General features: G+C 67.6%; 50 protein-coding genes (2 of these 50 only partly in view). 20 read left to right on the top strand and 30 right to left on the bottom strand.

Annotated elements, in window-relative coordinates; all coding sequences use genetic code 11:
- From LVY72_RS24570 to LVY72_RS04710, 14 genes are all read right to left on the bottom strand, one after another.
- Positions 1-63, bottom strand: the 5' portion of a protein-coding gene (locus LVY72_RS24570; RefSeq protein WP_237818332.1) for a PaaI family thioesterase. 588 nt of this gene lie to the left of the window's left edge; the window shows 63 of its 651 coding nt (coding positions 1-63); the start codon lies at positions 61-63; the stop codon falls past the left edge of the window.
- Positions 64-1,629, bottom strand: coding sequence for a class I adenylate-forming enzyme family protein (locus LVY72_RS04770; RefSeq protein ID WP_237818331.1), 1,566 nt, complete (start codon positions 1,627-1,629; stop codon positions 64-66).
- Between the two features lie 55 nt (positions 1,630-1,684).
- On the bottom strand, positions 1,685-2,779 hold the full coding sequence (locus tag LVY72_RS04765; RefSeq protein ID WP_237818330.1) for a zinc-binding dehydrogenase: 1,095 nt from the start codon (positions 2,777-2,779) through the stop codon (positions 1,685-1,687).
- 84 nt (positions 2,780-2,863) lie between these two features.
- Complete coding sequence (merB, locus tag LVY72_RS04760; protein WP_237818329.1) at positions 2,864-3,625, bottom strand: organomercurial lyase; 762 nt, start codon at positions 3,623-3,625, stop codon at positions 2,864-2,866.
- 76 nt (positions 3,626-3,701) lie between these two features.
- Entirely contained in the window at positions 3,702-4,436 is a 735-nt protein-coding gene (locus tag LVY72_RS04755) for an ABC transporter ATP-binding protein (protein WP_237818328.1), read from the bottom strand.
- A complete protein-coding gene (locus LVY72_RS04750) occupies positions 4,433-6,295 on the bottom strand; it encodes a branched-chain amino acid ABC transporter ATP-binding protein/permease (RefSeq protein WP_237818327.1) in 1,863 nt (620 codons plus the stop codon). The genes LVY72_RS04755 and LVY72_RS04750 overlap by 4 nt, the downstream gene beginning before the upstream one ends.
- The gene (locus LVY72_RS04745) at positions 6,288-7,151 is read right to left on the bottom strand and encodes a branched-chain amino acid ABC transporter permease (protein WP_237818326.1); all 864 of its coding nucleotides are present in this window, start codon (positions 7,149-7,151) and stop codon (positions 6,288-6,290) included. The genes LVY72_RS04750 and LVY72_RS04745 overlap by 8 nt, the downstream gene beginning before the upstream one ends.
- A gap of 82 nt (positions 7,152-7,233) precedes the next feature.
- Entirely contained in the window at positions 7,234-8,427 is a 1,194-nt protein-coding gene (locus LVY72_RS04740) for an ABC transporter substrate-binding protein (protein ID WP_237818325.1), read from the bottom strand.
- A gap of 177 nt (positions 8,428-8,604) precedes the next feature.
- Positions 8,605-9,387 carry an organomercurial lyase gene (merB, locus tag LVY72_RS04735; RefSeq protein WP_237818324.1) on the bottom strand — a complete coding sequence of 261 codons (783 nt, stop codon included), beginning with the start codon at positions 9,385-9,387 and terminating at the stop codon, positions 8,605-8,607.
- Between the two features lie 27 nt (positions 9,388-9,414).
- Positions 9,415-10,332 (bottom strand): alpha/beta hydrolase, encoded by a 918-nt coding sequence (locus LVY72_RS04730; protein WP_237818323.1) that lies wholly within the window; start codon positions 10,330-10,332, stop codon positions 9,415-9,417.
- A 23-nt stretch (positions 10,333-10,355) separates the two neighbouring features.
- On the bottom strand, positions 10,356-11,528 hold the full coding sequence (locus LVY72_RS04725; protein ID WP_237818322.1) for an acyl-CoA dehydrogenase family protein: 1,173 nt from the start codon (positions 11,526-11,528) through the stop codon (positions 10,356-10,358).
- A gap of 128 nt (positions 11,529-11,656) precedes the next feature.
- Positions 11,657-12,433 (bottom strand): SDR family NAD(P)-dependent oxidoreductase, encoded by a 777-nt coding sequence (locus LVY72_RS04720; protein ID WP_237818321.1) that lies wholly within the window; start codon positions 12,431-12,433, stop codon positions 11,657-11,659.
- Positions 12,434-12,435: 2 nt separating this feature from the next.
- The gene (locus tag LVY72_RS04715; protein ID WP_237818320.1) at positions 12,436-14,376 is read right to left on the bottom strand and encodes a flavin-containing monooxygenase; all 1,941 of its coding nucleotides are present in this window, start codon (positions 14,374-14,376) and stop codon (positions 12,436-12,438) included.
- A gap of 51 nt (positions 14,377-14,427) precedes the next feature.
- Complete coding sequence (locus tag LVY72_RS04710) at positions 14,428-15,321, bottom strand: alpha/beta hydrolase (RefSeq protein WP_237818319.1); 894 nt, start codon at positions 15,319-15,321, stop codon at positions 14,428-14,430.
- 229 nt (positions 15,322-15,550) lie between these two features.
- On the opposite strand from LVY72_RS04710, the gene LVY72_RS04705 reads away from it, so the two are divergent.
- Positions 15,551-16,414: an acyl-CoA thioesterase gene (locus LVY72_RS04705; RefSeq protein WP_237818318.1), complete on the top strand. Its 864-nt coding sequence runs from the start codon at positions 15,551-15,553 to the stop codon at positions 16,412-16,414.
- Between the two features lie 64 nt (positions 16,415-16,478).
- On the opposite strand, the gene LVY72_RS04700 is transcribed toward LVY72_RS04705, so the two are convergent.
- Together LVY72_RS04700 and LVY72_RS04695 are read right to left on the bottom strand one after the other, a co-directional pair.
- The gene (locus LVY72_RS04700; protein WP_237818317.1) at positions 16,479-18,113 is read right to left on the bottom strand and encodes a class I adenylate-forming enzyme family protein; all 1,635 of its coding nucleotides are present in this window, start codon (positions 18,111-18,113) and stop codon (positions 16,479-16,481) included.
- A complete protein-coding gene (locus tag LVY72_RS04695) occupies positions 18,110-18,913 on the bottom strand; it encodes an enoyl-CoA hydratase/isomerase family protein (protein ID WP_237818316.1) in 804 nt (267 codons plus the stop codon). The genes LVY72_RS04700 and LVY72_RS04695 overlap by 4 nt, the downstream gene beginning before the upstream one ends.
- A 263-nt stretch (positions 18,914-19,176) precedes the next feature.
- Here LVY72_RS04695 and LVY72_RS04690 point away from each other — a divergent pair, with 263 nt between their 5' ends.
- Complete coding sequence (locus LVY72_RS04690; RefSeq protein WP_237818315.1) at positions 19,177-19,764, top strand: flavin reductase family protein; 588 nt, start codon at positions 19,177-19,179, stop codon at positions 19,762-19,764.
- A gap of 159 nt (positions 19,765-19,923) precedes the next feature.
- On the opposite strand, the gene LVY72_RS04685 is transcribed toward LVY72_RS04690, so the two are convergent.
- From LVY72_RS04685 to LVY72_RS04670, 4 genes are all read right to left on the bottom strand, one after another.
- The gene (locus LVY72_RS04685; protein ID WP_237818314.1) at positions 19,924-20,709 is read right to left on the bottom strand and encodes an enoyl-CoA hydratase/isomerase family protein; all 786 of its coding nucleotides are present in this window, start codon (positions 20,707-20,709) and stop codon (positions 19,924-19,926) included.
- 25 nt (positions 20,710-20,734) lie between these two features.
- Complete coding sequence (locus LVY72_RS04680) at positions 20,735-21,718, bottom strand: zinc-binding dehydrogenase (RefSeq protein ID WP_237818313.1); 984 nt, start codon at positions 21,716-21,718, stop codon at positions 20,735-20,737.
- Positions 21,719-21,785: 67 nt separating this feature from the next.
- Positions 21,786-22,763 carry a hydroxymethylglutaryl-CoA lyase gene (locus LVY72_RS04675; RefSeq protein ID WP_237818312.1) on the bottom strand — a complete coding sequence of 326 codons (978 nt, stop codon included), beginning with the start codon at positions 22,761-22,763 and terminating at the stop codon, positions 21,786-21,788.
- Positions 22,764-22,792: 29 nt separating this feature from the next.
- Positions 22,793-23,959 carry an acyl-CoA dehydrogenase family protein gene (locus tag LVY72_RS04670; RefSeq protein WP_237818311.1) on the bottom strand — a complete coding sequence of 389 codons (1,167 nt, stop codon included), beginning with the start codon at positions 23,957-23,959 and terminating at the stop codon, positions 22,793-22,795.
- A gap of 139 nt (positions 23,960-24,098) precedes the next feature.
- Between LVY72_RS04670 and LVY72_RS04665 the strand changes: the two genes are divergently transcribed.
- On the top strand, positions 24,099-24,866 hold the full coding sequence (locus tag LVY72_RS04665; RefSeq protein ID WP_237818310.1) for a FadR/GntR family transcriptional regulator: 768 nt from the start codon (positions 24,099-24,101) through the stop codon (positions 24,864-24,866).
- Positions 24,867-24,870: 4 nt separating this feature from the next.
- Here LVY72_RS04665 and LVY72_RS04660 read toward each other — a convergent pair whose 3' ends face one another.
- On the bottom strand, positions 24,871-26,805 hold the full coding sequence (locus LVY72_RS04660) for an AMP-binding protein (protein ID WP_237818309.1): 1,935 nt from the start codon (positions 26,803-26,805) through the stop codon (positions 24,871-24,873).
- Positions 26,806-27,082: 277 nt separating this feature from the next.
- On the opposite strand from LVY72_RS04660, the gene LVY72_RS04655 reads away from it, so the two are divergent.
- Entirely contained in the window at positions 27,083-27,616 is a 534-nt protein-coding gene (locus LVY72_RS04655; RefSeq protein WP_237818308.1) for a MarR family winged helix-turn-helix transcriptional regulator, read from the top strand.
- Between the two features lie 196 nt (positions 27,617-27,812).
- Here the strand turns inward: LVY72_RS04655 and ald are convergent, their stop codons facing one another.
- Complete coding sequence (gene ald / locus LVY72_RS04650) at positions 27,813-28,934, bottom strand: alanine dehydrogenase (protein ID WP_237818307.1); 1,122 nt, start codon at positions 28,932-28,934, stop codon at positions 27,813-27,815.
- Positions 28,935-29,282: 348 nt separating this feature from the next.
- On the opposite strand from ald, the gene LVY72_RS04645 reads away from it, so the two are divergent.
- Positions 29,283-30,503, top strand: coding sequence for a PucR family transcriptional regulator (locus LVY72_RS04645; protein ID WP_372463674.1), 1,221 nt, complete (start codon positions 29,283-29,285; stop codon positions 30,501-30,503).
- 58 nt (positions 30,504-30,561) lie between these two features.
- Here the strand turns inward: LVY72_RS04645 and LVY72_RS04640 are convergent, their stop codons facing one another.
- Complete coding sequence (locus LVY72_RS04640; RefSeq protein WP_237818305.1) at positions 30,562-31,878, bottom strand: phosphoribosyltransferase family protein; 1,317 nt, start codon at positions 31,876-31,878, stop codon at positions 30,562-30,564.
- A gap of 96 nt (positions 31,879-31,974) precedes the next feature.
- The gene (locus LVY72_RS04635; protein WP_237818304.1) at positions 31,975-32,961 is read right to left on the bottom strand and encodes a class I SAM-dependent methyltransferase; all 987 of its coding nucleotides are present in this window, start codon (positions 32,959-32,961) and stop codon (positions 31,975-31,977) included.
- A 207-nt stretch (positions 32,962-33,168) separates the two neighbouring features.
- Here LVY72_RS04635 and LVY72_RS04630 point away from each other — a divergent pair, with 207 nt between their 5' ends.
- The gene (locus LVY72_RS04630) at positions 33,169-33,696 is read left to right on the top strand and encodes an MFS transporter (RefSeq protein WP_237818303.1); all 528 of its coding nucleotides are present in this window, start codon (positions 33,169-33,171) and stop codon (positions 33,694-33,696) included.
- A gap of 194 nt (positions 33,697-33,890) precedes the next feature.
- Positions 33,891-35,153 carry an MFS transporter gene (locus LVY72_RS04625; RefSeq protein ID WP_237818302.1) on the top strand — a complete coding sequence of 421 codons (1,263 nt, stop codon included), beginning with the start codon at positions 33,891-33,893 and terminating at the stop codon, positions 35,151-35,153.
- A 56-nt stretch (positions 35,154-35,209) separates the two neighbouring features.
- On the opposite strand, the gene LVY72_RS04620 is transcribed toward LVY72_RS04625, so the two are convergent.
- Both LVY72_RS04620 and LVY72_RS04615 read right to left on the bottom strand, forming a co-directional pair.
- On the bottom strand, positions 35,210-36,022 hold the full coding sequence (locus LVY72_RS04620; protein ID WP_237818301.1) for an IclR family transcriptional regulator: 813 nt from the start codon (positions 36,020-36,022) through the stop codon (positions 35,210-35,212).
- A gap of 181 nt (positions 36,023-36,203) precedes the next feature.
- A complete protein-coding gene (locus LVY72_RS04615) occupies positions 36,204-36,956 on the bottom strand; it encodes a hypothetical protein (RefSeq protein WP_237818300.1) in 753 nt (250 codons plus the stop codon).
- Between the two features lie 185 nt (positions 36,957-37,141).
- Here LVY72_RS04615 and LVY72_RS04610 point away from each other — a divergent pair, with 185 nt between their 5' ends.
- Together LVY72_RS04610 and LVY72_RS04605 are read left to right on the top strand one after the other, a co-directional pair.
- On the top strand, positions 37,142-37,888 hold the full coding sequence (locus LVY72_RS04610) for a response regulator transcription factor (protein WP_237818299.1): 747 nt from the start codon (positions 37,142-37,144) through the stop codon (positions 37,886-37,888).
- 2 nt (positions 37,889-37,890) lie between these two features.
- Positions 37,891-39,384: a sensor histidine kinase gene (locus LVY72_RS04605; RefSeq protein ID WP_237818298.1), complete on the top strand. Its 1,494-nt coding sequence runs from the start codon at positions 37,891-37,893 to the stop codon at positions 39,382-39,384.
- Positions 39,385-39,394: 10 nt separating this feature from the next.
- Here the strand turns inward: LVY72_RS04605 and LVY72_RS04600 are convergent, their stop codons facing one another.
- From LVY72_RS04600 to LVY72_RS04590, 3 genes are all read right to left on the bottom strand, one after another.
- Positions 39,395-40,018, bottom strand: a complete 624-nt coding sequence (locus LVY72_RS04600; protein ID WP_237818297.1) for a dihydrofolate reductase family protein — start codon at positions 40,016-40,018, stop codon at positions 39,395-39,397.
- Between the two features lie 14 nt (positions 40,019-40,032).
- Positions 40,033-41,781, bottom strand: coding sequence for a pyruvate dehydrogenase (locus LVY72_RS04595; RefSeq protein ID WP_237818296.1), 1,749 nt, complete (start codon positions 41,779-41,781; stop codon positions 40,033-40,035).
- Positions 41,782-41,875: 94 nt separating this feature from the next.
- The gene (locus tag LVY72_RS04590) at positions 41,876-43,105 is read right to left on the bottom strand and encodes a multidrug effflux MFS transporter (RefSeq protein WP_237818295.1); all 1,230 of its coding nucleotides are present in this window, start codon (positions 43,103-43,105) and stop codon (positions 41,876-41,878) included.
- A 121-nt stretch (positions 43,106-43,226) separates the two neighbouring features.
- Here LVY72_RS04590 and LVY72_RS04585 point away from each other — a divergent pair, with 121 nt between their 5' ends.
- From LVY72_RS04585 to LVY72_RS04540, 10 genes are all read left to right on the top strand, one after another.
- Positions 43,227-44,555 carry a bifunctional glycosyltransferase family 2/GtrA family protein gene (locus LVY72_RS04585; RefSeq protein ID WP_237818294.1) on the top strand — a complete coding sequence of 443 codons (1,329 nt, stop codon included), beginning with the start codon at positions 43,227-43,229 and terminating at the stop codon, positions 44,553-44,555.
- 50 nt (positions 44,556-44,605) lie between these two features.
- Entirely contained in the window at positions 44,606-46,531 is a 1,926-nt protein-coding gene (locus LVY72_RS04580; RefSeq protein WP_237818293.1) for a glycosyltransferase family 39 protein, read from the top strand.
- A 222-nt stretch (positions 46,532-46,753) separates the two neighbouring features.
- The gene (gene accB / locus LVY72_RS04575; RefSeq protein WP_237818292.1) at positions 46,754-47,272 is read left to right on the top strand and encodes an acetyl-CoA carboxylase biotin carboxyl carrier protein; all 519 of its coding nucleotides are present in this window, start codon (positions 46,754-46,756) and stop codon (positions 47,270-47,272) included.
- Positions 47,269-48,654 (top strand): acetyl-CoA carboxylase biotin carboxylase subunit, encoded by a 1,386-nt coding sequence (locus LVY72_RS04570; protein WP_237818291.1) that lies wholly within the window; start codon positions 47,269-47,271, stop codon positions 48,652-48,654. The genes accB and LVY72_RS04570 overlap by 4 nt, the downstream gene beginning before the upstream one ends.
- Complete coding sequence (locus LVY72_RS04565; protein ID WP_237818290.1) at positions 48,654-50,126, top strand: hydroxymethylglutaryl-CoA lyase-like TIM-barrel protein; 1,473 nt, start codon at positions 48,654-48,656, stop codon at positions 50,124-50,126. The genes LVY72_RS04570 and LVY72_RS04565 overlap by 1 nt, the downstream gene beginning before the upstream one ends.
- On the top strand, positions 50,123-50,998 hold the full coding sequence (locus tag LVY72_RS04560; protein WP_237818289.1) for an HAD-IIA family hydrolase: 876 nt from the start codon (positions 50,123-50,125) through the stop codon (positions 50,996-50,998). The genes LVY72_RS04565 and LVY72_RS04560 overlap by 4 nt, the downstream gene beginning before the upstream one ends.
- A complete protein-coding gene (locus tag LVY72_RS04555; protein WP_237818288.1) occupies positions 50,995-52,866 on the top strand; it encodes a PEP-utilizing enzyme in 1,872 nt (623 codons plus the stop codon). The genes LVY72_RS04560 and LVY72_RS04555 overlap by 4 nt, the downstream gene beginning before the upstream one ends.
- 28 nt (positions 52,867-52,894) lie before the next feature.
- Positions 52,895-53,992 (top strand): PEP/pyruvate-binding domain-containing protein, encoded by a 1,098-nt coding sequence (locus LVY72_RS04550; protein ID WP_237818287.1) that lies wholly within the window; start codon positions 52,895-52,897, stop codon positions 53,990-53,992.
- A 29-nt stretch (positions 53,993-54,021) separates the two neighbouring features.
- Entirely contained in the window at positions 54,022-55,365 is a 1,344-nt protein-coding gene (locus LVY72_RS04545) for a phenylacetate--CoA ligase family protein (RefSeq protein ID WP_237818286.1), read from the top strand.
- A 59-nt stretch (positions 55,366-55,424) separates the two neighbouring features.
- Positions 55,425-56,258 (top strand): amidohydrolase family protein, encoded by an 834-nt coding sequence (locus LVY72_RS04540; RefSeq protein ID WP_237818742.1) that lies wholly within the window; start codon positions 55,425-55,427, stop codon positions 56,256-56,258.
- 65 nt (positions 56,259-56,323) lie between these two features.
- Here LVY72_RS04540 and LVY72_RS04535 read toward each other — a convergent pair whose 3' ends face one another.
- Positions 56,324-57,091, bottom strand: coding sequence for an IclR family transcriptional regulator (locus tag LVY72_RS04535; protein WP_237818285.1), 768 nt, complete (start codon positions 57,089-57,091; stop codon positions 56,324-56,326).
- A gap of 92 nt (positions 57,092-57,183) precedes the next feature.
- Between LVY72_RS04535 and LVY72_RS04530 the strand changes: the two genes are divergently transcribed.
- On the top strand, positions 57,184-57,671 hold the start of the coding sequence (locus LVY72_RS04530; RefSeq protein WP_237818284.1) for a DUF2278 family protein. Its footprint extends 517 nt past the window's final position; only the first 488 of its 1,005 coding nucleotides appear in the window; it begins with the start codon at positions 57,184-57,186; the stop codon falls past the right edge of the window.

Below are 57,671 nucleotides of genomic sequence, written 5' to 3'. Positions count from 1 at the left end.
ACGCCGGTCCACCTTCGCCGCAGGTGCGTCGTATGCCAGCGTGCCCACTGCTTCGGTTCCCACCTACCGGACCGCATCCGCCGCGGCGGACACGGCGAAGGTCGATCCGGCCTGTGCGCGCAGGGCGGGGCGGTCGACCTTTCCGCCGCCGAGGCGTGGCAGGTCGTCTGCAACGAACACCGCCTGCGGCCGCTTGTAGGAAGCAAGGCGCTCGCGGCACCAGGCGATCGCTTCCTCGTCCGTCACCACGGCACCATGGTGCAGGGTGATGAAGGCCACCGGGCTTTCGCCCCACTTCGGATGCGGAACTCCCACGACGGCCGCGGCCGAGATGCCGGGATGCGCCACCAGCACGTTCTCGATCTCAGCCGGATAGATGTTCTCGCCGCCGGAGATGATCATGTCCTTGACCCGGCTCTTAATGAACAAGAATCCGTCCTCGTCCAGGCTGCCGACGTCGCCGGTGCGGAGCCATCCATCGGCCGAAAGCACCTCTGCGGTCTTGGCCGGCTCGTTCCAATACCCGCTCATGCCGCCGGTGGTTCGGGTGACGATCTCGCCGTCGGCGTTGGCCGGGAGGTCTTCCCCGGTGTCCAGGTCCCGGATCGCGACCTCGACTCCCCCGACGGCGGTGCCGGCGGACAGCAGGCGCTGCTCGTCCAGGCCGGCGTCGATCATCGCCGGGGTAAGGATCTGGTTCGCCACGAGCCCTCCGGCCTCGCTCAGCCCGTAGAGGGTGACGAACGACGCCCCGAAGATCCTGGCTGCCTCGCGCAGGTGGGCATCCGGGATGGGGCTGCCGCCGCACTGGATCATGCTCAGCGTGGTAGTGTCCGTGGGATTGCGGCGGTACTCCTGGATAAGGAGGCCGAGGAGCGTGGAGACGACGCAAAGGTGCGTCACTCCGTAGGTTTCCACCGCCTGCAGGATGGAATCGGGCGCGGCCGCCGGCAGGAGTACCGACTCGCTGCCGGCAATGAACGCGGAGGCGAGCCAGGCGAAGCCACCGATGTGGAAGAGCGGGAGCACCTGGAGCAGGACCGAGTCGGCCGCGATGCCCTCGTCCTGCACCACGCCGGGCAGCACCGTGGAGAATGCCGAGTTCGGGAAAACCACGCCCTTGGGCGCGCCGGTGCTGCCCGAGGTGTACATGATGCACACCGGAAGCGCCGGGTCGTTCGACGGCTTTTCGATGGCTACCCCGGCGCCGGCGTTGCGCCATGCCGCGTAGCCGCCAGTGCCCAACTCGATGACCTGGGCCCCGACCCCGGCGTTCGCCTCGTCGAGCAGGGGGCGGAGGCCGGCGGAAGAGAACACCATGCGGGGCCCGAACGAGGCAAGGATCGCACCGAGCTCCGGGCCCGCAAGCCGCCAGTTGAGCGGTACGGCGATGGCGCCGGCCTTGACCGCGCCGACCGAGGCCTCCACCGCGTCGATGGTGTTGTGGTCGAGTATCCCGATGCGGTCGCCCTTCCGGACACCCTCCTTGACGAGCGCTCCGGCGATTTCGTCGGTCCGGCGGTTGAACTGTTCCCAAGTAATCGACACACCGCCGTCGGGCGCGCTCAACGCCTTGTCCAAGGGGCGTTCCTGCGCATGGCGCTCGATGAACTCGATGAAGGTGGTCATGTCTGTGTGCTCCTTATGCTTGGTGGGCCGGCCTTGCTTCAGTATGCGGTCCCGGTCACATCGATGGGTCGATGACGTTCTTGATCGTGTCGCCGGCGCGCATGCTGTCGATGGCGCGTTCGAGCTCGGTCAGCGGATATTTGCCGGTGACCAGATCTGCCAGTCCAAACCGATCGTGGTACCGTGCGGCCAGCTCGACGGTGCGCTGGATGCTGTTGGGCTTGAAGCCCAGGCTGCCGATGATGCTCAGTGAGCGGTTGTTGAGCAGATGCGGGTCGACCGGCACGGTGCCGCTGCCCGAATACAGTCCTTGGACCACATAACGCCCGTTGTGGTTGAGCAGCGGAATGGCCTCCGCAAAGGCCGACAGGTGCCCGGCGGCTTCGAAGACCACGTCGGCACCGTGTCCACCGGTGAGCTCGAGGATCGTCTCGCGGCGTTCCTCCGGCGTCGTCGTCTCGATCGAGAGCGTCGTCGTGGCCCCCAGGGTTTCGGCCGCCTTGAGCCGGTTGTCCGGCCCGCCGATGGTGATGACCTGGCGTGCCTGGCTGAGGCCGGCCAGCATCGTCGAGGCGAGGCCGACCGGCCCCGCGCCCTGGACCACCACGGTCTGGCCAGGCTCGATCATGCCGGCGCGCATGTTGCCGCCGAGAGCGGTCGGCATGGCGCAGCCGAAGGCGATGACCGCTTCCAGCGGAGTTCCCTCCGGTATGCGGTAGACGCCGACCTTGCTGTCCAGGGTGGCGTAGTCCTGGAACGCCGCGGCGTTGGGCTTGCCCGCTTCCGGTGGCCAAGTGGCGTTGGCGCAAATGGCCGGGTCCAGCTGGACGGAACAGTGGTAGCAGCGGCCGCAGCCCGACGGCGGAAACCAATAGACGCTGTCGCCGACGCTGAGTTCGACCCCGGCCCAGTCGCGCACGGTTCCCGCCCCGAGTTCCTCGACGGTGCCGACACCCTCGTGGCCGAAGGTGATCGGCGCCGCGGGGGCGGGCAGGTCGCCGCCAAGACGATGCGCGTCCGTCCCGCAGATGCCGGCCAATCCCACTTTCACGATCATGCCGCCGCCCGGAGGCGCCGGCAGCGATGATTCGTGGAATTCCACCGGCCGCCCCGGGGCAGTGAAGACGGCGCTTCTGTTTTTCAGAGTCATGGCAGGTCCTGTTCCTTTTGAAGCCGGGGTCCGTTGCGGGGGCCGGTTGGCGGACGGCCCCCGCAACGGACACGGTACTGGTGGTTAGCGGTTTTCCCAGGCGGTGACGTCGGCCCCGGCGGCGCGGAAGGCGTCGATCGTTGTTCCCGCTGCGGACAAGGAGCCGACGACATCGGGGGCGCGGTCGTAGTCAAAGTAGCGGACCTTGGCCACCCCGGCCACCCAGGCCTGGGCCTTCTCGATCGGCAGGATGGCGCCGGCCTGCTCGGGCACCTGGGCCACCCAGTTCTCGATGTGGTCGCGGTTCTTGAAGAAATTGATGCTCTCGCAGACCATCGTCATGTTCTTGCCCCAATTGTCGGGGTACGTTCCGATGTTGATCAGCGTCCCCTCGGGATCGACGCTCAGCAGGGCACCGTCCTTCCAGGTGGAGGTGATCTTCTCGCCGCAGTCGGGGCAGATCGACTCGACGGTGGTCACCAGTCCCGGGAACTGCACGCTGAAGGCGCTCGATTCGCCGGCACATCCAGACCAGAACGCCCGGCCGTCCTCCAAGGTCACGCGGTGGCGTGTGGGGTAGAACGCGAACGGAGGCATCTTGATGAGGCTCTCCGTGCCCTCGAGGAACATGACCTGCACGCCGCGGTACAGCTGGTCAAGGGAGTCCCAAAGATCGTTGTAGCTGATGCGGAGCCCGTCCATCGCCTCCAGGAATGTCGGCGGACGGCCATTGTCGGGGATGAAGTCCTCGTAGAACCTCCGGACACGCTTGGTGGTGTCGGTCAGGTCGAAGACCTCGGTCGCCAGCGGCGGGAGGACGCCGTAGGGGGTGTGGAACTTATGCATCGTGTTTCCTTCCGATTCCTTGTTGGAGTTTTGAGAAAAATAGACAGCTAACGGGCCATACCCGGAGCGGCTGGCTCTAGGCGAGCTCTACCCCCATGTAGGTGGCTTCGACGGCACCGCGGGTCGACGCGCTCTTGGCGTCCCCCCGATAGACCACTTGGCCAAGATTCAGCACGACCGCTTCGTCGGCAATGCTGAGGCAGAAGTCGACGGCCTGCTCGACCAGCACGACCGCCAGGCCCTCGTCACGAAGCCGCGTGATGAGGTCGAAGAGTTCCCCCACGATCGCCGGGGCCAGGCCCGTGGTGGGTTCGTCGAGCATAAGCACCTTCGGCCCCGGGGCAAGGGCCTGGGCGATGGCGAGCATCTGTTGCTGGCCTCCGCTGAGCAGTCCCGCCGCGACGTCGCGCTTCTTCGCGAGGGCCGGGAAGCGGTCGAACGCCTCTTCGACCTTCTTCATCACCTGGCTGCGCGGGATACGCAGCGGATACGAACCCAGCATCAGGTTTTCCTGGACGGAACGCTGCCTGAAGATGCGCTTGCCTTCCTGCACGTAGGCGATGCCTTTGGCGGTGCGGGCATGCGGTGCGAGCCTGCCCACGTCCTTGCCCCCGAGGCGGATCGATCCGGCCGAGATGGGATTGAGTCCGCTCACCATGCGCAGGGAGGTAGTCTTACCGGCCCCGTTGCGGCCAAGGATCGCGGTGATCCGGCCCGCCGAGGCGGTGAAGGACACGTCGCGCACGACGGTGATGTCGCCGTAGCCGCCCGCGATGGACGAGACTTCCAGGAGAGGATGCTGGGCGGTCATGGGGCCACGGCTCCTTCCGCGACGTCGTCGCGTGAGTGGGCATGCATGATGTCTGCTCCGAGGTAGAGGTTGACCACCCGCTCGTCGCTGGCAATGGTGCCAGCGTCGCCCTGGGCGATGATCTTGCCCTCGGCGAGGACGACGACGTGGTCCGAGATTTGCCGCACCAGTTCAAAGTTGTGCTCGACCAGGACCACCGTGGCGCCGGCATCCCGTGCCCCGCGGATGAGCGCCGCGAGTTCCTTGAGCTCGTTCTCGTCCAGTCCGGAGGCCACCTCGTCCAGCAACAGGACCGAGGGTTCGTTGGCAATCGCCCGGGCGAACTCCAGAAGGCGCCGGGTCCCCAGGGGCAGCGTACTCGCCTGGGCGTCCGCGAGGGACGAGATCCCCACCGCTGCGAGCGCGTCCCCGGCAGCGATGCGGTCGGCTATCCGGGCGCGGCGGTAGCGGGGCAGCCTGAGCACCGTCTCGACGAAGGTGGTCTTGCCGCGCAGCAGACGGCCGGACGCGGCCACCTCGTGCACGGTGAGCGTCGAGGGAATGAGCGGGGTCTGGAAGGTGCGTGCGATGCCGCTCCCGGCCGCCAGTTTGGGATCGCCGTTGAACACTGTGCCGTCGAGAGAGACTTCACCGTCCTTGGGTACGATCAGCCCGGAGATGGCGTTGAGCAGCGTCGTCTTGCCCGACCCGTTCGGGCCGATGAGCGCCGTGATCTCGCCAGGCTTGGCCTGCATCGACACGCCGTCCAGGGCCGTGAAGCCGCCGAACCGCACGACGACGCCGGAGACCTCCAGCTGTTTGCCGTTGAGTGCCGCGAATTCGGGCTTCGCAACGGCTTCGGGAGCCGCATCGGCGTCGTGCCGGGCCGCCGCCAGCAGCCGGTTCATGAACCGGTGCCCGATGCCGGCTATGCCCATGCTCAGCAGCACGCCGCCGACGATCAGGAGCACACCGTAGGCCACCTCGGCGTAGGTGTCGAAAACGGACAGGCGTGCGGGGCCGAGCTGCAGGACCGCGGCCCCCAGGATCGCGCCGTAGATCGAGAGGACGCCGCCGAGGATGCCTGCGGCCAGCACGATCAGGCCGAGTTCGAAGGTGAAGGCACCCGGGGAGACGTAGCCGTCGAGATATGCATAGAGCACGCCGGCGATGCCCGCGGGCACACCGCCCAGCGCATAGGCGCGCAGCTTCGTCCGGTAGACGCTCACGCCGAGCGTTCGGGCGAGTACTGGGCTTTCCTTGAGCACCAGGAACGCGGTGCCCTCGCGGGACTTCACCAGGTTGCGCATCACGGCGATCCACAGCGCGCTGCAGATGATGACCAGCAGGTAGAACGCCGTGTTCTTCATGGGCTCGCCGAACAGGGTCGGCCGGCTAATGCCCGCCATGCCGGCGAAACCGCCCAGCTCGTCCCCCATCAGGTTGACGACACGTGGAATGAGGGTGATGAAGAACAGCGAGGTGAGCGCCAGCATCCAGCCGCCGAGTCGAAGACCTGCCGCACCGGTGATCACGCCGAGCAGCAAGGCCGCGACGATTGCCACGACGAGCACCACGACGATGTTCGTGACGCCCTGTTTGCCGAGCCAGCCCGCGGTGTAAGCGCCGGCCGCATACATGAAGACCTGCCCGAGGGCGAGTTCTCCGGCATAGCCGAAGCTGAGGTTGAGGCCGCTGACAACAAGCGCCAGCACGGCAATGAGAATGATCTGGCGCTGCCAGCCGATATCCAGGCCGAGCCAGGGAAGTGCCGCGACGAAGGCCGCAAGCAGCAGGGCCAGGACCGGCCCGAGGACGTTCCAGCGCCGGTTCACCGCGAGCAGCGGCCTGCCGATCATCCGCGCAATTGAATCAAACAAGACGCACCTGCCCTCTTCCAACGACACCGGTGGGCCGCAGCAGGAGTACTGCGAGGAGCACGACGACCACGGCGATCTCGCCAAAGTCGTTTCCGATACTGCGGGCGGCGAGGGCTTCCACGAGGCCCACGATGAGGCCGCCGACGAGGGAGCCGAGGATGCTGCCGACTCCGCCAACGGCCATTGCCACGAACCCCTTGAGGGCCAGGACAAGGCCGAGCGTGGCGACGGCGAACGTCTTCTGCGCGACGAGCGGGCCGATCAGGCCGCCGAAGGCACCCGCCAGGACCAGCCCCAGGATGGCCAGACCCTTCACATTGATGCCGCGGATCGAGGCCGCCTCCGGGTCCTCCGCACGGGCGAGGCCGGCGAGGCCAAGCTTCGAGCGGTGCATCCACCAATGGACGGCAAGGGCCGCGACTGCCGCAACGAGAATGAGCAGCAGCTCATTGAGGCGCACCTGGCCGCCCAGCACGTTGAACGTTTCCGTGGGCACAACGTTCACCGGAACGGGGTCGGGGCCGAAGACCACGAGTGCGAGCCCGGCGATCACCGTCGACACGCCAAGGGTGGTGACGAGTTCGGTATGGCCGCCGCGGTTGCGGAGGGGGCGGATCGCGATCAGTTCGGTGAGGATTCCGACCAGCGCGGAGAGGATGACCGCCACGAGCAGTACCAGGGGCAGCGGCAGGTCGTTCTGGGTCAGCCCCCAATAGGCCACGAAGGCGCCGATCATGACGAACTGCGCGTTCGCGAAATTGATGACGCCGGTCAGCGTCAGCGTGATGTTGTAGCCGATCGCCACGATCGCGTAGATCGCTCCCATGGTCAGACCCGCCCACAGCGTTGTCATCATGTCCGAAGGTCCTTAATCTGCGAGGCCGGTGGGTGGAGGTGGCCGCGTCCTGGGTTGCCAGGTCCGCGGCCACCCGGATCGGCTACTGGAACTGGCCGTTGACGAGTTTGGTGGCCCCGGTGAAGACGATGTACCCGGATTCGATCTTCGGGAAGTGGTTCTCCGGAGAGAAGCCGTAGGCCGGGTAGGAGGTCCAGGTCACGTGGTCGGGGGTCTTCAGACCTTCCAGCGCCCCCTTGAGCGCGTCCGCGTCTGTTGCACTTGCCTGCTTGGCCGCCAGTGCCAGCAGCTGGAGGGCGTCGTACGGCAGGGATGCCTGAGTCACGATCTGGCTGATGTCCCCCTCGGCGCTGATCGCGTCGATCATCTTCTGGGTGTCGGGGAGCCATTCGTCCTTGTGGGCCGTTGCGGAAACCAGAGGGCTCAGGAGCTGAACACCTTTCAGCGCCTCCGGTGCCACGATCGCGGCAGGGTTCGAACCACCCACGGCGTTATCCCCGACCACGGGCACGTCCCAGTCCAGCTTCTGGCGGGCGTCGAAGATGTAGCCGACGCCGGATCCGTAGGACGATGCGAAGAGCACGTCGGGGTCGGCCGCCTTGAGCGCGTCCATCGGCGCGGTCAGATCGGTCGCGGTGGTGTCGTACGACTGCGTGACGAGCTCGATTCCGGTGTTGGCCAGCATTTCGGTGATGGCTGAATGGTTGTAGGTGCCCAAGGCATCATTGGCGGAAATGAAGCCGACCTTCTTGAAGCCCTTGTTCTTCGCGTAGTCGACAAACGCCTGGTAGTTCTGGTTGTTCGCCGACTGCATCCCGAAGTGATAGGGGTAAAGTTCCGGATTGTTGATCTTGATATCGGCCGCTGTGCTGCCGGAGAGGATTCCCGCGCTTGAGAGTGCCGGCAGCATCGCCAAGGCTTCGTTGCTCGTGGCCCCGGCCCACACGTAGTCGGGCGGGGTGTCTGAGTTGATCTCCTCTTGGAGGAGCGTCACGGCTTCGGTGGGATCGAGCTTTGAATCGAGGACCTTGACCTCGACGTCGCGGCCGCCAATGCCGCCGTCCGCGTTCACGATCTTGGCAGATGCCTTGAGGCCATTGACCTGGACTTCCGACTGCTTCGAGAGCGGCCCGGTCATGGGCAGGATCGCCACGACCCGGAAGGGATCGCTGGCTTCCGCGGCATCGGATCCGGCGCTCCCGCTCGAACAGGCCGCGAGAGCCAGGGCCGCAATGGCGGACATAGCGCCTGCGGCAAGTAGGCGAGTGATCTTCATTGATTTCTCCTCTGCTGGACCGCCTGCGGCTCTGAACTGCAGGACGGTGTGCGATGAATACGCTAACCCCAATTAGTCTTATACACAATGATTTATGTCAAAACTATTTATCGGGCATAAAAAGGGTGGCCGCACCATGCAGGGCCATGGCCGGCCACCCATGGGCCAGGGCTCGCGCTACTGCGCGGACTGCGCGGCCAGCAGTTCCTCCCAATAGGTCACATCGGCTCCGAGGGCCCTGAAATGCTCGACCGTTGAACCGGCGAGGCTGTTGGCCCCCACCAGCCCCGGAGGACGGTCATAGTCCCAGTAGCGGACGCGCGCCTCGCCTTCGACCCATTCGACGGCCTTGTCGACCGGGAGCGTGATGCCGCGCTTCTCCGGCATCTTTTCCTCCCACACTTTCACATGCTCCGGCGACCGGAAGAAATTGATGTTCTCGCAGGTCAGCATCATCTGGTCGCCCCACTCGCCGGGGTGACGCCCGATGTGGATCAGGGCGGTCTCCGGTTCCACCGACAGCAGTTCGCCATCCTTCCACTTCGTCACGATGGGCTCCCAGCAGTCGGGACACATGGATTCGATCGTGGTCACCTGGCCCGGGAACCGGAAGTGGAACGCGCTGGCTTCGCCGGCGCAACCGGCCCAGAACTCCCGTCCGTCCTCGAGCTTGGCCCGGTGCCGCGTGGGGACGAAGCTGACCGGTGGCATCTTCACAATATTCTCGGTACCCGGGACGAACATGATCTGGACGCCGAGGTGCAGCTGGTAAAGGGCGTCCCAGGTTTCCTGCTGATCGAGGTCGAGGGCTTTCATGATCTCCGGGATGCCGGGCGCGCGGCCCTGCTCCGGGATGAAGTCCTCGAAGAAACGGCGCACCCGCTTCGTGGTCTCGGTGTATTCGAACTCTTCGGCGCCCTGCGGCGGATACTCGCCGTAGGCGCAATGGAACGTGTGCATGGATTGTCCGCCTTCGGCTGGAGGAACTTACTGGATGTGGCGCTTGATAAAGGTGCCGATCTTGGCGATCGAGTCGTCGGCGTCGGGGTCGGCTCCGGCCAGGACCTGGAAGACGTGCTGCTGTCCCTCGTAGACCTCGAGCTCAACCTCGACACCCTTGCCCCGGGCAAGCTCGGCGAAGTCCTCACCGCCCGACAGCAGCGTCTCGTCGCCGCCGAAGGCGATGTGTACCGGGGGCAGGCCCGCAGGGTCGGACTTCAGCGCATTGAGGTACGGGTTGTCGACCGTGACTCCTTCGCCCAGGATCAGGGCATGCAGCCCGTCGATGCCGGACCGGTCCGCGATCGCATCCTTGCCGGCATTGGTCTCGAACGTCCGTCCGGTGGCAGCAATGTCATAGAACGGGGACATGGTGGCAATCGCCCCGGGCAGGGGCAGGCCCGCGTCCCGTCGGTGCAGGGCCACGGCGGTGGCCAGGGCCCCGCCGGCCGAATCGCCCACGATCGCCACCCGTTCGGCCGGGGCGCCCTTGGCCAGGATCCACTCGTAGGCGGCCAGCGAGTCCTCCAGGGCGGCCGGGTAGGGGTGCTCGGGGGCCAGCCGGTAGTCCAGCACGAACACCGGCAGCCCGGCCGCCTTGGCGATATGCGCAGCCAGCTTGCGGTGCCCGTTCGCGCTGCCGCCGATGTAGCCACCCCCGTGCAGGTAGAGGATTGCTCCCGGCCGGTGCGGTCCGGGCTTGGCCCAGATTCCCCGGATGCCGTCCTCGTCCACCGTCTTGAAGCTCACGTCCTCGGCTTCGGTGGCAAACTGCCCCCACCCGTCGTAGAGGTCGCGCAGCAGGTCCATCCCGGGATCGTCCCCCGGCGTCTGGCGCCGGGCCCAATACCGGTAGAGGTCGCCGAGCTTCTGCGCGGTCGCCGCTTCGGTCCGTGTCTCAGTCATGTCAAGGTTCCTCTCGGTATTGGTTAGCGCTGCCACGACCGAAGCAGCGCCGGAGCCGCTTCGACATACGTGATCGGGTCGATGAAGATGTGCTGTGTCACAACGCCGGCGTCGCGCACCGCACGGCCGATGCCGCTGGGGTTCCGGAACGCGTCGCTGCCGGACCAGAGGCGGGCCTTGGAAATGACGCGCTCAAGGACGTCGTGAGTCCAGGTGGTGGCCTGGCGGGCCCTGGCCACCAGCTCCTCGGAGGGTGCACCCTCGCGCACGGCGTATTCGTCGATCTTGGCGAACGTCTCAAGCGTGTAGGCCCGCGCCGCCTGGTACTCGGCCTCGATCTTGGCGAATTCCGAGAGGAAGACCGGGTACTGGTCGACCGGCGTCGGGTAGCCGCCGCGGAAGCGCTGACGGCTCGATCCCGCAACTTCCTGGAGCGCCCGAGCGGTCAGGCCGAGCGCGACGCCGGCGTGCCCCAGGATGCCGATCACGACACCCGTTGCAAATGGGGCATGCTTTTGCACCGCCGCGCCCTGGAGGCTGAACACGTACTTCGCGTCAACGAACTGCTCCGGGATCTCGAAGTCCTGGCTGCCGGTGGCAACGAAGCCGGTGACATCCCAGCCGCCCTTGAACACCACCTGCTCGCGGGGAACCACGGCCTGCAGGTAATCGAGAGCCTCGCCCTGCTCGTTGACGAGGGTGAGTCCAAAGCCGATATGGGTCGCATGGTGGCTGCCGCTGCCAAAACGGTACTTGCCTTGGACGATGTATCCACCGTCGGTGGCAACCGCCTTACCGACCGGGGCGCCCATTCCCGCGATGATCGCCTTGTCCGGGCCGGCATACAGGTCCCGCGATCCTCCCTCCGGCAGGAAGCCTGAAATCACGGCGTTGCCGAACGAATTGGCCATGAGCACCCAGCCCGTCGACCCGTCCGCCCGCGATACTTCCTCGATGACCTCGGTGGCCTGGGCCGTGTTGAGGCCGCCGCCGTATTCCGTCGGCACGAGCATCCACATCAGGCCCGAGTCCTTCAGGGCCTCAACAACCTTTTCGGTGATTTTGCCCTGCGCTTCGGCGGCTGCCGCTTCGCTCTCGATGAGCGGGGCCAGCGCCCGGGCGCGTTCGACGAAGTCCGTCCCGGAATCCGGATCGGTACCGGGCGCGGTTTCTTCGAGGATTTGCGACTGTGTCACGGTTGATCTCCTTGCATCGTTGCAGGGGCTTCCTGCCTTCCCCATTGGGAGGTGGAGCTAGATTATCTTCGACTAAAATACTTTTCAATAGAGTATTTTCGGACGGCGGGTACTCCGGCCCGGAACGCCTACGCGTGGTAGTAGAGGCCCCCGGCGACCGTGAGCACGTCTCCGGTCACGAAGGCGGCATCCTCGCTGGCGAGATAGAGAATGGTTCGGGCGACTTCGTCCGGCCCGCCGGCACGCCCCAGCGGGGTGCGCGCCACGATGTCGGCAAGCGCGTCCTTATCGAAGAGTTCCTCGACGGCCTTGTTCACCATCAGGCCCGGCGCAACCGCATTGACGCGTACACCATGGGGTCCCGCCTCGGCGGCACCGACCCGCGTCAGGCCGAGCAGTCCCGACTTCGCCGCGACGTAGGATCCGATGTGGGGGTCGGCAGCCGCCCACGCCTCAATCGAGGATACGTTGACTACCGAACCGCTTCCCTGGGCATACATGTGCGGCAGGCACGCCCGCATCATGAGGAACGGACCGGTGAGGCCCACATTCAGCACGCGCTGCCAACTCTCGAGACTCATGTCCACCAGGGCGGCCTGCTCGGCGAAGGCGGCATTGTTGACCAGCACGTCGATCGAACCCGTTTCGGCCACGATCCCCGCCACACCCTCCCGGACGCTTTCCTCGTCAGTCACGTCGAGGGTGATTTCCGTGACGCCGGCGAGCCCATCGACCTCCGTCCGGATTCGCTCCGCGGCCTCCTTGACGCGGCGTGCGCTGCGGTCGGAGATGGCCACGTGCGCCCCTTCCTCGGCAAAGAGTTTGACCGTGGAGAAGCCGAGGCCGGGCCCGGCGGATCCGGTGACGAGGACAGTCTTACCCTCGAACCGTCGCTGCTGTGTCATGGCTACGCACCCTTCTTGTCTTCAAATACGAAGTTGTCCAGGTCCGGTTCCCGCATGAGGCTCCAGTACTCGACCACCGACCACGGCATGTTCGTCACTACCCGTCCCTTCGAATTGCGGTAGTACGTGTCCACGCCTTGGTGCGACCACACCATCTGGCCGAGCAGGTCATCGATCCTGGCGTTGTACTCCTCGTAGCGGTCGCGCCGGGGCTCGACCGCCGCCTTGCCCTGCGAGATCATCGAGGTAATCAGCGACACGACATGGCCGACCTGGGACTCGCCGAGGTAGAGGAAGCTGCCGCCGGAGCCGTTCGTGTTGGGGCCGTAGAGGAAGAAGAGGTTGGGGAAGGATGGGGCCGCGATTCCCTGGAATGCCCGGGCGTTGTCGTCCTCCCAAGTTTCGCGCAGCGACTCCCCTGCCCTGCCCCTGACCTCGAGCGGCAGCAGGAAGCGGCCGCTGTGGAATCCGGTGGACAGCACGATGATGTCGGCCTCGCGTTCCTCGCCGGAAGCAGAAACGACACCGGTCTCCGTGATCCGCGCCGCCGAACTGGGGATGATCTCCACGTCGGGACGCTTGATGGCGTCGAACCAGCCGTTGTCGATGAGCATGCGCTTGCCGTACGGCGGGTAGTCGGGGACGGCGATGGCCTGCAGGTCCTCCCGCCCTTCGAGCTTGCCTAGGATGTACTTGGTCAGCGAGGCGCGGTGGCGGTCGTTCGCCGCGTTAAGCGACCGGTCCGGGTGTTCCCACTCCGGGTCGCGGAACAGGGTCGGCTGGACCTTGTCGTTGAACATCCACGCGAGCCGGAACCTGTACCAGTCCTGGTAGAACGGCACGGTGTCCATCAGCCAGCGCACATCGTCGTCGACATGCTCGAAGTACTTGTTGGCAGGCGCTGCCCACTGCGGTGTCCGCTGGAAGATCGTGATCTGCGACGGCTTGCCGACGATCGCCGGAACGATCTGCATCGCGCTTGCCCCGGAGCCGATTACCGCGACCCGCTTGCCCTCGACGTCCAGGTCTGCCGGCCAGTAGGACGAGTGGAACACCGGACCATTGAATGATTCCGCACCGGGGATGTCGGGGACATTGGGCTCGCTGAAAATGCCCACCGCGCTGATCACCGCGTTGGCCACCACGGATTCGACCGACCCATCGGGATTCTCGACGGTCACCGTCCATTTCTGCGACGCCTCGTCGTACACCGCGCTGATGACGCGGGTGTTGAAGCGGATCCCCGGGCGCAGGTTGAAATGGTCCGTGAAATCCTCGAGATATTCGATGACCTCGTCGCGCTTGCCGTAGTAGCGCGACCAGTTGCGGCGGTAGAAGGAGAACGAGTAGAGGTGGCTCGGGGTGTCGACGCCGGCCCCCGGGTACCGGTTGGTGCGCCACACACCGCCGATGTCGGATTCACGCTCGAACACGACGTTCGGCACACCGGCCTCGCGCAGGCGCAGGGAAGCGAGCAGGCCGGAAATGCCCGCACCGATGATGACCACGGAGAAGTCGACCGGCGTCGTGCCGCCATTCGACACATCGGGAATCCGGATCGGGTCCGCGAAGCCCATCTGCTCGGCGATCATCGGCTCGTAGCTGTCGGGCACCTCTTCGTTGACGCAGATCGTCATGAGTTCGCGCAGCAAGCTGCCCGTCGGCGTGGGAACAGCGATCGGCGCTCCCTGCGCCCACTCGAGGATCGCTTCGCGGACCGCCGCACGGATCTGCTGCTGCACTTCGTCACTGAATCCGCCGGAATCGTGGTCGCTCATGCCCTTCGGCTTCGTAGGGCGGTACGGGTCCCTGATCCAGCGCTCGTCACCGGTCAACTGGAACAGCACCATGACCAGGGACGGCAGGTTCGCGACGGCCAAGGCACCATCCAGCCGCTCGATGTCGATCTCCTGGCGCGCCGCCAGGTCGATGTTTACACTCATTGATCCTCGCTTGTTGGGTGGTAGGTGAAGAATCGATAGTGGCCGGCCGGGTCACGGAGCCGGCGTGGCAGTCACAAGAAATTCGCTGGCTTGGGCCAGTGCGTCCGCGGACTCTGAAACGGAAGGACCGAAAACCGGCCAGGCGTGCGGCACGCCGGGCACGAGCCGCAGGTCGCTGTGCCCGCCGGCCCGCACAAGCGCCTCGTGCAGGCGGACCGCGTTGTCGCGGAGCACCTCCGATGTGCTCGCGAAAATCAACGTGGGCGGCATTCCAGCCAAGGGCCCGAAGAGAGGCGAGAGTTCGGGGTCCTGCAGGCTGGCGCCCCTGGCATACGCCTTGCGCACCCCCCGAAGCTGCTCCAGCGAAAACAACGCATCGCCGTCCGCGTTTTCGTCGTAGGAACCTCCCTCGGTGGCCAAATCGACCAGCGGGGAGAAAAACACCAGGGCCGCCGGGCGCCGCACCAGCGGCAGGCGTGAAACTGCGGCAAGTACCAGGGCCGAGCCCGCAGAGTCCGCCACGACTGCGGTGGTTGCGGCGTCCTGGTCGGTAATAAGCCGTTCAAATGCGGCGTGCACGTCGTTAAGACCTGCCGGGAACGGGTGCTCCGGAGCCAGCCGGTAGTCGCAGGAAATGACTTCGGCCTCCGCATCCTGGGCGAGCGCGCCCAGGAACGCACCGTAGGACGCTCCCGAGCCGCTGGTAAAACCGCCACCATGGACGTGGACGATGCGTCGCTGCGGCTCGACCCGGCCGGACAGGACGGTATGCCAATCATTGATCCCGTCGGGGCGCTGCGTGCCGCGCAGGAGGCCCTGCGGAGCCGGCCAGGCATTCATGAAGGCCGCCACCGCTTCACGGCCGGCGGCAGGGTTCCCGGCGAGCTGCGACCGCAATTGGGAAATTGCGGATTCGACGATTGCATCCACTGTGACAGTCCTCATTGATCGGCGCCGCATGGGGAACTCCGCGGCTCAGGCTTTTACTCTAGAAGTGGACTATCTAAAAATCAACCACTTTCACCAAGAAAAGTGTTCCGCACCACACGCAGGCGGCACATGACGGGATACTCTGGTGCGTAATAGTTGATTAATAGATTATTGACAGCTGTCCCGGACACCCGGCGGACTCGCGAACCGATGCCCCTGCAGCACCTAACCGAACGGAGCCACAGTGCTTGATCCCCACTCCCGCTTCCTCGACACACTCAATCTCGTGCCGAGCCACGACGCCCCGGAATCCGGCTTCCTTGGGCAGTCCGAATACACTCCCCGGGGCCGGATCTTTGGCGGACAGGTGCTGGCCCAGGCCGTCATCGCCGCGAGCAGGACGGCCGCTGCGGACCGCCCGATCCACTCCATGCACGGCTACTTCCTGCGCCCCGGAAATACCGATCTCCCGGTGAGGTACGACGTCGAACACATCAACGACGGCCGCTCCTTCGCTTCCCGGCGGACCCAGGCCAGCCAGAACGGGACGCCCATCTTTTCGATGATCTCGTCGTTCCAACGGGAGGACGTGGGCATCGAGCATCAGCCCGAGATGCCAAACGGTATCCCGGACCCGGAATCGCTGCCCACGACTGCGGATATTATGCAGGGCCACGAGGATCCGCTCCCCCGCTGGTGGGCCAATGGCCGGCCCTTTGATGTCCGGCACGTGCGGCACCCGGTGTACGTCGCCCCCGCGGAGGAGCCTGTGGCGCACCAGTCAGTGTGGTTCAGGACGACCGGACCGCTGCCCGACGACGAGACCGTACATCGCGCGGCCCTGGCATACGCGAGCGACTACGCCATACTCGATCCCATTTTCGGCCGCCACGGACTGACGTACCTCGACACGAGCCTGAGTACCGCCAGTCTTGACCATGCGATCTGGTGGCACCGGTTCGGACGCGCTGACGAATGGGTGCTCTACGACTTGGTCTCACCGGCCGCCAACGCGGCGCGCGGCCTCACATTTGCCCACATGTATTCGCGCGACGGCAAACTCCTGGCGAGCGTGGCCCAGCAGGCCATGATCCGGGGTCCCCGGTAATGCCTCGGGGCGCCCGGACGGGGTGGTCCCGCCCGGGCGCCCCGGGGACTCGGCATGCCGCAGCTCAGCGGGCGCTGCCCCCGCCGAGCCTGGCCTCGAGTTCGGCCCGGATGGTCCGCTTGTCCACCTTCTCGCCCGGGAGCGTCGGCAGCTCATCACGCTGCAGGAACCACCTCGAGGGCACCTCGAAGTAGGCCAGGCGCGGCTTGACGAAGTCACGGAGCATCTCCGATGTGGGCTCTGCCCCGGCGCGAAGGACCACCACCGCAGCAACTTCCTCGCCGAGGTCGGCGTGGGGAACGCCCACAACCGCCACATCGTAGACATCGGGATGTTCCAGCAGGGCCTGTTCGACATGCCGGCAGGCGATATTCTCGCCGCCGCGGATGACAATGTCCTTCGAGCGCCCGTCAAGGTACAGGAATCCGTCCTCGTCGAGATGGCCCAGGTCGCCGGTGTGCAGCCAGCCGTCGCCGTCGACCGTGGCGTCGTCCTCGAGGCCCACGTAGCCGGTCATGACCGTGGGACAGCGCACCAGGATCTCGCCGACACCATGCTCGTCCGGGTTGTCGATGCGCAGTTCGGCAATCGGGTAGGGCGATCCCACGGTGCCCGGCCGCTGCGCAAGGTCACGGTTACCAGCAACGGTGATGAACCCCCCGGATTCCGTCATGCCCCAGGTGTTGGCGAGGCCGCGGCGCTCGAGCTGGGGCAGCTTGCTGCGCAGCCGGTCGAGCAGTTGTGGCGACAATGGGGCGCCGCCGAGCGGGAAGGACCTCAGGCTCGACAGGTCGTACTTCTCCAGGTCGGGATGCTCGAGGACCCGGCCGGCCATCGTGGGAACACCGCCCCACCGGTGGACACCCTCCCGCTCGATGATCTGCAGTACCTGGACCGGGTCGAATTTCCCCTCGTTGAGCACAAGCCGGCCGCCGATAATGGGCTGCGTGATGAGGTTCGACACGCCGCCCACATGGAACAGCGGGGTGCACACCAGCGAGACCGTCTGCGGCGCCTCCGGGTCCAGGTCCTGGGGCAGCTGCCGCGAACGCAGCAGGAGGTTGTGCTGGTTGGCGATGACCGAGCGCTGTGACAGTGACACGGCCTTCGGCACGCCGGTGCTGCCGGAGGTGAAGATCACGAGCGCGACGTCATCCTCGCCGCCCTCGTGCCGTTCGGAACGGTGCCCCGGGACGCCCGGGGCGGCGTCGAACGCGGGCGACAGTTCGCTCAACATGACCCGGCGGGCGGCGCCGGCTTCGAGGCCGGCGAAATCCGTGAGGGCCACCACGGGATGCGTGAGGGCCATGGCGTTGTCGATTTCCGCCTGGCTCCACCACCGGTTGCCCATGACCGGGACGCCGCCGGCGCGCCAGATCGCCCAGACCGCGAGCACGAATTCCGGCGAGTTGTACGCGAAGAGGAGGACCCGTGAACCGGGCACGACGCCGTTGCGTTCCAGTATGGCCGCACCTTCGTCCACGGCGGCGAGGAAGGTCCCGTACCTGATCCGCCGCTCGCCTTGCACGATGAACGCGCGTTCCGCCCACTGCGGCACCGTATCCAGCATCTGGAGCACCGACCGGGGGCGGTCACGGTACTGCCGGCCCGGATGTCCGAGGTACGCTTCCTCGACGGTTTCCGTGCCCCACCTCACGGCCGGCGCCGACGGGTCCGCGTGCCGTACTGTCTCTGTCATTTTCCACTCCATTCCCCGGTACGCTTCTCGCGGAATGCCGCGACCGCCTCGCGGACGTCATTGGTGGTGGCGCTGAGCGCCTCTAGGTAGAACGCCGTATCGAACACGTCGTCGATGCGGGCGTGGAACTGCTTGTTGAGCGCACGCTTGGTGAGCTGGACGGCCACCGGCGGCAGCGAGCTCACACGGCGCGCCAGGTCCCAGGCGGTCTCAACGACCTCTTCGGGCGTCTGGGCCAGTTCGGTAACCATGCCGAACTGATAGGCATCCGCGCCGCTGATCGGCTCGCCCCAGAGCAGGTGCCGCTTGGCCCGCACGAACGCTAGGTTTGCAGGCCAGCCCACGGCTCCCCCGTCACCGGCGACAAGGCCCATGTGGACATGCGGGTCGGAGATCCGCACCGTCGGCATGGTGACGACCGCATCGGCCGTGAGGATAAGGCTGGTGGCCACGCCAAAGGTGTGTCCCTGCAACGCTACAATCAGCGGTTTGGTCAGGTCGGCGAAGGCCCGGTACAGCCGCCGGCCTTCGTCGATCTGGTTCATGAGTTGGGGAAAGTCCGCATTTCCGGCCAGGATGGAATCCATGTCGCCGCCTGCGGAAAAGTGCTTCCCCTCGGCGGTCCACAGCACCGCCCGGACCGATTCGTCGCGGCTGAGCCCTTCGATCACCTGGGCCAGTTCGCGGTGCAGCGCATGATCGAACCGGTTCTGCAGTTCCGGCCGGTTCATTCGCACTTCCGCGACATACCCATCGACATGTACGGCCAATGCCTCATAGCCGGTGTGGGTTTCCAGCACTTCAAAGTTTGTCATTAGCTCCGCCTCATTGCGCAGACCGCGCCCGCTGTCCGGGCCCAACGCTTCAATAGTCGTTAAGCATATTGTCTATAACTAGACAAAAACTTGTGTCACGCAGATCCTAGCAAGAGCGGCCCGGCCGGTCCAGCACGCCCATCGAAACGAGGCGCCGCCGGACTTTCCGCCGGAAGCACCCCTTGTCGCCACCGCCGCCGATCCCTAATATTGTCTAGGAATCATCTTTATATCAATGGAGTAAAACCATGACGCCACAGGCACACCGCCCCTCCGCAGAACTGGACTTCCAGGAGCCGCCGGCCGACGACCGCTTCGCCACCGGCGTCACGGCCGAGGAGTTCCGTGAAGCCTTCCGCAACTACGCAAGCGGTGTTGCTGTGATTACAGCCGACTCCCAGGATGGTCCCGTGGGCCTCACGGCAACCTCGGTCACGTCCGTGAGCCTCGACCCCCCGCTGCTCGTCTTTTCGGTGTCGGAACTCTCCTCCAGCGCACCGGCCATCCGCGCCGCGGAAACCCTCGTCGTCCACATCCTCAGCGCCGACCAGATAGACATCGCCAAGCTTTGCGCCACCAGCGGCGTCGACCGCTTCGCCGACACCTCCAAGTGGACGCGCCTGGTCACCGGCGAGCCCTTCTTCACGTCGGCGTCCTCCTGGATCCGCGGCCGGGTGGTGGACACGATGGACGCCGGCGGCTCCACGATCATCGCGGTGCAGGCCCTGCAGTCCGGGACCGCCGATCGCGCGGAGGACGACTCGCCCTGGGCCGACAGTCCGCTCGTGTACCACAACCGCACGTGGCACACGCTCAACGAACACTCCCGGATCTAGGCGAACGTTACGTTCGGCCGGTTGGGGACTGCCCGCCAGGGCCGGAACGCGCGGGGTACAAAGCCCCGCGCGGAACGCCGTCCCGATCCCTTTCCGCGACCGGGTACCGCCGGATGCACCGTTATCGGAGAGTCCCCGCCGGCCCGCAGCGTCCGCGGTTCAGCGGCGCTGCCAGTTCGGATCGCGCTTCTCGGTGAACGCGCTCACGCCCTCACGGATGTCTTCCGTGGAGAAGGCAAGCGCGAGCTGGCTCCGCAAGGTGTTGAGGGCAGCGGCCAGGGGGAGGTCCTTCGTAGCATTCAGCGCATTCTTGCCCAACTGCATGAGCAGCGGTGAACGCGAGGCAACCCGCGACGCGAGGCGGTCGACGACGGCGTCGAATTCGTCCTCCGGCGCCACGGTATTGACAATATGCAGCTCCAGCGCCTCCTCGGCCGAGATAAGCTCGCCGGTCATCATGAGTTCGTTCGCTTTGGCCCTCGGAACACTCCGGTAGATCAGCGCGGAAATCATGAACGGAAAAACGCCCACGTTGATCTCCGGACAGCCGAACCGGACCCCCCGGCGGGCCACGATCATGTCGCAGGCGAGGGCAAGTCCGAAGGCGCCGGCCAGCACGTCGCCGTTGGCCGCGAGAATCGACGGCTTGCCGAGCGCACCGAGCAGCTCGTAGAGGCGGGGAAAGCGGTCCAGCCCGGCGTACTTCTCGATCACCGCCCGGTCATCGGTGAAGGACTTGAGGTTGCCTCCGCTGGAGAACACCTTGGAATCGGCAGAGCTGAGAACGACGACACGGACCGCCTGGTCGCCCTGCGCCTGTTCCAGGCGCGCCACCAGTTCGTCCAGCAGGGGGTCGCTCAGCGCATTGCGCGTCCCGGGGTCGTCGAGCACAATCCGGGCAATGCCGCGCTGGTCGACGTCGTAGTGAATGAAGGAGTCGGGCATCGGGGATTCCTTTACGTTCGGTTCCTTAGGCGTCTACGGTCAGGACGATCTTGCCGAACCCTTGGCCCGCTTCGAGCCAGGCATGGGCCTCTGCGGCGTCGGAAAGGCTGAACGAGCGTTCGATGACGGGCGGCGGCAGCCGGTAGTCGTTGGCAAAAGCGAGGAGGGAGGCGAAGTCTGCCGGGCTGCCCATCGTGGTGCCGATGATCTCGTACTGCCCGAAGTAGAACTGCCGGGCGTCGACCAGTTGCTCCGTTTTCGCCGAGGCCCCGAGGACGACGAGCCGTCCCCCGGGTCGAAGACAGGCCAGGGACTCCTGCCACCGCCCCACCGCATCGACGACGACGTCGAACCCTTCCCCCGACGGTGAAGCGGTCCGCGCCTGCTCCACCCAGTCCGGCGCGAAATGAAGCACGCCGTCGACGGCCCCCAGGGTGCGCGCCCGTTGGATCTTGTCCTCGCTCGACGAGGTCACGAACATCGAGGCACCCAGGGCGGCCCCCATGGCTACGGCGGCCGGCGCGAGCCCTCCCCCGGCGCCGAGGACGAGCACCGATTCGCCGGCGGTCAGCCGGCCCCGGGTGAAGAGCGCCCGGTAGGCCGTCACCCCCACCAGCGGAAAGGCCGCAGCCTGCAGCGCATCGTATCCCCCGGGCCGCGGGAACAGGCATTCCTCGGGGACAGAGACCAGTTCGGCGTAGGTTCCCGGCGTAAAGTCGCCCAGGATCTGCCAGTCCGGCCCGGGCGCCGCCTGCCGATGCCCCCAGCCGAGCGACGGCAGGATCATCACCGGCTCCCCCGTGTCCAGACGCACGCCGGCGCCGTCGGCACCGGGCACATGTGGCAGTGGTGACTTGTAGGTGCCCCGCCGGACGAGGACGTCGTGCCAATTGAGTGCGCTGGCCTGGAGCCGCACCGTGGCCCAGCCGGTCCGCGGCGCCGGATCGGGGCGCTGCTCCAGGCCCAGCACGGAAGGGCCGCCGTACTCGCGCATCACCGCTGCTTCCATAACGGGAGCCTTTCACGTAGTCATCCGAATGAGGTGGACCCGCCCGGTGCCCCGGGCATTCGCCGCGCTAGTGCGCAGGGGACCGGTCAAGGCAGGTGACCGCAGGATCGCCGGTTTCCCACAAGACAGGGCCGGCAACGATGCTGTGGCTCGTCAGCCGGCGCCCCAGCGTCTGCTGGGCCTCCCGCGCAGCCGCGATGACGGCGCCCAGGTCCAGCCCGGTATGGACGCCCATTTCGTGGAACATGCTCACCAGGTCCTCCGTGGCGATGTTCCCAGTCGATCCGGCGGGCACCGGGCAGCCGCCCAGCTCGCCGAAACTCGATTCGAAGCTGCGGCAGCCGGCCTCAAGCGCCGCGTACGCGTTGGCGAGACCCTGGCCGCGGGTGTTATGGAAGTGCGCGGTGAGCTCCACCTCCGGCAGGCGCTGCGCCGCGCGCGCAAAGAACCGTGAAACGTATGCAGGATTGGCCATGCCGGTCGTGTCGCCGAAGCCGATCTCGGTCGCCCCGCTGTCCACGAATTCTTCCGCCAGGTCGAAGACCCGCTCCATGTCGACGGCGCCTTCATAGGGACAGCCGAACGAGGTTGCTACCACCGCCGCGTAGTGGATCCCCTCGGCCACGATCCGCCGCCCCATGCGCTTGACGTCATCCATCGTGTCGCGGACCGTCCGGTTGATGTTCTTCAGATTGTGCGTCTGGGACGCACTGACGAACAAAGCCGCGGAATCGAACAGTTCCCTCACTGCGAGGGCGTTGTCGAGACCTTTGCTGTTGGGAATGAGCACGAGCCGGTCGACATCGCTCGGTAGATCGATGCCTTTGAGCACTTCCACGCCGTCGGCCAACTGCGGAATCACATCGGGACGGACAAAGCTTGCGATCTCGATACGTTTGAATCCGGCCGCGCCGAGCCGGTTGATGAGCCGGATCTTGTCCGCCGTGGCGATGGTCTCCGGCTCATTCTGGAAACCATCCCGTGGTCCGACCTCGCGGATCGTGACCCGGCGGGTCTCGTCCGGCGTCTGGTTGTTCACTGTCATGCGGGTCCCTTTCCTTCGGGGTAAGTTCCTCAGTAGCTCCTCGGCAGCCCGAGGACATGCTCGCCGAGGTAGTTGAGGACCATCTCCTGGCTCAACGGCGCAATTTTCGTCAGCCTCGCTTCACGGAAGTACCGCGCCACGTGGTACTCCTCCGAATACCCCATGCCGCCGTGCGTCTGCAGGGCGCGGTCCGCCGCCTGGAAGCCGGCGTCGGCGCACAAGTATTTGGCCATGTTCGCCTCCTTGGCGCACGGCAGCCCGTTGTCATAAAGCCAGGTTGCCTTGCGCAGGATGAGTTCGGCGGCATCCAGCCGCGCCAGGGAATCCGCCAGCGGGAACTGGAGTCCCTGGTTCATGCCGATCGGCCGGCCGAAGACTTCACGTTCCCGGCCGTAGTCCACTCCGCGGCGCAGTGCCGCACGGCCCAGGCCGAGGGCTTCCGCGGCGACGAGCATGCGCTCCGGGTTTAGTCCGTCGAGGATGTACTTGAACCCTTGGCCCTCTTCGCCGATGCGGTGGGCCGCCGGAACCCGGAGGTTGTCGATGAACAATTCGTTGGACGTGACGGCGTTCCGGCCCATTTTCCTGATGGGACGGATCTCGACGTGGTCGCGGTCAAGATCGGTGAGGAAGAGGGTGAGGCCGTCGGTTTTCCTGACCGAATCCTCGAACTTCGACGTCCGGGTCAGCAGCAGGATCTTTTCCGACTCCATTGCCTTGGAGATCCACACCTTTCGGCCGTTAATGACGTAGTCATCGCCGTCGCGCTTGGCGAAAGTCGTGATACGCGTGGTGTCCAGTCCTGCGCCTGGCTCGGTGACTCCGAAGCACACATGGAGGTCCCCCTCGACGATCCGCGGCAGGTTTTCGCGCTTCATCTCCTCGGAACCATGGACCACCACCGGGTGCATGCCGAAGATCGACAGGTGCATCGACGACGCACCGTTCATGCCCGCCCCGGATGCAGCGACTTCCTCGAGCAGGATCGATGCCTCGGTGATGCCGAGGCCGTGGCCGCCGTATTCTTCGGGAATCGTCATGCCCAGCCATCCGCCGTCGGCAAATGCGCCATAGAACTCGGCGGGGAACTCATGGTTTTCGTCCTTCTCCATCCAGTACTGATCATCGAACTTGGCCGCAAGGCCGCGCACGGCAGAACGGATCGTCTGATGGTCATCGGTGAGTTCAAAGTCCATGGCCACGCTCCTCATCAGCAGTTTTTTCATACCATAACAAAGGTCGTACCAAATGCATAGGCCCGAAACCGGCTGCATCGTGAGGTGGTAACTTTAGGTACGACCAAAAACGGAGACGACCGATCGGAAATGCCCTCGAATGAATGAACAGCCGGCTCGATCTTCAGTCCGTTTGACACCCCTGCATGTGCCCAAGGCGTCCGAAGTCCTGGCAGCAAGCCTGCGGGACAAGATCGTCGCGGGCGACTTTGCCGAAGGTTCGGCACTGCCCCCGGAGCGTGAACTGGTCGCACAGACACGGATGAGCCGCACGACGGTACGGGAGGCACTGCGCGTTCTCGAGGCACAGGGATTCGTTGAAATTCGAACCGGGCGCTCCGGAGGAACCTTTGCGAAAAGGCCGGGCGGCGAGTCCCTCGCCAGTTCGGTGAGCCTGGTGATTCGCGGCCGTCAGATCCGCATGGCGGACCTTATCGAGACCCGTGAAGCCATCGAACCGTCGTGCGCGCGGCTTGCCGCAAGGTACCGCACCGACCAGGACCTGGAGACGATCGAGGCAGCGAACAGGGCCATTGCCGCGTCCAATGAAACCGGTTCGCTCGAAGACTTCCTTCAGTCCAATGTCGACTGGCACATCGCGGTGGCGACCGCCAGCCACAACGAGCTGCTGACCGGCTTCATGGCCGCCCTGTCCCACGCCATCTACGAATCCACGGACAACAAGGGCTACATTGACGACACTGTGCGCCAAACGGCCGTGCGCGCCCACCAGACGATCATCGACGCCATCCGCGCCAAAGACGAAGAGGCAGCGGTACGCCGGATGATCCGCCACGTGCACACCTATAGCCAATCCGTCGCCGAATTCGAGAATCGAAAGTCCATCGGCGTGGCCAAGGAAGCCTGACACCTCACCGCAGGCTCCTGACCGTCGCACGGATCGCATCGACCGCCCCGGGATTCTCGGCACCGGACAGGTCGCCGGCGTCGGACTCCAGCACCGCAGCGCGGATCGCACGGCGGAGGATCTTGGCCGAGCGGGTCTTCGGCAACTCGTCCACCCGGACCACCTGGGTCGGGGCGAACGGCTTGCCGAGTTCGTCGGCAACGGCCCGGCGCAGGCGCGCGGCGACCACCTCATCGTCGCCGACGTTGCCGCGCGCAATCCAAAATGCCCAGACCGATTCGCCTTTCTTGGGATCGGGGATCCCGACCACGGCAGACTCGGACACATCCGGATCACCCGAGAGAACCGACTCGATCTCCGCCGGAGCGACCCGCTTACCGGCCACGTTCATGACATCGTCCGAACGGCCCAGGATGAACCAGTTCCCTTCATCGTCGGCCAGCGCGTAGTCACCGTGCCTCCAGATGCCCGGAAACGTCGACCAGTAGGACTCGCGGTAGCGCTCGTCGTCCTGCCAGATGCCCCGGGTCATCGACGGCCAGGGTTGCCGGCACACCAGTTCCCCGATGCTTCCGCGCAGGCTTCTGGCGTTGTCATCGACGACATCGACATCCATGCCCAGCGCAGGGCCGCCGAGCGAACAGCTCGCAATATCTTCGACCGGATACGGGCTCAGGAAGGATCCGCCGACCTCCGTGCCGCCGGAGAAATTGATGATCGGCACACGGCCGTCGAAAACGTCACGCGCAAGCCACTCGTAGGAATCGGGGTCCCAAGGCTCACCGGTGGAGCCCAGGATCCGGACAGCAGAGAGGTCTCCTGCGGGTTTCGACCCGTCTTTGGGCTTGATGGAACGTATCAGAGTGGGCGAAACGCCCAGCATCGACACCCGGTGACGCTCCGCGACCTGCCACAGCCGGCCGGCGTCGGGCATATCGGGCGAGCCTTCATAGAGCAGCAGGGCACCGCCGCAAGCGTGCGTCCCGAACACGGAGAGCGGACCCATAATCCAACCCATGTCGGTGACCCAGCAGAACGTCCTGCCCGGCGAGATATCGAAACCGTACGCCACCTCGCTGGCCACCTTCGTCAGGAATCCGGCGTGGGTGTGCACGGCCCCCTTGGGCTTGCCGGTGGTTCCGGATGTGTACGCCAGCAGCAACACGTCGTTGGCTGCCGTGTCTTCGACCCGCCCGTCAGGGTCGGCAGCGAGCAGCTCATTCCAGGCCACTTCCCCTGCCTCCAGGGCAAGGTTTTCCGAGCCGACATTGTCCACGACAACGACGAACTCGACGCTGGGACACTCTGACCTGGCAACACGGACCTGCGCGAGCATGTCATGCGCTTTGCCCCGGCGAACGGTTCCATCGACGGTGATAATCGCTTTTGCGCACGCGTCCAGCGCCCTGGACGCGATGGCCGATGCGGCAAACCCCGAGAAAAGCGGTACCAGCATGGCACCCAGGCTGGCGACCGCATAGGCCGCAACCACCGCGGCGGGGGTCATCGACATGTAGAGGGCCACGGCGTCACCCTTGCCGATGCCGCGGGCACGCAAACCTCCGCGAACGCGGGCGACCTGCCCGGCGAGCTCGCCATAGGTCATCCGCGTCACCGTGCCGTCCTCGGATTCATGGGCGAGCGCTACCGCATCCGGCCGCTCACGAGCCCACCGCGTGAGCGCCGCATCAACGATGTTGATGCGGCCGTCGACATACCATTCAGTGTGCTCGATGCCGCGGGAAGTATCGAGCACCTGCGAATACGGGGTGGTGAAAGAGATGCCCAAATCCTGTACGACCGCATCCCAGAACGCGCCGATGTCCGCGACGGAACGTGCCCTCAACTCGTCTGCGGTGGAAACACTGAGCGTGGCCATGAGCCGGGCGACGTTCGAATTCTCCAAATACTCGCGTGTGGGGTGCCAGATATAGGCCATATCTACTCCTCTGCGCAGTCCCGATCTCGATGTGAGAGCGGGCATTCAGCGTGAATGGCAATACCATACTATAGGTACGACCAAAAGTGAGAGAGTTCCCAACCTCATGAAGGCCGAGCCTTCTCGGACGTCACCGGCAGGCGCTAGAATGCTAGCGTAATCATTTATTTGTAGTGCGACTAAGAGAGGCTTCCATGTCATCGGGAGGTGTCCGGCGGCCTACCATCACGCATCTGCGGGCAATCCGCCCCAAGCTGGCATCACCACAGGAGGAAACATGCCACGAGCAACAAGCGCCCCGACGCCGGACGTCATTACGGACCCCCTGGAATGGGCCCAACACTATTGGCGCGAGCATGGCTTGGAGGGCGGCGAGGTTCCGTTCCTGGTTTTCAGCTCCCTCCTTCGCTACCACCGGATGGCGGTCGCGGCCGTGGAAGACCAGTTGCGGGCCCACGACCTCAACCTGACCGACTACCTGCTGTTGATGACACTCGAACTCAGTGACTCAGGCACCCGGCTCATCAGCAGCCTGGCCCGGAGCCTGATGGTCCACGCGACGACGGCCACGCTGGCCACGGATCGGCTGGAGACCCGCAAGCTCCTCAAGCGCAGCCCGCATCCGACCGACCGCCGGGCCATCTGCGTTACCATCACCCCTGCCGGACGGGATCTCGTTCGCGGCGCGACCAAATCCCTGAGCGGCATGGACTTCGGCCTGGCGGGAGGCGCTCCGGAGAATCTGCGGAAGCTGGGCGAGATCCTCACCGAACTGCGGAGGGCCGCCGGAGACACGGGCAAGGCGGTCTGAACGGCCACGCCTGGCACCGGAACACCAGGCACAACGGAGGCATCCCCTCCCCGACGCGGAGCCCGAGGCCGGCCACCGGCATCCCGGGCAACAAGCACGCCCGTCCGTACAGCGTTGCTGCCGCCGCAATGCCGCGGGGCGGACACCGGATATCCGGCGTCCGCCCCGCGGCATCGAAAAGAGTCAAAAAGAACCGTTACGCGCTGACGAACTCCGGCAGGCCCTCGGCCAGCTCCAGCCCGAAGGCCTCGGCCACCGAGCGGTGCATGACCTTGCCGCCGGCGGTGTTCAGGCCGGCGGCCAGGGCCGGGTCCTTGGCCAGCGCGGCCTGCACGCCCAGGTTGGCCAGCGCCACCGCGTAGCGCAGCGTGACGTTGGTCAGTGCGTAGGTGGAGGTGTTCGGCACCGCGCCGGGCATGTTGGCCACGCAGTAGAACAGCGAGTTGTGCACGGTGAAGGTCGGGTCCTCGTGCGTGGTGGGCCGGCTGTCAGCGAAGCAGCCGCCCTGGTCCACGGCGATGTCCACCAGCACGGACCCGGGCTTCATCTTGGCCACCAGCTCGTTGGACACCAGCTTCGGGGCCTTGGCGCCGGGAATCAGCACGGAGCCAATGACCAGGTCCGCCTCGACCACGGACCGCTCGACCTCCAGGGCATTGGAGGCGATGGTCTTCAGCCGCCCGGCGTACTGGGCGTCCAGCTCGCGCAGCCGGTTGATGTTGATGTCCAGGATGGTCACGTCCGCGCCCAGGCCCAGCGCCATGGCCGCGGCGTTGGTGCCGGCCACCCCGGCGCCGAGCACGGTGACCTTGGCCGGACGCACGCCCGGAACTCCCCCCAAGAGAATTCCGGGGCCGCCGGCGGGCTTGGTCAGCGCGGTGGCGCCGACCTGCACGGAGAGCCGGCCGGCCACCTCGGACATCGGGGCCAGCAGCGGCAGGGCGCCGTTGGCGGTCTGCACGGTCTCGTAGGCGATCGCGGTGACCCCGGAGTCCAGCAGGGCGCGGGTCAGCTCCGGCTCGGCGGCCAGGTGCAGGTAGGTGAACAGCACCAGGCCGGCGCGGAAGTGGCGGTACTCGGCGGCGATGGGCTCCTTGACCTTCAGCACCATGTCCGCGCGGGCCCAGGCCTCGTCCGCGGTGGCGACAATCTCCGCCCCGGCGGCAGCGTACTCGTCGTCCAGGATGCGGGATCCGACGCCGGCACCGGCCTCGATGAGCACGGTGTGGCCGTGGCCACGCAGCTCGTGCACCCCGGCGGCCGTGATGGCCACACGGAACTCGTTGTTCTTGATTTCCTTGGGAACGCCGATGATCACGAAAAGACTCCTGAAGCTGGTGGATGCGGCGCCGGAAGCGGCGGTGAATCAACTGTAAGACCGGATTTTCGGCGGCCGTTGGGGTCGTTCGTGCGCCGGGCACGACGACGGCGGAACGCGGGCGCGGCCGGCCGCCGCGCCGTCGTACCCCGCTGCGGGCCACGATCCGCGCCACGGCGCGGATTTCCCCGGCCGTCCCTGCTCCGACAGCCGGTCATTCGACTGTGACGGCTACCACAAACCATGGGCCGGGCATAGTCGACAAATGTCGACTTCCCGCGCGTCAACTGTCGCCCGCTGTCCGTCCGGCTCCCTACACTGGGACCAGGAGGAACGGACCCTATGACCATCAAGGATGTCGGCGTCGAAGAGTCTGTGGAAACGATCGCCACCGCCCTCGGGCACGGTGTCTCGGTCGAAGACCTGGACGGCGTCCTGCTCGCCTACAGCAGCCACCAGTCCACCGCCGACCAGGTCCGGGTCAACTTCCTGCTCAGCAAGAAGGTCCCCGCGGACGTGAGCGCCTGGCAGCTCAGCCACGGTGTCGCCACGGCCGTGCGCCCGGTGGTGGTCCCGGCGAACGAGCAGCTGGGCATGCTCGGCCGCGTCTGCGTGCCGCTGCTGGTGCGCGGCTTCCGGGTGGGCTACCTGTGGGTGATCCACGAGGCGGAGGAATCCCCGGACGCGATTCTCGGGGCCCTGCCCGGGATCCGGGACCGGCTCGACCGGCTGGCCGAGCTGCTGCTGGACACCAACACCCCCGAGTCCGAAGCCCGGCGGCGCCGCGAGACGCAGTTCCTGGCCGCCTGCGCCGGGGACCCGGACGCCATGGATGCCGTGGCGGGCTGGCCGGAAGTGCACGGCCGCGCGCCGTGGGTGGTGGGCACCATCATGGAACGGATCGAGGACCCGGACGCGGCCCTGGCCGAGCTGGCGGACCCGGAGGCGGGCGTGCTGCTGCAGCGCGTCGCCGCCCTGCAGGCCACGGTGGGCATCCGGCCGGCACTGTTCAGCGCCGGCGCCCAACTGCACGCCGTCATCCTGTTCCGCGAGCTGCCCGGACACTCCGAGCACGAGGTGGTGCTGAAACGCTACGGCGCCGAGATCTCCCTGCGCGGCGGCCATCCGGAACGGCCGGACATGCTCGGGCTGAGCGAGCCGTTCGCCGACCTGCGCCGGCTGCCCGCGGCCTATGCCCAGTCCAAGTCGGCCGTGCAGGCCGCGGCGGTGGACCCGGGCATCGGACCGCTGGTGGACTACCGCAACACCGGGGTGTACCAGTTCCTCGCCGCCACTGCGCGCGCGGGCGCGGCCGAATCCGTCTACTTCCAGGACCTGCAGGAACAGGACCGCAACGGCGAACTGCTGCCGGTCCTGGAGCTGCTCTATGACACGGACGGCTCGGTGGCCGATGTGGCCAACCGCCTGCACCTGCACCGCAGCAGCGTATACAACCGGCTGGCCCGGGTCCGCTCGATCATCGGGGCGGATCCGCTGCGGGGCGGGATCCGGCTGGAGCTGCACCTGGCCATGAAGGCGGTGCGCTGGGCCAACCGGCCGCGGATCTGAGCCCGGCGGCCGGAACAGACGGTCCCGGACCGGCAAAAAGTCCGGATCGTGCTCCCGGTCAGCCGACGTCGGGCGCCGGTGTCCGCAGATGCCGGACGAACCAGTCCCGTGCCCGTGCTGCTGCCTCGGCCAAGGTACCGTGCTCCTCGAACAGATGCGTCGCCCCGGGCACTACCGCCAGCTCGCTCTCGCAGTGCAGCTTGCCCCGGGCCTGGTGGTTCAACTCCAGCACGTAGGTGTCCGCCCCGCCGACGATCAGCAGCGTCGGCGCGGTCACCGCCGGCAGCCGGTCCCCGGCCAGATCCGGCCTGCCGCCCCTGGAGACGACGGCGGCCACCTCCGCACCGGGCTCGGCGGCCGCCCACAGTGCCGCCGCGGCACCGGTACTCGCACCGAAGTAGCCGATCCGGCAGCCGGCCGCGTCCGGACGGTCCAGCACCCAGCGGGTGGCCTCGGCCAGCCGACCGGCCAGCAGCCCGATGTCGAACACGTTGGCCCGGTCCAGTTCTTCCTCCGGGGTGAGCAGATCCAGCAGCAGCGTGCCCAGCCCCGCCTGCTCCAGGACACGGGCGACGTAGCGGTTCCGCGGGCTGAAGCGGCTGCTGCCGCTGCCGTGGGCAAACAGCACGACGGCGTCGGCCGGCTTGGGCAGGTACAGGTGCCCGGCAATGGACCGGCCCCCCACCGGGATCTCCACATCGCCGTCGAAATCCGCGGCATTGCCGGCCCGGTCGCCATCCGCCGCCCGTTTGGCCGCGGCGTCCAGCAGGACCACCACCTCGTCATCGGTGGTCGGGGAAAAGTCCTCGTAGTGGACGCCCACGGCGGTAAAGTGCGCCGGCGTCCTGAGGCACACGATCTCGTCCGGCCCCTGCAGCTCCCGCGCTGCTTCCTTCGGCGCCACCGGGACGGCGAGGATGACCTTGGCCGCGCCCAGCTGGCGGGCCACCTGGCACGCGGCGCGCGCCGTCGACCCGGTGGCCACGCCGTCGTCCACAATCAGGGCGGTACGGCCCTGCAACGGTACCCGCGGCCGGCCCCGCCGGAACCGTTCGACCCGCGTGTCCAGGATGCCGCGCTCGCGCTCTTCCACCTGCTGCAGGTCTTCGTCCCGCACCCGGGCCTGGGCCAGGATCCGCGGTTCCAGCACCCGCACCCCGTCCTCCCCGAGGGCACCCATCGCCACTTCCGGCTGGTAGGGGACGCCCAGCTTGCGCACCACGATCACGTCCAGCTGTTTACCCAAGGACTGTGCCACCTCGTAGGCCACCGGCACGCCGCCGCGCGGCAGGCCCAGCACCACCACGTCCTGGCCGCGCAGGTACTCCAGCCGTGCGGCCAACTGCCGCCCGGCGTCCACCCGGTCTTCGAACATGTGCCGTCCTTCCGGCCGACGGCACGCCCGGGACGGGGATGGCCGGCGGCCTTGGCTGGTTCCCGCACCTGATACTTCTCCCGGGGCCCCGGGATGTCAATGGCGGGCTTCGACGACCGCGGCGACCAGGCCACCCAGGCCCTGTGGGCGGCCTGCCGTCCGTCCAAAAGCACGCAGTTCCTCGAGTCCGAAGCCCCGGTCCGCCAGGAATGCGGCGACGGGACCCCACGAGGGCGGCACCGCATCGATGCCGAAGGTCAGCGGCTCGCCCAGCGCCTTGAGCGAGCTTCGTGCGACGCCCATGAAGAACGATTTTTCCTTCAGGCCCTCGGCCGTGAAGTAGTCGAAGGCCACCACGCTGCCGGCAGCGGTGCCGGCAATGGCGCGCAGGGTGGCCTCCACGGCTCGGCGGTCCAGGTACATGGTGACTGCTTCCCAGAGGAAAAAGCTTGGCTTGCCCGGATCGAAGCCGGCCGCCACCAGCCTGCCAAGCCAGTCGTCCCGTTCGAAATCGGCTTCGACGAAGGTGATGCGGGAGGATTCGATGCCCGCCGCGGCCAGGGCCCGGCGCTTGACCGCCTGGGTCCTGGCGGTATCCACCTCGAAGCACTTCACCGCCGTTCCGGCCGGCAGCCTGAAGGCCCGGGTGTCATAGCCGGCACCGAGCAGGACAAACTGGTCCACGGCATCCAGATGGCGCTCCAAGGCAGCATCGAAGAACGTGGTCCGGCCCGCCTCCTCATAGGCCGCGGGAACGGCCGCGCGGTACGGATACCGGTAGCCGGCCGGCACGTAGCCGGTCAGCCGGTGCGCCAGCAGCGTGGCTGCGGTGGCCAGGCGAAGCCCCTGATGCGGCACGGCGGGCAGGGCCAGGACCAGCCGTTCGCATGGCAGGTCCGCCCGGGAACCCAGCCGGTGCAGCATCCACCGCAGGTAGAGCGGGCTCAATGCTGTGGTCGACGCGCCCGTCCTGCGGCTAAAGGAAAACATCCTCGCCATGAAGACCACATAGCCGGCCAACGTGAACGGAAACAACAGCACCTGGATGATGCGGTAGGCAACTGCGGAAAGGAGCTGGCGCATACGGGCCTCCGTGATCCCTGGGCAAGGTCGGGCTGGTCGACCCAGTACAGCACAGGAGCCGCCAAGGATGACCGGCCCTTCCGCCCGGACGGAGGGCACGAAACAAGAATGCATCAACCTGTTTACAGCCCGCGCTTATCACGTTGCAGATGCAGAAACTAACTTTATGAATGCGGAACGCAGCGCGTCTCGCCGCCGCTGGGCCACGTGCTGCGCAGCCAGGGCGGGCAGATGCTCCGGCTGGGCGGTTTCATCAGGCTGACCGCGCTGGCCTTCTACATCTTCTCCACCTACATGACCACCTTCCTGGCCAAGGTGGTCGGCATGCCGGCGGACCAGGTGCTCTTATCCAACCTGCTGGCCCTGGTCTTCGCCACCGCCATCGCCCCGCTGATCGGCAGGATCTGCGACCGGGTGGGGCGCCGCCGCACCATGCAGTTCGCCGGCCTGTCCCTGGCAGTGCTGATCGCCCCCTCCTACTTCCTGGCCACACAGGGCAGTTTCGGTACCGCACTGGCCAGCCAGGTGGTCATGGCCGTCGGTGCGGTGAGCGCGAACGCGGTCACCGCGGTGCTGCTCTCCGAATGCTTCCCCACCAACATGCGCTACACCTCCTCCGGCATCTGCTACAACGTCACCTACGCCGTCTTCGGCGGCACCCCCTATCTGGCCACCTGGCTGATCAAGGAGAGCGTCGGCAAGTCGCTGCGCCGGGATGAGCACGTTCCGGCCTGACCCTCCGGGATAACGACGGCGGTGCGCGGCCCACTTTCGCGGGCGGCGCACCGCCGTCGTACCATCAACATTACGGTTACCCGCCGGGCGGCTGTTGCTACTGCCGGCGCCCGCATTCGCGATGCGGCATCGCGAAATTCTGCATGCCAGAATTCCATAACCATCCCACCGTGTCCTCCCTCACCCTTGTTCTCATGCAATTCCCCTCCCCTCTCGCCAAAACCGGCACCGCCGAAGACGGTATATCGTCCGCGAAGGCAGCGTTCCCGCGCTCATCGCTCCTCGCCGTACTGGTCTGCTGGCTGCTGATTGTCTTCGACGGCTACGACCTCATCGTCTACGGGACCGTTCAGTCCTCCCTGTTGAACAACACCGACTGGAACCTGAACAAGGCGACGCTGGGAACCATCGGCTCGATGGCCTTCGTCGGCATGTTGATCGGTGCCCTCCTGGCCGGCCGGCTTGCGGATGCCCTGGGCCGACGCCGGACCATTCTGGCTTGCGCCATCACATTTTCCGTGTTCACGATCCTGTGTGCCTTCGCCCCGAACGCCACGACGTTTGCCGGGCTGAGGCTGCTCGCCGGCATTGGCCTGGGCGGTCTGGTCCCTTCTGCCAACGCCCTGGCTGCCGAACTGGTGCCGGTACGCTGGCGGGCTACGGCGGCGACCCTGATGATGTCGGGCGTACCCATCGGCGGCTCCCTCGCAGCACTGACCGGCATCGTCCTTATTCCCGCCTTCGGCTGGCAGTCCATGTTCCTGGTTGCAGCCATCGCCCTAGTGGTCGTGGTCCCGCTCGGCTTCAAATACCTGCCGGAAACCCTCGCCGACCACAGGCTGCACGCCGACCGGTCCCGGGCGGGCTTCGGCACCCTGCTTCGCCCTCCGTATCTGGGCGCCAGCATCCTGTTCGCCGTTGTCACGCTGGCGACGCTCTTTGCCTGGTACGGCTTGGGCACCTGGCTGCCTAACCTGATGGAACTGGCAGGCTACAACCTGGGCTCGGCCCTGACCTTTGCGCTGGCCCTGAACCTCGGCGCGGTAGCGGGATCCGCGGTCACAGCCTGGGCCGGCGACAGGTTCGGTGCGGTCCGGAGCGCCACGGCCGCTGCGGCTATCGCGGCCATCGCACTGGTCGTGATCATCAGCGGGCCCCCGGTCGCCGTCGTCTATCTGATGCTCATCCTGGCGGGTGTCGGCACACACGGCACCCAGGCACTGGTGATCGCCGCCGTCGCCGGTCACTACCCCTCGCACCTGCGGGGAACCGCGCTGGGCTGGGCCCTCGGCGTCGGCCGCATCGGTGCGGTCGCCGCACCACAGGTCGGCGGACTGCTGCTGGCTGCCGGACTAGGCGTCAATTCCAACTTCCTGGCTTTCGCCGGCGCTGCCGCGGTGGCAGCTGTGGTACTGGGCGTCATCACCGCCAAGGTCAGGACACATCACTTCGCCTAGGAGAGCGGTAACGATGGTTTCGGCGGGGATGCTGGACGTGGTGGTCTTTCGTGGCGTCAGCCTGGCATGCCTTCGGTTTCGGGCAGGAAGTCGGCCAGATCCACCTCAAGCTCCGCCTTGGCGCGGAGGACCTCCGGCACCAGGCCGGCGTCGAACACCTTGCGGAAGCGGGTGGCGGGCGTGGCCACGCTGATTGCTCCGAGGACCCGGCCCGCGCCATTGTGCAAGGCCAAACCCAGGGCGCTGACGCCCTCTTCGGTACCTTCGAAATTGGCCGCAAAGCCCGTGTTGCGGATGGCCCTCAGCTCCTCGGTGAAACCCGGGAACTCATCGTCCGTCAAGGCGTCCCCGGCCGCCTCGGCGGCCGGGCTGCGGTACAACTGCTCCAGCATCTCCGGCGGCAACTCGGCCAGGATGGCCTTGCCGCCGGAGGCCCGGCGGGCCGGAAGCACCGTCCCCTGGCGGTCCCCCACCCGCAAAATGCCGGTGCCCTCGACCGTGCTGAGAAAGCGCACTTGAGTCCCGACCCGGATCATCAGGTTCACGGTCTCGTTCAGCCGCAGGGCCAGCACTTCCAAATGGGGCTGGGCGATAGCGCGCAGCTGGGTAGTCCAGCTGACACCCGCCGGACCGACCCCCAGGGACGGGCCGGGCAGGTACCGCTTGGACTCATCCTGTGCGGCAAAACCGCGGTAGACCAGCATGGCCAGCAGACGGTGCGCCGTGGACGGTGCCACGCCCAGCTCGGCTGCCGCGTCCTTGAGCCGGAGGCTGCCAAAGTCCCGCAGCAGCTGCAAGAGCTGAAGCGCGTTGTCCACGGCTTCGATGGCATAGGTGGGCTTCCGGCGCGGGGTCCGCTGCTTCTGCACGTCAGAATTGTAGTCCTGCCGCCAAGCTTTACCGCCGCGGCATCGGCCGGGCGCGGGCTTTGGCGCGGGGCCGGTGCGCCTCCGCCCCCATCCTTGAACCCCCGCCCCCTGCTTTACGGTTCAAGCAACCCCCTGACCTGCGGGTTTGCAAAGCTTGAAGGCTAAACATGGGGGCCGAGGTTCAGCTGGTGGGGCCGGTACCGGTGTCCGTACCGGTGCCGGAGCCTGTTCCGGTGCCGGAGCCGGTGTCCGTGACCAGCACCATGGTGGCCGTCAGGGTCGAGCCGTCCTTAAGCGCCGTCACGCGCACGGTCTGGCCCGCCGCCAGGTCCACGCTGCCGGTCGCGCCCTGCTGCGTTTGGTCACGTCTGCGGCCGAAACCTCCGGCGGAAACCACCGTGTCATCGGCCAGCGTGTAGGACTGCTTGAAGCCGTCGGCGCTTTCCACCGTGAGCGTGCCGTCCCCGGCCGCGGAGACGGTGCCGGTCTGGGTGGCCATGGTCGCGTAGCCGCCGTCGTCCTGGACCACGTATTCACCGTGCAGCGCGCCGGCGGCCATGCCCAGGTCTCCGGGGCCTCCCCTGCCGCCCAGGTCCATCGAGCCGCCCAGCTGTCCATCCAGTTGCCCGGAGCCTTCCGGACCCGCCGGACCACCGAACTGGCCGTCCTGGCCCAGGCCGGGAGCCTGCGCCGACGCGCCGTGGCCGGAACTGCCATTGGCGGCGTAGACGGCCGCCCCGGCCCCGGCCGCCAGCACGACGGCGACCCCGGCGGCAACCAACCCCTTCTTAAGCGGCGAGGTCCGGGCCGCCGGTTTCGGGCTCGGCGCACCCCACGCCGGCGGCACGGCCGGGCCTTGTCCGGCCTCCGGCGGGGTCCAACCCACCCGCGGCTGCGGTGCCCCGCTGTGCTTGTCCTGCGGATTCTCTGCCATCGTCGCTCCTCAACATCCGGGGCGTTTGCCTGCCCCGGACCAGCATCCGAAGCATTCCTGTGCCGCCGCTGTGCCGGATGGCTGCGCGTGCTGTGACTGCCGTATCCTTGGACCGGCCAACGTTCACAGCCCAATCACAGCTGGAGCTCAGGTTTGGACTACTTGCCGCAGGAAGGCTGGTACGCATGGCAAGCCCCCACACCACCAACAGACTGCCCGCCCTGACCCACCCGGACGGCACCCCGATCCGCGCCCTCGTGGTCGATGATGAACCCAGCCTCTCCGAGCTGATGAGTATGGGCCTGCGGATGGCCGGCTGGTCCGTGGCGGTGGCCGAGGACGGTCCGTCCGCAGTGAACCAGGCCCGCGACTTCCGTCCCGACGTACTGGTGCTCGATGTGATGCTGCCCGGGTTCGACGGCGTGGAGGTCTTGGGCAAGATCCGTTCCTTCCTGCCCGAGGTCCCGGCACTGTTCCTCACCGCCAAGGATGCGGTGGAGGACCGGATCACCGGCCTCGCCGCCGGAGGAGACGACTACGTGGCCAAACCCTTCAGCGTGGAGGAGGTCATGCTGCGGCTGCACCGCCTGGTGCAGCGTTCCGGAGCCTCCGCCCAGGACGACGCCGAGCTGGTGGTCGGGGACCTGGTGCTGAACATCGACACGCGTGAGGTGACCCGGGGCGGCGAGGACATTCCGCTGACCGCCACCCAGTTCGACCTGCTCCGCTACCTGATGGAGAACCCGCGCCGGGTGGTCAGCAAGGCCCAGATCCTGGACCGGGTCTGGCAGTACGATTTCGGCGGCCAGGCCAACATCGTCGAACTGTACATTTCCTACCTGCGCAAGAAGATCGACGTCGGACGCGTCCCGATGATCCACACCGTCCGCGGCGTCGGCTACGTGATCAAGCCTGCCAGCGGCGAACGTTAGGGATGTCCAGCCTCTCTGCCGCCACCTTGGAGGCCGGGCGCGGCCGGCTCAATCCGGACCGCTGGCAACTGCGCACCAAGCTGGTGCTGGCCACGATGGCCCTGCTCGTGGCCATCTGCGCGGTGGTCGGGGTGATCAGCTACGCGTCGATGGATTCCTTCCTGACCGGCCAGCTCGATACCCAGTTGGCCCAGGCCAGCCACCGAGCCAGCGAGTTCGGCGGCCCGCCGCCGTCATCCGGTTCCCGGCCCGATCCGCTCGAGGCACGCGGCCAGGGCGCCGGCACACTGAACGCACGCTTTTCCGGGGGCGACGTGGACGTGGCCGGTCTGATCGGCCAGGATGGCAGGCGGCTGACCCTGCATCCCGAGGATCTCGAGGTGCTCATGGACCTGCCGCAGACCGCCGCTCCCGCGGACCGCCGGCTCAGCGTCGGGGCCTACCGTCTGGTCTCGGTCAAGACCCCCTATGGTGACGTCATTGTCACCGGGCTGCCGCTGGCCACCAAGCAGAACACCCTCAACTCGCTGGTCCTGACCTTGGTGCTGGTTTCGCTGACCGGGCTGGTGCTGGTCGGCCTGCTCGGCACGGCCATCATCCGGCGCACGCTCCAGCCGCTGGAGGCGCTCTCCGGTGTGGCAACCAAGGTAGCCAGGCTGCCGCTCGACGCCGGCGAGGTGGCGCTGGCGGTCCGGGTGCCGCCGTCGGCCGCCCACCCGGGCACCGAGGCGGGCAATGTGGGCCATGCGCTGAACCGGATGCTGGACAACGTGGCCGGGGCGCTGACCGCACGCCAGCAGTCCGAAATGAAGGTGCGCCAGTTCGTCGCGGATGCCTCGCACGAGCTGCGCACACCGCTGACCGCGTTGCGCGGCTACACGGAGATGCTCAAGCTCACCGAAACCTTCACGCCGGACGGTGAGAAGTCGCTGGCGCGGATCCAGAGCCAGTCGCTGCGGATGGGCCGGCTCGTGGAGGACCTGCTGACCCTGGCCAAGCTGGACGAGGGCCAGCCGCTCAAGCTCGGCCCGGTGGATCTGACCCAGCTGCTGGTGGAGACCGTCGCGGACCAGAAGGTGATTGCCCCGGACCACCGCTGGGTGCTGCAACTGCCGGAGGAACCCGTGGAAGTCACCGCCGACGCGGCCAAGATCCACCAGGTGCTGGTGAACCTGCTCAGCAACGCCCGCAAGCACACCGACCCGGGCACCACGGTGACCGCCGCCGTCGCCCGGTCCGCCTCCGGCGAGGCGGTCATCACCGTCACCGACGACGGCCCGGGCGTTCCGGCCGAGCTGCAGCAGACGGTGTTCGCGCGCTTCACCCGGGCGGACAAGGCGCGCACCGGCACCGACGGCACCACCGGCCTGGGCCTGTCCATCGTGCAGGCGATCGTCGAGGCGCACGGCGGCAGCGTGGAGCTGTCCTCCCGGCCGGGCCGGACGGAGTTCGCGGTCTACCTGCCTGCCCGGGCCCGCGCGGTTCCGGCCGCTTAGACCTAGTTGCCTAGCCTTTCTGGTCGACGGCCGACATGTCGCCGACGCCAGGTGTGCCGTCGGCGAGTGCGTAGCGCTGCAGCACCGCTCCCTTCGGTGAGGCGACGACCGGTTCGATGAGTCTGAGGTTGGTCGGAACCACCCCGTCGGCGAAGACTTTCTTTCCCCCGCCGAGGAGGACCGGATACACCCAGAGCGTGAGCCGGTCGAAGAGCCGCTCGGCGAACAGGGTCTGCACGAAGTCGAGGCTGCCGATGACGTGGATGTTTGCGTGCCGGTCGCGCAGTCCGCGCACGGCGGCGGGGGCATCGGGGCCGAGCAGTGTGGAGCCTGCCCACTCCAGGCTCGGCGTCCGGCGTGAGGCCACGTATTTGGGCAGGCGGTTGAACAGCCGTGCGATGGCCCCGTCCGCGTGCGGCCAGTACGCGGCGAAAATGTCGTAGGTCCGGCGCCCCAGCAGCAGCGCGTCCATTCCCGCCATCCCGGCGTCGATCTGCCCGCCGACAACCTTGTCGATGAGGGGCGCCTGCCAGCCGCCGAACGCGAAGCCGCCGTCGGTGTCCTCCTCCGGCCCGCCGGGCGCCTGCGCGACGCCGTCGAGCGTGGTGAAAAGGTCGATATGGATGAGTCCCATGCCGTGCTCCTTCCCTAGCGCCGCGGCAGGTTGCGCAGGTTGCTGCGCGCCATGCTCACGGCCTCGCCCGCGCCCTTGTTGAGCACGATTTTGGACATCGCCGTCGCAAAGCCGAAGACCTGCGCGCCGGTGACCTTCGGCGGAATGGACAGCGCGTTCGGATCCGTGATCAGTTCCACCAGGGCCGGGCCCGGGTGGGCGAAGGCCGTCCGGTACGCCTTCTCAATGTCGCGCGGATCCTCCACCCGGACGGCATGGAAGCCCATCGCCGCGGCGATGGCCGCGTAGTCCACCGTCGGCACGTCCACGCCGAAGTCCGGCAGCCCGTCCACCAGCATTTCCAGCTTGACCATGCCCAGGGTGGAGTTGTTGAAGACCACCACGTTCACCGGCAGCCGGTACGCCGCCACGGTCAGCAACTCGCCCAGCAGCATGGACAGCCCGCCATCGCCGGAGACGGACACCACCTGCCGGCCCGGGAAGGCCAGCTGCGCGCCGATGGCCTGCGGCAGTGCGTTGGCCATCGAGCCGTGCAGGTAGGAGCCGATCAGCCGGCGGGTGCCCAGCGGGTTGATGTACCGGGCGCTCCAGACGTTGCACATGCCGGTATCCGCCGTGAAGACGGCGTCCGGCGCGGCGACCTGGTCCAGCAGCGAGGCCGCGTACTCGGGGTGGATGGGCTTCACCTTTTCCACCTTGCGGGTGTACGCGCCCACGGCCTTGTTCATCAGCTTGTCGTGCTTCTTGAGCATCTGGTCCAGGAAGGCACGGCTGCGCTTGGGCTCGAGCAGCGGCTGCAGTGCCTGCAGCGTCGGTTTCACGTCGCCGTGGACGGGGATCTCGACGTCGGTGCGCCGGCCGAGCTTCTCCGCGGCCCGGTCCACCTGGGCGGTGCGGGTGGACGGCAGGAACTGGTCGTACGGGAAGTCCGTGCCCAGCAGGAGCAGCAGGTCCGCGTCCTCGATCCCCTCGGCGGCCGCGCCGTAGCCGAGCAGCCCGGTCATGCCGATGTCGTACGGATTGTCGTACTGGATGAAATCCTTGCCGCGCAGCGTGTGTCCGATGGGGGCGTTGAGCGTTTCGGCCAGCCGGATGACGTCGCCGTGGGCACCCTGCACGCCGGCCCCGGCGAAGATGGCCACCTTGTCCGCGGCGTTGATGGCCGCCGCCAGTTCCCGCACGCACGCAGGGTCGGGCAGGACGGTCCCGGGCAGGAAGCGCCGGCGCGCCGGGGTGGGGGCCGCGGCTTCGAGACTGGCGATGTCCCCGGGCAGCGTCACCACGGCCACCCCGCGCAGGGCGACGGCGTGCTGGATGGCGCTGTTGAACACCCGCGGGGCCTGTTCGGCGGTGCTGACCAGTTCCGAATAGACCGAGCACTCGGTGAACAGCCGGTCCGGATGCGTCTCCTGGAAGTAGCCGCTGCCGATCTGCTTGCTGGGGATGTGCGAGGCGATGGCCAGCACCGGGGCACCGGACCGGTTGGCGTCGAAGAGCCCGTTGATCAGGTGCAGGTTGCCCGGCCCGCAGGAACCGGCGCAGACGGCCAGTTCCCCGGTCAGCTGGGCCTCGGCCCCGGCAGCGAACGCGGCGGCTTCCTCGTGCCGCACGTGCACCCAGTCGATCCCGCCCCGGGCGGAGCCGCCGGTGCGGCGCACGGCGTCGACAATGGGGTTGAGGCTGTCCCCGACAATCCCGTAGATCCGGCGGACGCCTGCGTCCCGGAGTTGTTCGACGAGCTGGTCTGCAAGTTCCCTGGCCATCCGGCCACGCTCCTCACCTCGTAAGGTGCCGGGCCCGGGCCGGTCCGGCGCTGCTGACGATCCTAGCGGGTGCGGCAGCAGGCGTCCCGGTTCGCTACCGCGTTAGCCGGCGTGCTGACAGCACCGTCACCAGCGCCAGCGCCGAGCATACCGCCATGGACAGGGCCATCGGCACGGCGGAGTGCTGCCCGGCCACCCCGGTCAGCGGACTGACCAGGCCCCCGAAAAAGAACTGGATCAGCCCCAGCACCGCCGAGCCCGCCCCGGCCCGCCCCGGCACCCGGCTCTGGGCCAGGGCCACGGTGTTGCCCATGATGAAGCCCAGGCAGCACTGGCTCAGGAACAGCTGGATCAGGATGCTCCACCCGGTGATCCCCGCCAGCACCAGCCCGAGGCCTGCGACGTTGACGGCCACCATGACCGTGACCGCGGTGCGCAGGATGGCGGCCGGCGCCACCCGGTCAACCAGCCGCGTATTGACGATGGCGCCCGCGATAGCCCCGCCCGCGTTGACCGCGAAGACCACCGAATAGCCCAGGGCGGAGAAACCAACCACGTTCTGCACTACGAACGAGGACGCGGAAATGTAGGAAAACAAGGTGCCGAAAACCAAACCGAAGGTCAGGGCGTACGCCATGAATGACGGCGTGCGCAGGACCGCCCCGGCATTGCCTGCGACGGCGCGCAGCCCGCCGCGGTGCCGCCGTTCCGGCGGCAGCGTCTCCGGGACCACGAGTACCGAGCACGCAAGCATGAGCAGTCCAAAGCCGGCGAGCGCCCAGAAGACCACCTGCCAGGCGGCGACGGTGGCGATGATCCCGCCGAGCAAGGGGGCCAGGACCGGGGCGAAGGAGGTGATGGTCGCCAGCACCGAGAACAGTTTGGCAGCCTGCCGCCCGGTGGCGATGTCGGAGACGATGGCCCGGGCAATTACCACCCCAGCGGCCCCGGCGAAGCCCTGGACCAGGCGCAGGGCCACTACCACCCCGATGCCGGGAGCCAGCACGATGGCCACGGAGCTGAGCAGGAACAGCAGGTTGCCCGCAACCATGAGCCGGTGCCGGCCAAGCACGTCGGAGACCGGGCCGAGCAGGAACTGCCCGACGGCCATGCCCACCATGTAGCTGGTCAGGGTCAACTGCACCGCGGAGGCCGAGGTCCCGAAGAAATCCGCCATCGCCGGCATCGAGGCCAGATACATGTCCGTGGCCATGGGGCTGACCGCGCTCAGGATCCCCAGCGCGGCCACCAACACGGTCCGGTCCTTGCCACCGGAGAGCTTCAGCCGGGACCGGAAGCGGTCATCGGGGTGCGGAATGGTCATGAACGTCCTTTGCGTGAGGGGCCAGATCATCCTAGGCATGTCTCCGGCCGCATCTGCGGTCACAGCGGCGGCACAGCCTGGTGCTAAGGCCGGCACAATCGGCCGCGGAAAAGTCGGGGACATGACAACCCCCATCCGTGTCCCGCAGACCACCGCCGGCTCCATCCCGGACCAGGGCCCGCCCGCCGCGCCAGGCCCGCGGGTGGCAGAGCCCCGCGCAGCGATCAATACCGCCGCGCTGGAGGACCTCGGCGTGGCCGTGCTGGATGTGACCGTCCCGGTCTACAACGAGGAAAAGGACCTGGAGCCGTGCGTGCGCCGGCTCCATTCCTACCTGTGCCGCCGCTTCCCGCACAGCTTCCGCATCACGGTGGCGGACAATGCCTCCACCGACGGCACGCTGCGGCTGGCGGAACGGCTGGCCCGCGAACTTCCCCAGGTACACGTGGTGCACCTGGACGAGAGGGGCCGCGGCAATGCACTGCGCAGGGTGTGGCTGGCCTCCGGGTCCCCGGTCCTGGCCTACATGGACGTGGACCTGTCCACGGATCTGGCCGCGCTGGCGCCGCTGGTGGCTCCGCTGCTTTCCGGCCATTCGGACCTGGCCACCGGCACCCGGCTGGCCCGCAGCTCCCGGGTCTCACGCGGGCCCAAGCGCGAGTTCATCTCGCGCAGCTACAACTTCCTGCTGCAGTCCCTGATGGGCGCCCGCTTCAGCGACGCCCAGTGCGGTTTCAAGGCCATCCGGGCCGATGTGGCCCGCGAACTGCTGCCGCACACCCTGGACAAGGCATGGTTCTTCGACACCGAACTGCTGGTGCTGGCCGAACGCTGCGGACTGCGCTGCCATGAGGTGCCGGTGGACTGGACGGACGATCCGGACTCCTCGGTGGACATCGTGCACACGGCCCTGGAAGACCTGCGCGGAATGTACCGGATGACGGCGGACCTGGCCCGCGGCCGGATCCCGGTGGCCCGGCTGCAGGCGGCGCTGGCCCGCGGGCCGCTGCCAGCGGCGGCGCGGGCCGAGGAGTCCGGCCGCCGGGCGAGCCTGTTCGGCCAGCTGGTGCGCTTCGGCGCCGTCGGAGCGGCCTCCACCTTGTTCTACGGGGTGCTGTTCCTGCTCGGCCGCGCCATCCTGGACGCGCAGGCGGCCAACTTCGCCGCCCTGCTGATCGCCGCCGTCGCCAATACCGCGGCGAACCGCCGCTTCACCTTCGGGGTGCTGGGTACCGAACGGCTCGCCCGCCACCATTTCGAGGGGCTGGTGGTCTTCGGCATCGGCTGGGCGCTCACCGCGGCCGGGCTGGCCTGGGTGCACGGGCTGGCCGACCCCGGCCGCTGGACGGAGCTGGCGGTGGTCACCGGCGCGAACCTGGTGGCCACGGCGGTGAAGTTCCTGCTCTTCCGGCTCTGGGTGTTCCGCCGGCGTCCCGCCCCGCGGCCATGACGCCGGCCGCCTCTCCCCTCCCGCAGACCCGCACCAACCGAAAGCACACCATGACCAGCACACTCCGCGCCCGGCAAGCCGCCTCTGCCCAGACCCAGCCGCCCGTCCGCTCCCGGCGCTGGGTCCGGCTGGCCTTCGGCGCCCAGCCACGCTGGGTCCGGCCCTCGGCCGCCGCCCTGCTGACCGCTACCGGCTTCCTGTACCTGTGGAACCTGGCCAACTCCGGCTATGGCAACAGCTTCTACGCCGCGGCCGTGCAGGCCGGCAGCAAGGACTGGGTGGCGCTGCTCTTCGGCTCGCTGGACGCGGGCAATGCGATCACCGTGGACAAACCGCCGGCTGCGCTCTGGATCCCGGGCCTGTTCGTCCGGATCTTCGGGTTCAGCTCCTTCACCATGCTGCTGCCGCAGGCGGTGATGGGAGTGGCCGCCGTCGGCGTCCTGTACCTGGCGGTCAAGCGGGTCAGCGGCCCGGCCGCCGGCCTGATCGCCGGCGGCGTACTGGCGGCCACCCCGGTGGCCGCACTGATGTTCCGCTTCAACAACCCCGACGCCATGCTCACCCTCTGCCTGGTGCTGGCCGCCTACTGCACCGTGCGCGCCGTCGAAAAGGCCTCGTGGCGCTGGCTGGCCGCCGCCGGCGCGCTGATCGGCCTGGCCTTCCTAACCAAGATGCTCCAGGGCGTGCTCATCGTTCCGGCACTGGCGCTGGCCTACCTCTGGGCCGCCCCGGCGACGCTGGGCAAGCGGCTGGCCCATCTGGGCGCGGCGCTGGCCGGGATCGTGGCAGTGGCCGGTAGTTATCTGCTCGTCTTCCAGCTCACCCCCGCCTCGGTCCGCCCCTACATGGCCGGCTCCGAGAACAACAGCTTCCTGGAGCTGACCTTCGGCTACAACGGTTTGGGGCGGATCTTTGGCGGTACCGGTAACGGCGGCGGGATGGGCGGGGGCAACACCGGTTTCGGCGGTTCCCCCGGCCTGCTGCGCATGTTCGGCGCGGCCTTCGGCACCGAGGTGTCCTGGCTGCTGCCCGCGGCCTTGCTGATGCTGGCCGCCGGGCTGTGGTTCACCCGCCGCGCAGCACGCACGGACCGGGTCCGCGCCTCGCTGGTCATCTGGGGCGGCTGGACCCTGATCACCGCCGCGGTGTTCAGCTTCATGGGCGGAACCATCCACCCGTACTATGCGGTGGCCCTGGCTCCCGGCATCGCCGCCCTTGCCGGGATCGGCGCCGTCCAACTCTGGCGCGGGCGGGCGTTTTGGCCAGCCCGGCTGACGCTGGCCGCGGCGGTGCTCGCTGCCGGCCTGTGGGGTGCCGTACTGCTGGGACGGGACGCGAGTTGGGTGCCCGGGTTGAAGTTCGTGGTGATCGCCCTGGCGGCCCTGGCGGCCGCCGGGCTGCTGCTGCGGCTGGACCGGCGCCGGGCCGGGGCGATGGTGCTCGTGGCTGCGGCGCTGCTCGCCGGCGGACTCGGCTCCACCGCCTACGCCGTCGCCACGGCCGCGGTGGGGCATACCGGTTCGATCCCCGTGTCCGGCCCGTCCGGACGGGACTCAATGGGCGGCTTCGGCGGCATGGCAAACGGACGCGGCGGCCTGGCGGATGCTCCGGCAGGCGGCCCTGCCGGCGGCGGGCCACAGGACGCGTCCGCCTCCGCCGAGCTGACCGCGCTGCTCAAGGCTGCCGGCACCAAGTGGTCGGCGATCGTCTCCGGTGCCCCGTCCGCCGCCAGGCTGGAACTGGCCACCGGCACGAATGTGATCGCGCTGGGTGGCTGGAACGGCGGAGACCCCTACCCCACGCTGAAGCAGTTCAAGGAAATGGTGGCCGACGGACAGATTGGCTACTTTATTGCCGGCGGCATGGGCGGGCCCGGCGGCCGCGGCGGCAACTCCGAAGTTGCGCAGTACGTGGCGGAGAACTTCGAGGCCATGACGGTCGGGGGCAGCACCGTCTACAAGCTGGCGCGCGGCTGAAGGCGCGGCTGCCCCATCGACTGGACGGATAACGCCGTTTTCAGCCAGGAAAAGGTCTTTAAGTGACGAGTCGATGGGAGGGGCTGATTCCTCAGGGCGGAATGTTCGCACTTTTCGTTGCGTGTATTGGAATCGATCGATAAGTTCGATCAGAACGTGACGGGAGACACAATGCCGGCGGAGCAGGAAACGTCCGGCACGCCAGCGAGGAGGTACCAACCGATGAACATTGATCTCGAAGAACTTGCCGCCATCATCGAGCAGCTGGACAAGACCGATTTCACGGATTTCCGGTATGAACACGGGGACCTGCGCATCCAGGTGCGCCGCGGCGGCTACTACGATGACGCACCGGCAGCCGCACGGCAGCCCGCCGCGGTGCCGGCCGCCGCCCCTGAGGCCGGGACCGCCGCCCCGGCTCCGGCAGTGCCCGCAGTACCTGCGGCCGCCTCAGCCCCGGCGTCCTCAAGCATTACCGCCGCCAACCTGCCGGACGGGCACATCGCGGTAACCGCCCCCATGCTGGGCACCTTCTACAGCGCGCCCAAGCCAGGCGAACCGGCATTCGTCAAGGTGGGCGACGTCGTGGATGCCGACTCCGTGCTCTGCATCGTCGAGGTCATGAAGCTGATGAATTCGGTCAGCGCCGGTGCCGCCGGCGAGGTCAGCGCCGTCTTCGTCAACGACGGGGACCTCGTGGAGTTCGAACAGCCGCTGTTCGCCATCAAGGCGACGGCATGACGGAACGACAGACCGAGCGCGTCTTCGTGGCCAACCGCGGCGAGATCGCGCTGCGGATCATCGAGGCCTGCGACCGGCTCGGCTACGATACCGTCCTGGGCGTCTCCGCCGCAGACCGCAGCACCCTCGGAGCCCGCCGGGCCGGCCGGACAGTCGTGCTCGGCGGACCACGGCCGGGCGAGAGCTACCTGAACATGAACGCGGTGCTGCAGGCGGCCATCTCCACCGGCTGCACGGCCATCCATCCCGGCTACGGCTTCCTCTCCGAGAATCCGGAGTTCGCCCGGCAGTGCGCCGAAAACGGCATCGTGTTCGTGGGCCCCTCCCCGGAGGCGCTGGAAGCGCTCGGCGACAAACTCACCGCACGGCGCCTGGCCGAGTCCCTCGGCGTGCCGGTCTCCGCCGGAGGCACCGCCGGCACTGCGGCCGAGGTCCGGGAACTGGCCGGGCGGATCGGCTATCCGGTGCTGGTCAAAGCCGCGCACGGCGGCGGCGGACGCGGCATGAAGCTGGTCACCGGCCCCGAAGAGCTGCAGGACGCCTGGCAGTTGGCTTCGGCCGAGGCGGAGTCGGCCTTCGGCAACGGCACCGTGTTCCTGGAGCGGTTCGTCACGGACGCCAAGCACGTGGAAGTCCAGGTCCTCGGCGACCGCCACGGCAACCGCGTCCACCTGGGCGAACGCGAATGCTCGGTCCAGTACCGCTACCAGAAGGTGGTGGAGGAGGCTCCCTGCGCCGCGCTGCCGGAAGCCACCCGCACCCTGCTGCACACCAGCGCCCTGAAGATCGCCGACGCCTTGGACTACGTCGGCCTGGGCACGGTGGAATTCCTCTACGACGTCACACGGGACGAGCTGGCCTTCCTCGAGGTCAACCCGCGGCTGCAGGTGGAGCACCCGGTCACCGAGGCCGTCACCGGTGTGGATCTGGTCCGCGAACAGCTGCTGGCCGCCCTGGGCCACCCGATGACGTTGCGCCAAGCCGACATCCGGCTCACCGGCCACGCCATCGAGTGCCGCATCACGGCCCAGGACCCGGACAACTCGCTGGCGCCCTCACCCGGCACCGTGGCCCGGTGGCGCCCGCCTGCCGCCGGCGGGGCCAGACTGGACTCCCATATCTATGAGGGCTACCGGTTCCCGCCCTTCTATGACGCACTGATGGGCAAGCAGATCGTCTGGGCCCCGGATCGGACGGCCGCCGTCGAACGGATGGACTCGGTCCTGGAGCAGTTCGAGATCGGTGGCGTCACCACCTCGCTGCCGCTGCTGCGGCGGATCCTGGCGCATCAGGACTACCGCAGCAACGTGGTCACCACCCACTGGCTCAACGACTACCTCAACGATTACCTCGGCAACGACGTCGAACAGGAGGTGCACTAATGGCAGACATCAACCTCGTGGATGTGTCCCTGCGGGACGGAAACCAAAGCATCTGGGGTGCCACAGGCGTCACCACCCGGATGGTGGAAGGCGTGTCGCCGGAACTGGACCGGGCGGGCTACCGGGCCATCGAGCTGGCTTCCAGCACCGTCCTGGCCACGGCCGTGCGCTACCACCGCGAAGATCCGTGGGAACGGCTGCGCGCAGCACGGGACCGCATGCCGCACACGAAGTTGGGATTCCTGACCACCGGCAAGCGGTTCATCACCTTCCACCGCACCCCCGACGCGGTCTTCGAGCTGGCTTTCAGCCTGCTGGCCCGCAACGGGATCACCCGGCTCTGGGTGATCGACCCGATGCACGATATGGAAGGGGCCAGGCGGACCGCGGAAATGGCCAAGCGGGTGGGCTTCGATGAGGTCATCGGCGGTGTGTGCTACACCACGAGCCCGGTGCACACCGACGACTACTTCGTACAGAAGATCGCCGAACTCGACGGTTCCCCCGCCATTGACGGCATCTACCTGAAGGACCCTGCCGGGCTGCTGACGCCGGACCGCGTGCGCAGCCTGGTGCCCAGGCTGCAGGGGGCCCTGTCCGGCAAGAAACTGGAGGAAATCCACTCGCACACCACCACCGGCATTTCCCCGATCACCGTCCTGGAGGCAGCGGACCTGGGGATCCCCACCATCCACTGTGCGCTGCCGCCGCTGGCCAACGGCGCCTCCCACCCCGCGGCCCAACAGTTGGTACGCAATCTGCGCGCCCGCGGCCACAACGTGGACGTGGACCTGGACGCCATGGACCGGGCCTCGGACTACCTGAAGCGCCAGGCGAAAATCAAGAACCTGCCGGTCGGCACGCCGAACGAATACGACGAGGCCTACTACCGGCACACCATCCCCGGCGGTGTGCAGTCCACCACCCGCCGCCAGCTGGGCGAGATCCGCCGACCGGAACTGTTCGACGCGGTGATCGAGGAATCCGTGCACGTGCGCGAGGATCTAGGCTGGCCGATCGTGATGACCCCGTTCGCACAGTACATCGTCACCCAGGCCACCCTGAACGTGATCTCGGGCGAACGCTACAAGCAGATCTCCGACGAAGTGATCGACCTGCTGCGCGGAGACTTCGGGCCGCTGCCCGGCCCGGTGAACCCGGAACTGCTGGACCGGGCGATGGCCACCAAGCGCGGCCAGCAGCCGGTGAACGACGGCGGGGACGTCACCATTGCGGACCTGCGGCGCCGCTTCGGCGCCACCATCGGCGACGAGGAACTGCTGCTGCGCGCGGTGATGCCGACCGAGCAGGTGGACGCGATGTACGCGGCCAAGACCTCTTCCCCCGCCTCATCGCTGAAGCGGCTGCTTTCCCTGCTGGAGGACCGCCCGAAGCTGCACTCGGTCTCGGTCAGCGACGGCAGCACGAAATTCTCGCTTGAACGACCGCACACCCAGGAGGCAGCGCTGTGAGCGCCGTAGATAAGGCGAACGCCACCGTGCTCGGCTCCCGGGGCTGGGTGCTGGACGTGGACGGCTGCCTGATGCGCACCAAGCGCGCCGGCGGCGCCGGCGGGGAGGCCATGCCGCACGCCGCGGACCTGGTGGCGGCCCTCTACGAGGCCGGCCACGCCGTCGTCGTCTGCACCAATGCCTCGGAGAAGACGCCTGCCGAATATGCCGCCCACCTGCGCGCCCAGGGCATCGGCGTCCGCGACGAGGACTTCGCCACCGCCGGCAGCGCCGCGGCGGAATACATCGCGCACCACTACCCCGGGGCCCGGGTGCTCGCCGCCGGCGCAGAGGGCCTGGCCGCACCGCTGCGCCGACTCGGCGTCGACCTGGCCGAACCCGGCCAGCCGGGGCTGGCCGACGTCGTCGTCGTGGGCGCCGCGGACGGCTACAGCACCGAGGTGATCAACGCCGCCAGCCTGGCCGTCGATGCCGGCGCCCCGCTGTTCACCACCGTGGACGTGCCCTGGTTCCACGGGGGCCTGGACAAATCGGTGTGCGTCTCGGCCGCGGTCGCCAACGCGATCGGCTGGGCCACCGGCGCCACGCCGCAGGTCCTCGGCAAGCCGTCCACGGCGCTGGCCGAGACCCTGCTGCGCCGGCTCGGCGTGCCGGCGGCCGAGGTCACCGTGGTCGGCGATGCCACCGTGGAAATCCGGCTCGCCCGGCACATGGGCGCCAACAGCGCCCTGGTGCTCTCCGGGGCCACCACCGGGGAGCACCTGCGCACCCTCGAGGGCGACGCCCGTCCCGACCTCGCCGTCGCCGACGTCGCCGAACTGTACCAACTGCTCTATCCCACCCTTCCACTGACGCAAGGAGCCCGACCATGAGCCAGGACATCTCCCGTTTCCCGTTCTTCCACGAGGCCGAGGCACCGCAGGGCGCCGAAGGCTGGGAAACCATGTACCCCTACTACCTGGTCCCCTCGGAGGAGACCCGGAAGCATGAGGACGCCCAGTTCTGGTTCGCGGACACCATGCACTGGTCCCGCGGCTGCCACCCGTTCGACAGCATCGGCGCCGAAGCGGTCTACTACGGCGCCGGGGCGTTCAGCACCCGCATCTTCGCGCTGCCGGTTTCCCTGGGCCTGGACGTGCGGGTGGTCAACGGCTACGTCTATATCGCCCCATTGGCCGTCACCGATCCGGAACGGATCCAGGAGCGCGTGGGCGTCTTCCAGCAGCGCGCCGGCTACTACTACGCCAACTGGGACGAGCTGTACGGGAAGTGGAAGACCAAGATGGACGGCGCCGTCGAGTCCCTGCGCTCCATCACCTTCCCGAAGCTGGATGAATATGACCCGGACGAGGTGGTCGACGAGGCCCGCGGCCGCTCCAGCTCCGTGGCCGTGATCGAGAACTACCACCGGCTGATCGACGAGTTCTTCGCCATCTGGCAGTACCACTTCGAATTCCTCAACCTGGGCTACGGCGGCTACATCACCTTCTTCCAGTTCTGCAAGCAGGCCTTCCCGCTGATCACCGAGCAGAGCATCTCCAGGATGGTCGCCGGCGTGGATGTGCTGGCCTTCCGGCCCGATGACGAACTGCGCAAGCTCGCTGCCCGGGCCAACGAGCTGGGCCTGGCCGGCGAGCTCGCCGCCGGGGAACCGTTCGCGGTCCTGCGCGGGCGCCTGCAGGAATCCGGCAACGGCCGCGCCTGGCTGCAGGATTTCGAGGCCGCCCGCCATCCGTGGTTCAACTACTTCACCGAGTACGGCTTCACGCACGACCAGGAGACCTGGAACTCGGATCTGTCCGTGCCGCTGCAGGGCATCGCCCGCTATGCCGCCAAGCTGGCCGCCGGCGAGGACATTTCCCGCCCGATCGAGCGGCTGCGCGAGGAGCGCGACGAGATCGTGGACGAGTACCGTGCGCTGCTGACCGAGGACGAGGCCCGGCAGTTCGACGAACTGCTGGGTCTGGCCCGCAAGGTGTTCCCGTACATCGAAGAGCACAACATCTACGTGGAGCATTGGTCCCACAACGTGTTCTGGGAGAAGACCCGCGAACTGGCCGCGTTCCTGGTGGACGCCGGCTTCCTCGCCGAGGCGGACGACATGTTCTACCTGAACCGTTTCGAGCTGGACACCGTCCTGGCCGACGTCGTGCAGGCGTGGGCGATCGGCGTGCCGGCGCGCGGCAAGCAGCGCTGGCAGGCCGAGATCGAGCGCCGCAAGCCGATCGTCGCCGCCCTGCAGGCCGCATCCGCCCCGCCGGCCTACGGCATCCCGCCGCAGCAGGTCACCGACCCCTTCGCGGTGATGAACTACGGCGTCACCACTGAGCGCGTCAATGACTGGCTCGGGGCCTCCGGTTCGGCAGGAAATTCGTTCAACGGCATCCCGGGGTCCCTCGGCGTGGTCGAAGGCCCCGTCCGCGTACTGCGTTCGGAAAAGGACCTGCCGCTGCTGCAGCCGGGCGAGATCCTGGTCGCCCCGATCACCGCGCCGTCCTGGGCGGCCGCCTTCGCCGTGGCCACCGGCGTGATCACCGACATCGGCGGCATGATGTGCCACGCCGCGATTGTCTGCCGCGAATACGGCATCCCCGCCGTGGTGGGCACCGGCTTCGCCACCGCCCGGCTGAAGACCGGCCAGCGGGTCCGCATCGACGGCAAGGCGGGAACCGTCGTCGTGCTCGACGCAGACGACGCCGGGGACACGGACCTCGACGACGCCGCTGTGGCCGCCCGCTAAGCCGTCCGGAGACGTAAGGATTCAGACCATGTACACGCTCGAATTCAGCAACCCGTCCTGCCAGGATGTCCGCGAAGTGGGCGGCAAGGCCGCCGGGCTGGCCGCGATGACGGCCGCCGGACTGCCTGTCGCCCCGGGCTTCGCGGTCACCGCCGCCGCCTACCGCCGCTACCTGGACGAGGCCGGCCTGCGGCAGTTCACCTCCGAAGTGCTCGGCCGGCTCGGTCCGGACGCCGGCCAGGCAGCGTTCGACGACGCCGAACGCACCATCACTGCCCGGCTGGCGCAGGTGCCCCTGCCCCAGGAGGTGGCAGACGGCATCCGGGCCGCCTATGCCGGGCTGTGCCGGGACACCGGGGTGGAGGACATGGCCGTGGCGGTGCGCTCCAGTGCCACCGCGGAGGACTCGGTGGGCGCCAGCTTCGCCGGCGAGTTCGAAACCTGGGTGGACATCACAGGAGCCGAGGACGTGCTGGCCTACGTGCACAAGTGCTACCTCAGCGTCTTCGCCGGCCGGGTGCTTTCCTATCTGGCCGAAAAGGAGATCGAGCCGCACGCCGTCGAAATGGCCGTGGTCATCCAGAAAACGGTGCGCGCCCGGTCCGCCGGGGTGATGTTCACGCTCAGCCCCACCAGCGGGGACCGGTCCAAGATCGTGTTGGAGGCCAGCTGGGGGCTGGGACTGTCCGTGGTCGGCGGCGAAGTCACGCCGGACAGGTTCCTGGTGGACAAGATCGGGCTGGCCATCGTGGACCGCACCCCGGGCCACAAACACATCGAATACCGGCGCGGAGATGCACCCCAGGACGTGCCGGCAGAGCGCCGCGAAGTGCTCTGCCTGGACGACGACGAGGTCGTGGCCCTGGCCACCCTGGGCAAGCGCCTCGAGAAGATCCACCGCGCGCCCCAGGACATCGAGTTCGCCGTCGACGAGGAACTGCCGCCGGGCATGAACCTCGTCCTGCTCCAGTGCCGTCCCGAGACGGTCTGGTCCAATGCGGAACGCAAGCCGGCCTTCGATGCCTCCGCCGGCATGATGAGCTGGATCGCCGGCAGCATCTCCGGCGCCCCGGCCGCCACGGCGGCGGATGTCGAAGGCGTCCACACCCACTCCCACAAGCACTGACGCAGCCACCGACTGACTGAGGAAGACACATGACCGACCAACTCTGGGATCCGGAATTCGACACCAAGCCATGGGACGAACTGCAGGCATGGCAGCGCGCCCAGCTGGCACCCTTCCTGACCGGGCTGGCCGGCCGTTCGCCGTTCTATGCCGCCCGGCTGGCCGGGATCGACGCCCGGCGGGCGGCCGAGCCGCAACTGTGGACCCAGGTCCCGTTCACTACGAAGGATGACCTGCGTGCCGGGCAGCAGCAGGCTGTCACGGACAATATGCTCGGCGACCTGCAGGGCGTGGAAGACCCGGAGGTCAGCCAGGTCATCGCTTCCTCCGGGACCACCGGGGCTCCGGTCTTCTTCGGCCTCACCGAAGAAGACCGGCTGGCGTGGACCGACAGCATCGCCAACATGTTCTTCACGGCCGGTATCCGCAAGGACAGCGTGGTGGCCCTGACCACCGGCATGCCACTCGTGGCCGGCGGCATGCCCTATGCGGACGCGATCCGACGCATCGGCGCCACGCTGGTCTGGGTCGGAGGCCAGACCCCGGCGCGCATGGTTGCCATCACGGAAAAGCTGAAGGTGGACACGATCGTTGGCACGGCGTCGTTCGCCACCTTCTTCGCCGGCCGGTGCGCAGAGGTCCTGGAACGTCCGGCGAGCGAACTGGCGGTACGGACCATCATCGCCGGCGGCGAACCCGGGCTGGGCCAGGAAGCCATCCGGGGCCGGATCCGTTCGGACTGGGGCGCCACCCGGATCAGCGAGGTCATGGGCCTGGGCGATGTTATGTCGGGGCTGTGGGGCGAGTGCCCCGAAGGCCCCGGCATGCACTTCACCGCCGGACGCAACGTCTACGTGGAACTGATCGATCCGGACACCGGTGACATCGTCGAGTGGACTCCGGGAGCCAAGGGCGAGGCCGTCTACACCACCTTCACCCGCCAGGCCACCCCCGTACTGCGCTTCCGTTCCCGGGACCACCTTGAGGTGCTCGCCACCTCCGAATGCGCCTGCGGGCGGACGGCACCGGTTGTCCGCTGCATCGGGCGCACCGACGACATGCTGATCTACAAGGCCATGAACGTCTTTCCCAGTGCCATCCGCGACGTGGTCATGGAGGGATTCTCCGCCGAGATCGCCGGCCCGCTGCGGCTGCGCAAGGAACGGACGGAGCAGGTCCGCTTCGACGATCCGATTCCACTGGAAATCGAACTGCCCGCAGGAGCCGGCGGACCGGAGGCCGGCGACCTGGCCTGGCGGATCGGCGAGCGGGTCCGCGAACGGCTGCGCGTCCGCGTCGCCGTGGAATTCGTGGACCCGGGCACGATTGCCATCGGCGAATACAAGAACGCCCTCACCTACGCGAGGGCATAGCCGTGGCACCGGTGCGCTACGAACCGGCGCTGGACGTCGCGTCGCTGGCCGCGGTCGACATGCACGTGCATGTCGAGGCGGACAGCCACGGCCACCTCTCGCTGCCGCAGCCGCTGATGGAGGCCTCGGCCAAGTACTTCAGGGCCGGGGACCGGACCCCGTCGCTGGATTCGATCGCGGAGACCTACCGGGGGCTGAACATGGCCGCGGTGGTCTTCACCGTGGACGCCCGGACCCGGCTCGGGCACGAGCCGAACAGCATCGAGGAGATCGCCGAGGGCGCGGCACGCAACAACGACGTGCTGATCCCGTTCGGCTCGGTGGACCCGCTCACCGGCGCGGACGCGATCGACCGGGCCAGGCGCCTGGCCGGGGACTGGGGGGTGCGCGGGTTCAAGTTCCATCCGAGCCTGCAGGGCTTCAACCCCGCCGACGAACGGTTCTACCCGCTCTGGGAGGCGCTGCAGGAGCTCGGCCTGCCGGCCGTCTTCCACACCGGGCAGAACGGCATGGGTGCCGGCCTGCCCGGCGGCGCCGGGATCAAGCTGGGCTACTCCAACCCGCTGCTGCTGGACGAGGTCGCGGCGGACTTCCCGGAGCTGCAGATCATCATGGCCCACCCCTCGGTGCCGTGGCAGGACGAGGCCAACTCGATCGCCACGCACAAGGCGAACGTGTTCATCGACCTCTCCGGCTGGTCCCCGAGGTACTTCCCGCAGTCCCTGGTGAAGCTCGCCGGCTCGGTGCTGCAGGACAAGGTGCTCTTCGGCACCGACTTCCCGCTGATCACCCCGGCCAAATGGCTGGACGCCTTCGCGGAACTGCCGATCAGGGACGAGGTCCGGCCCAAGATCCTCAAGCACAACGCCGTAAAGCTGCTGGGACTGCGCTGAGGCAGCAGGGGCGCCGTGTCCGCTGCGGACTCGGTGCCCCTGCAGTGCTGCCGGAACGGCCCGCCCTACCGCGACGCCTGCGCGATCCGCTCCTCGATGCTGGCCGCCGCCTGCCTCAGCGCCGCCACATGCACGGCCATGTCCACCCGGCGGAAGCGGATGCTCGGCGTCGCCACCGTCACGGCGGCCACCGGACGGCCGGTCACATCGCCAATGCTCACGCCAACGCCGGACACCCCCTGCTCGGTCTCTTCGAAATTGGTGCCGAATTCGGCCCGACGCACCTTGGTCATGCTGCGTTTGAGCATCGCCATCGTGGTAATCCGGCTGGTGGGCCAGGCCGGCAGACCGTTACGGTAGAGCTCCTCAAGCTCGGCATTGCTCAGCTGCGCCAGGATCGCCTTGCCCCCGGCGGAAACAAAGGCGGGCATCTGGTCTCCGATCCGCATGCCCACCCGCAGCGAGGATTCCGATTCCACGCCGTCGATAAACTGGATATTGCCTCCGCGCAGGACCATCAGCTGCACTGTTTCGCCCAACCGGCTGTGCAGTTCCAACAGCGGACCGCGGGCGTATTCACGGAGCCTGCTGATCGAAAACGGTTCCATGGAGCGGTCCATCAGCGCCGGACCCAGCCGGTAACGCCGTTCGCGGTCCTGGCTGACAAAGCCGCGGAAGGCCAGCGCGGACAGCAGCCGGTGGGCCGTGGAAGGGGCCACGGCCAGATGCTCCGCCGCCGTCTTGACCGAAACAGGTCCGCGCTCGCGCATCAGCAGGAGCAGGAGCAGCGCGCGGTCCACGGACTCCACGGGCGAGGTCTCGGCTTTGGGCATGTATGCATTATGCCTTCCGGCTGTGCCTGCGGCCGCGGCCGGTAACGCACCGGGTGTGCACTGGAGCTGTCCGTCCAAACCGGGAGATGATCATGCCGCTGAACAACTACGGCGTCCTGGCGGCGAGCGCCGTCGACAGCCGGCGCGAAGGCGCCGTGGATTCGCCGCACTACCAGATCGAACTGCGCGACGCGGCCGGAACGCACTACCGCGCCGCGGTCAACGTGCTCTCCGCCCAGGCGCCATCCGAGCTGCTCTACCTCGCCGACGAGGACTTCCATCACCCGCTGCTGGCCCTGCTGCCGGAGACCGCCGCCGGCTGGACGCCGCTGCCGCAAGGTCCGGGCCGCGCCAACCTGGACTTTATCCGCGGCAACCTCTTCGACCGGGCCGGCATGCGCCCGATCCCGCCGAACGTGGCGGGCCCGGACAATGACCTGGCGGACAAGCTGGACCACTATGTGCAGCGGGCCATCGCGGACCAGTCCGCCCTGGTCTACGTATTCGGCCAGCGCTTTGGACCCGAGCCCGGGGTCAAGGACAAGGTCTTCGGCTTCCTGCCCGGCAACGGCGTCCACGA

The sequence above is a fragment of the Arthrobacter hankyongi genome (assembly GCF_022012395.1).
In the GTDB taxonomy this organism is placed as follows: domain Bacteria; phylum Actinomycetota; class Actinomycetes; order Actinomycetales; family Micrococcaceae; genus Crystallibacter; species Crystallibacter hankyongi.
The sequence above is the reverse complement of the archived record's forward strand: the minus strand, read 5'-3'. Positions and strand labels throughout refer to the sequence as shown.

Coding starts and splice junctions, on each gene's coding strand:
- LVY72_RS04770 (WP_237818331.1), bottom strand. CDS start 1,629: ATGACCACCTTCATCGAGTTCATCGAGCGCCATGCGCAGGAACGCCCC.
- LVY72_RS04765 (WP_237818330.1), bottom strand. CDS start 2,779: ATGACTCTGAAAAACAGAAGCGCCGTCTTCACTGCCCCGGGGCGGCCG.
- merB (WP_237818329.1), bottom strand. CDS start 3,625: ATGCATAAGTTCCACACCCCCTACGGCGTCCTCCCGCCGCTGGCGACC.
- LVY72_RS04755 (WP_237818328.1), bottom strand. CDS start 4,436: ATGACCGCCCAGCATCCTCTCCTGGAAGTCTCGTCCATCGCGGGCGGC.
- LVY72_RS04745 (WP_237818326.1), bottom strand. CDS start 7,151: ATGATGACAACGCTGTGGGCGGGTCTGACCATGGGAGCGATCTACGCG.
- LVY72_RS04740 (WP_237818325.1), bottom strand. CDS start 8,427: ATGAAGATCACTCGCCTACTTGCCGCAGGCGCTATGTCCGCCATTGCG.
- merB (WP_237818324.1), bottom strand. CDS start 9,387: ATGCACACGTTCCATTGCGCCTACGGCGAGTATCCGCCGCAGGGCGCC.
- LVY72_RS04730 (WP_237818323.1), bottom strand. CDS start 10,332: ATGACTGAGACACGGACCGAAGCGGCGACCGCGCAGAAGCTCGGCGAC.
- LVY72_RS04720 (WP_237818321.1), bottom strand. CDS start 12,433: ATGACACAGCAGCGACGGTTCGAGGGTAAGACTGTCCTCGTCACCGGA.
- LVY72_RS04715 (WP_237818320.1), bottom strand. CDS start 14,376: ATGAGTGTAAACATCGACCTGGCGGCGCGCCAGGAGATCGACATCGAG.
- LVY72_RS04710 (WP_237818319.1), bottom strand. CDS start 15,321: ATGAGGACTGTCACAGTGGATGCAATCGTCGAATCCGCAATTTCCCAA.
- LVY72_RS04700 (WP_237818317.1), bottom strand. CDS start 18,113: ATGACAGAGACAGTACGGCACGCGGACCCGTCGGCGCCGGCCGTGAGG.
- LVY72_RS04690 (WP_237818315.1), top strand. CDS start 19,177: ATGACGCCACAGGCACACCGCCCCTCCGCAGAACTGGACTTCCAGGAG.
- LVY72_RS04685 (WP_237818314.1), bottom strand. CDS start 20,709: ATGCCCGACTCCTTCATTCACTACGACGTCGACCAGCGCGGCATTGCC.
- LVY72_RS04680 (WP_237818313.1), bottom strand. CDS start 21,718: ATGGAAGCAGCGGTGATGCGCGAGTACGGCGGCCCTTCCGTGCTGGGC.
- LVY72_RS04675 (WP_237818312.1), bottom strand. CDS start 22,763: ATGACAGTGAACAACCAGACGCCGGACGAGACCCGCCGGGTCACGATC.
- LVY72_RS04670 (WP_237818311.1), bottom strand. CDS start 23,959: ATGGACTTTGAACTCACCGATGACCATCAGACGATCCGTTCTGCCGTG.
- LVY72_RS04665 (WP_237818310.1), top strand. CDS start 24,099: ATGAATGAACAGCCGGCTCGATCTTCAGTCCGTTTGACACCCCTGCAT.
- LVY72_RS04660 (WP_237818309.1), bottom strand. CDS start 26,805: ATGGCCTATATCTGGCACCCCACACGCGAGTATTTGGAGAATTCGAAC.
- LVY72_RS04655 (WP_237818308.1), top strand. CDS start 27,083: ATGCCACGAGCAACAAGCGCCCCGACGCCGGACGTCATTACGGACCCC.
- LVY72_RS04640 (WP_237818305.1), bottom strand. CDS start 31,878: ATGTTCGAAGACCGGGTGGACGCCGGGCGGCAGTTGGCCGCACGGCTG.
- LVY72_RS04635 (WP_237818304.1), bottom strand. CDS start 32,961: ATGCGCCAGCTCCTTTCCGCAGTTGCCTACCGCATCATCCAGGTGCTG.
- LVY72_RS04625 (WP_237818302.1), top strand. CDS start 33,891: ATGCAATTCCCCTCCCCTCTCGCCAAAACCGGCACCGCCGAAGACGGT.
- LVY72_RS04615 (WP_237818300.1), bottom strand. CDS start 36,956: ATGGCAGAGAATCCGCAGGACAAGCACAGCGGGGCACCGCAGCCGCGG.
- LVY72_RS04610 (WP_237818299.1), top strand. CDS start 37,142: ATGGCAAGCCCCCACACCACCAACAGACTGCCCGCCCTGACCCACCCG.
- LVY72_RS04605 (WP_237818298.1), top strand. CDS start 37,891: ATGTCCAGCCTCTCTGCCGCCACCTTGGAGGCCGGGCGCGGCCGGCTC.
- LVY72_RS04600 (WP_237818297.1), bottom strand. CDS start 40,018: ATGGGACTCATCCATATCGACCTTTTCACCACGCTCGACGGCGTCGCG.
- LVY72_RS04595 (WP_237818296.1), bottom strand. CDS start 41,781: ATGGCCAGGGAACTTGCAGACCAGCTCGTCGAACAACTCCGGGACGCA.
- LVY72_RS04590 (WP_237818295.1), bottom strand. CDS start 43,105: ATGACCATTCCGCACCCCGATGACCGCTTCCGGTCCCGGCTGAAGCTC.
- LVY72_RS04585 (WP_237818294.1), top strand. CDS start 43,227: ATGACAACCCCCATCCGTGTCCCGCAGACCACCGCCGGCTCCATCCCG.
- LVY72_RS04580 (WP_237818293.1), top strand. CDS start 44,606: ATGACCAGCACACTCCGCGCCCGGCAAGCCGCCTCTGCCCAGACCCAG.
- accB (WP_237818292.1), top strand. CDS start 46,754: ATGAACATTGATCTCGAAGAACTTGCCGCCATCATCGAGCAGCTGGAC.
- LVY72_RS04570 (WP_237818291.1), top strand. CDS start 47,269: ATGACGGAACGACAGACCGAGCGCGTCTTCGTGGCCAACCGCGGCGAG.
- LVY72_RS04565 (WP_237818290.1), top strand. CDS start 48,654: ATGGCAGACATCAACCTCGTGGATGTGTCCCTGCGGGACGGAAACCAA.
- LVY72_RS04555 (WP_237818288.1), top strand. CDS start 50,995: ATGAGCCAGGACATCTCCCGTTTCCCGTTCTTCCACGAGGCCGAGGCA.
- LVY72_RS04550 (WP_237818287.1), top strand. CDS start 52,895: ATGTACACGCTCGAATTCAGCAACCCGTCCTGCCAGGATGTCCGCGAA.
- LVY72_RS04545 (WP_237818286.1), top strand. CDS start 54,022: ATGACCGACCAACTCTGGGATCCGGAATTCGACACCAAGCCATGGGAC.
- LVY72_RS04540 (WP_237818742.1), top strand. CDS start 55,425: ATGCACGTGCATGTCGAGGCGGACAGCCACGGCCACCTCTCGCTGCCG.
- LVY72_RS04535 (WP_237818285.1), bottom strand. CDS start 57,091: ATGCCCAAAGCCGAGACCTCGCCCGTGGAGTCCGTGGACCGCGCGCTG.